This window comes from Haloflavibacter putidus (assembly GCF_006546625.1).
Classification (GTDB): domain Bacteria; phylum Bacteroidota; class Bacteroidia; order Flavobacteriales; family Flavobacteriaceae; genus Mesonia; species Mesonia putida.
The window spans coordinates 115,343-170,976 of record NZ_VIAR01000005.1 but is presented as its reverse complement, the minus strand read 5'-3'; the positions used below and the strand labels follow the sequence as shown (position 1 = coordinate 170,976).

Below are 55,634 nucleotides of genomic sequence, written 5' to 3'. Positions count from 1 at the left end.
GCTTTTGGTTTAGATGATGAAAAAGGCTTTATTATTGCGCGCATTTTAGGCGATGAAATGCAGCCAAAAGCAATTTTAAAGCTAATGAAATCTGCCGGAGAAGGTAATTTAGACATCAATATAGAAAGTCTTGGTCAATTAGAAAAAGTTTTTGAAAAAGAAAAAGATTCCATTAAAACCAAAAACGATACTTTATAAGCTATCAATCAAAACTTGCTTTAAAACACATAAAACCGACTCTTAAATGGTCGGTTTTTTTATTTTTAAGATTTTATGTCTGCCAAAAAAATTAATCGCTACAAAAAGATAAGAAGATAAAAGACATTTGCTTTACGGAATATTTAATTCAGATTTTCATTCCGTAAAGTCTAAATTTTTACAGGAATAGGATTAATATTCATAAAAAATCCTATTTTTAAACAAAATTCATTTCATGTTAGTAAAAGTTTTTGGCAGCGCCGTTTTCGGGGTAGAGGCAACAACGGTAGTGGTAGAGGTAAATGTGGTAAACGGGATTGGTTATCATTTAGTAGGTTTGCCGGATAATGCGATCCGCGAAAGCAGTTTTCGTATTGCTGCGGCTTTACAGAACAATGCTTATAACCTTCCGGGGAAAAAAATAACCATAAATATGGCGCCGGCAGATTTACGCAAAGAAGGTTCTGCTTATGATTTAACGTTAGCTTTGGGAATTCTGGCTGCTTCTTCGCAAATAATAGCAGAAAATATAGAAGATTACCTCATTATGGGCGAGTTGTCTTTAGACGGCAGTTTGCAACCCATAAAAGGAGCTTTGCCTATTGCTATAAAAGCTAAAGAAGAAGGTTTTAAAGGTTTCATTTTACCGAAACAAAATGCCGCCGAAGCCGCTATTGTTGACGGATTAGATGTTTACGGAGTAGAAAATATTACAGAGGTTATCCAGTTTTTTGATAAAGGAGAAACTCTAGAGAAAACTGTGGTAGACACCAGAAAACAATTCTACGAAAATTTAGAACATCCAGAGTTTGATTTTGCCGATGTTAAAGGACAAGAATCTATTAAGCGTTGTATGGAAATTGCAGCAGCCGGCGGTCATAACATTATATTAATAGGTCCGCCGGGTTCCGGAAAAACAATGTTGGCCAAGCGCTTACCAAGTATTTTACCACCAATGACTTTGCACGAAGCTTTAGAAACCACCAAAATCCATTCGGTGGTGGGAAAGACTAAAAATAGTGTTGGTTTAATGGCGCAAAGACCTTTTAGAAGTCCTCATCATACAATTTCAGACGTTGCCCTTGTTGGCGGCGGCAGTTATCCGCAACCGGGGGAAATTTCGCTTTCGCATAACGGGGTTTTATTTTTAGACGAGTTACCAGAGTTTAAACGTACAGTTTTGGAAGTTATGCGGCAACCTTTAGAAGATAGAGAGGTTACAATTTCTCGCGCTCGCTTTACGGTTACTTATCCTTCCAGTTTTATGTTGGTTGCCAGTATGAATCCTAGTCCGGGTGGTTATTTTAACGATCCTGACGCGCCGGTAACTTCTTCTCCTGCAGAAATGCAGCGTTATTTAAGTAAAATTAGCGGTCCGTTATTAGACAGAATTGATATTCATATAGAAGTAACGCCGGTTCCTTTTGAAAAACTGAGTGATGAGCGCAGAGGTGAAGAAAGCGTAACCATTAGGCAACGGGTTACTGCCGCTCGCGAAAGGCAAACACAGCGTTTTAAAAAGTATGAAAATATACATTATAATGCGCAAATGGGTGTAAAACAAATTAGGGAGTTTTGTAAATTAGAAGAAAGTTCAAAAGAATTATTGAAAACTGCGATGGAACGCTTAAATTTATCGGCTAGGGCGTACGATCGTATTTTAAAAGTAGCCCGAACCATTGCAGATTTAGCTGCAGAACCACAAATAAAAGGAGAACACATCAGCGAAGCGATTCAGTATAGAAGTTTAGATCGCGACGGTTGGTTAGGATAAAAATTATGAAAAAGAGTATATTAATCTTAGCTGTTTTAAGCTTTTTTGCTTGTAAAGAAAAACAGAAAACAGAAACAGAAAATCAGCAATCTAAAGCTGTAGAAGAGCAAGACAGTAGTATTGTAGAAGAAATTAGCAACACTTTTGATATGTCCAATCAAGTGGTTTTAGATAAAAGCCAAGCTTCAAATTTGGCGAAATTGCCCTTGGCTTGTATAGAAAAAGAATATCCAAACAAGCTAAACCAAGTTTTGGCAAATAAAGATGAACTTCAAAACCCTAAGAGTTTACATCCGGTTTTTTACGGTTGTTTTGACTGGCATTCTTCCGTGCACGGCTATTGGACAATGGTAAAATTGCTAAAGCAATATCCGCAATTAAAGCAGGCTAAAAAAATTAAAGCTTTACTTCAAGAAAACATCACTAAAGATAACATTAACAAGGAGTTAAAATATTTTAAAAAGGAGCACAACAAAACTTATGAGCGTACGTATGGTTGGGCTTGGCTTTTAAAGTTAAGCGAAGAATTACAGACTTGGGACGACACTTTAGCGGTAGATTTAAACAAAAATTTACAACCGTTAACCAATAAAATTGTTGATAATTTTCAGAAATTTTTACCTAATTTAAGTTATCCCATTCGAGTAGGCGAACATCAAAATACTGCTTTTGCTCTTAGCCTAGCATACGACTATGCTAAAACTACCAAAAATGAAGAACTTAAAAAATTAATAGAAGCAAAAGCAAGAGAGTTTTATCTGACCGATAAAAATTGTCCAATTGCCTACGAGCCTAATGGCTATGACTTTTTTTCTCCTTGTCTAATGGAAATCAACTTAATGCAAAAAATCTTGGAAGAAAGTACTTTTAAAATGTGGTTAAAAGAATTTATGCCTAGTATTATAAAAAAAGATTTTCAATTAGAGCCAGTAGAAGTAACCGATAGAAGTGATGGAAAACTGGTTCATCTAGACGGGCTAAATTTTAGCAGAGCTGCGGTTTTATTCGCTTTAAGCGGAAAATATAAAGACTTCAAATATTTAGAATCCATAGCCGAAAAACATTTGGCAGCCTCTTACGAAAATGTTTTAAACGATTCTTACGAAGGCGGCCACTGGTTAGGAACTTTTGCTTTATATGCTTTAAATCAACGTGTAAATAAAAACTAATTATGCTTAGCGTAAACCTTAATTGCGATTTGGCAGAAGGAGGTAAAAACGATGAGAGGCTTATGCCTCTCATTTCGTCTTGTAACATTGCGTGTGGCGGCCATTATGGCAATGCCAGCTCAGTAAAAGAGGCTGTAAAGTTAGCCTTGCAAAACAATGTTAAAATAGGCGCACATCCTTCTTATCCGGACAAAGTGAATTTTGGTAGGAAGCCTATCAAAATAGATAGCAATACATTAGAAGAAACGTTAAAAGAGCAAATTTCATTGGTAAAGCAAACTGTTGAAAATTTAGGCGGAAAATTGCATCATATCAAACCGCACGGCGCTTTGTATAATCAATTAAAGCACGATAAAGAAATAGCAGAAGCAGTGGTAAAACTTATTTTAGAAATGGGTAAGGAATTGGTTTTATTTGTACCTCCAAAGTCTATTATAAAAGAAACCGCTATTAAAAATAACCTAAAAACCTTTACGGAAGGTTTTGCAGACCGGGCGTATAAAACCGATTTAAGTTTGGTTTCTAGAGCTAAAACCGGCGCCGTTTTGCACGATAAAAATGCCATTTTCAAACAAGTTTTAGCAATGGTAAAAAACCAGAAAATTCTACTGGAAAACGGAAGTAAAATATACGCAAATTTCGATACGATTTGCGTGCATAGCGATACGCCAAATTCGGTGGAAATTTTGCGTTATTTACACCAGCAGTTAAAAATAGAAAACATCAAAATAGAGTAGGGAAAATGAAACTAGATAACTTAAAATTTGAAGCACTCGGGCAACAAGCTATTTTGATTTCGTGGCCGGAAGAAATCAGTAAAAACACTCTTGCCGAAATACTTTCTGTTAAAAACTTAATTTACAAAAACCAACCTAAAGTAAAGGTTGAGGTAATTAATACATTTAATTCATTATTAGTAAATTATCTTTATTCAATAGAAAATATCTATGGAGAATTAAAAGTGTTAAAAAACCTTCTTTCGGAGACTAAAATAGAGAATAAAATCAATTCTAAAAAATTTATTATTCCGGTGTGTTATGACAAGAAATTTGCGTTGGATTTAGAAGAAATTAATCGACAAAAAAATATAGCTACAGATAAAATTATAGAGCTGCATACAGCGCCAATTTATACGCTTTATTTTATAGGTTTTTTACCCGGGTTTTTATACTTGGGTGGCTTGGATAAATCGCTTGAAATTCCGCGTAAAAAAACACCGCGTTTGGAGGTAGAAAAAGGAGCAGTTGGCATTGGCGGAAAACAAACCGGAATGTATCCGCAAAAATCTGCCGGCGGTTGGCAAATTATCGGTAACTCCCCAATCCGACTTTTTGACGCCAACAAAGAAAATCCGGCGCCATTTTCTGCGGGAGACGAGATAAAATTCAAAGCAATTTCTGTAGAAGAGCACGAGACAATTCAGCAAAAAATAAAAGAAAACAAGTTTAAATTAGAAAGGGTAAACCAATGGGCGTAAAAATTAGTAACGAAGGAATTTTTACCAGTATTCAGGACCGTGGCAGATTTGGTTATGCAGGAATTGGCGTTCCGCAAAGTGGTGCAATGGATCGTTATTCGGCTAAAATTGCCAATATGTTGGTTGGTAATGAAGATTTTGAGGCCGTGATGGAATGTACGCTAATAGGTCCAAACTTACTTTTTCAAAACAAGGCCTTGGTAGCTTTGGCGGGATTGGCAGCGGAGGTTAGCCTAAACAATCAAAAAATAGAACTTTTACGACCGTTTAAAGTTAATATAGGAGATGAACTCCATATAAAACAAATAACCCAAGGAACCCGGCTTTATTTGGCAATAAACGAAGGTTTCCAAACCGAAGAGGTTTTGAATAGCAGAAGTTATTATACTTCCGTAACCAAAAAAGAAAAGCTGGAGAAGAACGATGTTATACCGTTTAACAGCTTTACGGAAAAAAAGAAGAGAAATTACGCAAAGATAAATTATAACCAAGTTTTGCTAACCACTAATAAAATAAAGGTCTATAAAGGTCCTGAGTGGCATTTATTGCCTAAAAAATTGCAAGAGCAAATTTTGAAAGATAAAGTAAGCATTTCCAAAAATACCAGCAGGATGGCTTATCAAATAGAAGAAAAATTCCCAAATAAACTTAGCGGAATGCTGTCGCAACCCGTTTTACCGGGAACAGTACAACTCACGCCAGATGGCAATTTAATTATTCTTATGCGCGATGCCCAAACCACCGGCGGCTATCCGCGCGTTTTACAACTTGCACCGGAGAGCATCAACACATTGGCACAAAAGAAACAAGGAGATATGGTATGTTTTAAAATGTTGAAGAAAAGAAAGCTAATAATCAAATAAGCTTTTTTAATTTTTCTAACCACTTTAATTTATTACCAAACGGTGCATACCTAAACGGTACGTCTATCCAAGTTTTACGGTTTACGATACTTTGTTGGTGCGTAAAACAATAAAAACTATGTTTGCCATGGTAGGCGCCAATTCCGCTATTGCCTACGCCACCAAAAGGCAGTTTGTCGTTTACAAAATGTACTACAACGTCATTAATTACGCCACCACCAAAAGGAAATTTCTTAAATAGGTTTTTGGCAAAGTTTTTATTTTCGGTAAAAATAAAAGCTGCCAATGGTGCGGGATAAGAATTTATAATAGAAAGTATCTCCGCTTCTTTTTCGTAGGAAATTATGGGTAACAACGGGCCAAAAATTTCTCCTTGCATTATTTCGCTTTCCAAATTGGGTTCGTCAATTATGGTAGGCGCGATAAAATTGGTAGCAGCATCTGTTTGTCCGCCAAAAACTACTTTTTTTTCATTTATCATGGCGGTTAAACGCTCAAAATTTTTGCCATTTATAATTCGTGCATAATCTGTAGAAGCTTCGGTGTTTTTGCCGTATGCGGCGATTATTTCCTGTTTTAAAGCTTTTACAAATTGTGGCTTAATACTTTTTTCTACCAAAACATAATCTGGAGCAATGCAGGTTTGTCCGGCGTTTAAAAATTTTCCCCAAACTATACGCTTGGCACTCAATGCAATTTTTGCCGATTTATCTACAACACAAGGATTTTTACCACCCAATTCTAAAGTTACCGGCGTTAAGTGTTTTGCCGCAGCTTGGTGTACAATTTTTCCTACGGGAACGCTGCCGGTAAAAAAGATAATATTCCATTTTAAATCCAAAAGTTCTTGAGCTGTGTCTTTGTCGCCTTCGACAACCGCAATTTGTTCTTCTTTAAAAACGTTTTGTATTATTTTTACCAAAATTTGCGAAGTATTCGGGGTTAATTCCGAAGGTTTTAAAACAACGGTATTGCCGGTGGCAAAAGCAGCTATAACCGGATTTATAGCTAATTGAAACGGATAATTCCACGGGGCGATTACCAAGACATTACCATACGCCCGATGATAAATATAACTGGAAGAAGGAAAGTTTAGAAAGCCGGATTTTACCTTTTCCGGTTTCCACCATTTTTCTAGGTTCTTAATAAATAAATTCAATTCTTTGTAAACCACGATAACTTCGGAAAGAATGGTTTCAAAAGCGGGTTTTTGAAAATCTGCTTGTAAAGCTTCGGTAATTGCAGTTTCTTGCTTTTGAATTTCTTGTTTTAATTTTTTCAGTAATGAAATTCTATGCTTTACGGAACTTGTAGCTTGAGCTCTGCGGTTTTCTTGTTGTAATTGGTAAAGCTGTTGTATCGTGGCTGGCATAGGGTTTATTTAAGGAGTTGCTACTAAGAAAGTGAAAACCAGCGAAATATAAACAAAAACGCAGCTTTTTAACGTAGATTTTAAATATTCTTCGCCGCCGCTTGCCATAAATTATCGTCAGGGACGGGCGTTGTAAAAGTCATTTTTTCTTTTTTAACCGGATGCACAAGACTTAAACTTCTTGCGTGTAAATGTATGCGGCCATCGGGATTACTTCGGTTAAAACCATATTTTAAATCGCCTTTTATTGGGCTGCCAATCGCCGATAACTGACTCCTGATTTGATGATGTCTTCCGGTTTCTAGATCTATTTCTAAAAGCGTGTAACGGTCTAATTTTTTTAATGTTTTATAATGCAAAACCCCTTTTTTGCTGTTGGGAACTTCGTTTTTATGCGAATAGGATTTGTTCTGCTTTTGATTGCGTTTTAGATAATGCACCAAAGTTCCGTTTTCTGGGTTTGGCGTATTTTGTACCATTGCCCAATAGGTTTTTTTGTTTTTCTTATCTGCAAATAATTTGTTTAAACGCGGTAAAGCTTTAGAAGTTTTTGCAAATAAAACAACACCGCTTGTGGGTCTATCTAAACGGTGAACCACACCTAAATACACATTGCCGGGTTTGTTGTGTTTTTCTTTTAAATAAGCTTTTACAATTTCGCTTAAAGGCGCATCACCGGTTTTGTCGCCTTGTACCAAATCTCCTGCACGTTTGTTTATCACAATTAAATGATTGTCTTCGTAAATAACTTGCAGGTTTTGCGAATTAGAATGCATTGTTTTCAAATTGTTTGCTTTTACTTCAAAAATACTAAAACTATCAAAGTAGAACTCTATGCCAAATCTATTATCAAATTACTCTTTAACGCTACGAAGAATTGAAGAATTGAAGAATTCTAAAAATTAATGTATTGCTTTAAATGCAAACAAGCAAAAAAGAAAATACAGGAATTTTCGTAAAAATAATTACTTTATAGGTTTAATATTGTTCTTGGTCATTAGGAAAATCACCGGACTTTACATCATCGTTATAATTTTTAAAAGCTTTGGTCATTTCTGCGTGCATATCTAAATAACGGCGCAAAAACCGCGGATTAAATTCGTGTGTCATTCCCAGCATATCGTGTACCACCAAAACTTGTCCGTCTACGCCATTGCCGGCGCCAATGCCAATAACCGGTATAGAAATGCTTTCTGCTACTTCTTGGGCTAACTTTGCCGGTACTTTTTCTAAAACAATTGCAAAACAACCAATTTTTTCCAGCATTTTAGCGTCTTCTTTTAATTTTGCTGCTTCTTCTTCTTCTTTTGCCCTTACGGTATAAGTGCCAAATTTATAAATAGATTGCGGAGTTAAGCCCAAATGGCCCATTACGGGAATGCCGGCTTTTAAAATACGTTTTATAGACTCTTTTACTTCTTTACCGCCTTCTAATTTTACTGCGTGTCCGCCGCTTTCTTTCATTATTCTAATAGAAGAGCGCAAAGCTTCTTTTGGGTCGCTTTGGTAACTGCCAAAAGGTAAATCTACCACCACCAAAGACCTGTCTATCGCACGTACCACAGAAGAAGCGTGGTAAATCATTTGGTCTAAAGTTATGGGCAAAGTGGTTTCGTGCCCGGCCATAACATTAGAGGCAGAGTCTCCCACTAAAATGACATCTATGCCGGCGCCGTCTACAATTTGGGCCATTGTATAATCATAGGAAGTTAGCATAGATATTCTTTCGCCGCGTTTTTTCATATCTACTAAAGATTTTACAGTAACGCGTTTATATTGTTTTTTTGCGGTTGACATAGCTAATTTTTATTGTTTTGTTTCTGTAAAAGTAGTAATTTACCGCGTCAATAACAATTTGGTTTTAAGAATGAAGTACTCGTTTTTTATTCTATTATTTTGTGTGGGTAGTTTTGTAAATGCCCAAAAAACACCAAAAGCGTGTGTAGAACAATTTTTTATAGCATTTCATGAGCAAGATACTGTGAAATTAAAAAAGCTGCTTATTCCTGAAGTTAAATTTCAATCTATTTCTAAAGATGAGAAAGGCAATAGTGTTTTGCATATAGAAAATCGGTTAGATTTTTTAAACAGTCTAAGCAGTATTCCTAAGCAAATGTATTTTAAAGAAGAATTAGGTAAACCTGTGGTTCAAAAAGATGATAAAATGGCTGCGGTTTGGGTACCTTATGAATTTTATTTAGATACCGAATTTAGGCATTGCGGCATAAATTTATTTACATTAATGCAAGTAGAAAAGAAATGGAAAATTATTCATTTTACCGATACCCGTCAAATTAAAAACTGCAATAGATAATTTTTTTTACCTTCGTTTTTTAAAACCAATTCAGATGAATTATATCTTATTCGACGGTTCTGTTAGAAACCAACTGCTGCCTTTTACTTTTACCAAACCCGTAGCAGATTTACGTTTTGGAATTTTAACCATTCGAGAGAAATGGGAAAAGTTCTTGCAAAGTACCACAACAACCGTAACCGAAGATTATTTGACAGAAAAATGGCCAATGGTAGAAATGGAAGAAAACACCATGCTTAACGCCGCTTTTTGTCCGTCTGAAGCTTTACTAGAGCAAATAAATAATTTGCAAAATCAAGAGGTTTTAGTACATCAAGAATATTATGTAGCTTTTAAAACCAATAAAAACGAAGAAATAGATTTAGAAGATTTTAAAACTGTAGAGTTAGATACCAAACCATTATTTATAGAGCACAGCTGGGATCTTTTTGCTAAAAATGCTGCCGCTATACAAGCAGATTTTGACTTGTTGACCAAAGATCGGGTTTCTGCAAAAATACCGGAAAGCGTTTTCTGTATCCGTAAAGAACAAATTTTTATAGAAGATGGCGCAAAGTTGACCAATGGTAGTTTAAATGCCAGCAACGGTCCGATTTATATTGGAAAAGATACAGAGATAATGGAATATTGTTCCGTGCGCGGTCCTTTTGCTTTATGCGATAATGCAACTTTAAAAATGGGAGCAAAAATCTATGGCCCAACCACTGTTGGACCGCATTCTAAGGTTGGGGGAGAAGTAAATAATTCTGTTATAAGCGGTTACTCCAACAAAGGTCACGATGGGTTTTTAGGCAATTCTGTCTTGGGAGAATGGTGTAATATTGGAGCAGATTCTAACAACTCGAATTTAAAAAATAATTACGCAGAAGTACGTCTTTGGGATTACGAAACAGAAGGTTTTGCCAGAACTGGTTTGCAGTTTTGTGGTCTAATGATGGGAGATCATTCTAAATGTGGTATTAACACCATGTTTAACACCGGAACGGTAGTTGGCATAAGTGCCAATATTTTTGGAGCAGGATTTCCCAGAAATTTTATACCGAGTTTTAGCTGGGGCGGGAGTAGTGGAACCACAACCTATAAAACCAACAAGGCCTTTGAAGTTGCCGAAAAAGTAATGCAACGCCGTAATATTGACTTTACGGAAGAAGATAAGTCTATTTTAGAAGCAGTTTTTGAACAAACGCAGAAATACAGAAGAAAATAAGGTATTTTTAATTTCAGTTTTATCCAATCTTTTATTTTTCCCTAAAGTTTACAAGCAATAATTGGTAAACAAATTTTCTAGCAATATTAATTTTATAAAATCATTTTTTTATAAAACCAGACACAGCCGGCTATTTTTTCATTTTATCACTTGCAACTTGTTGTTAGCTAGTGATTTTACCTAAAATCTTCCCCCATAAGTATAATTTGAACTTTTTTACTTTCACTTTTAATTTTGTGTATTTATAAATGATTTTAGAAATATCCTATCTCATTTTTTAAAAAATAATAGATATGTCTATAAAAGTTACTAGAAAAGACAATACGTCTAAATTTCTTAGCTTGCTGTTAGGCAAAACTGTATTTTTGATCTATTGCCCTAAATATAAACAGCTTAACCTTGATTTTTGAAGCCGAAGCGAAGCACAACCTAACTATTTTCATCGCTATTCAATAAAGTAAATGCGTCAGGATAGTTTTAGCGGCTCACCGGGCGGCATTGCCTTTGGTTTAAAACAAATTTATGGCGATGCGGTACATTGCTTTTTTGTAGAGCCAACACATTCTCCCGTCGTCTTAACCGGATTGGCTACCAAAAAATGAGCAACATTAGCGTTCACGATTTAGGAATAGACAATAAAACAGAAGCAGATGGTTTGGCCGTTGGGCGTCCGTCTAAATTTGCTACTGCAATTAGCGAGCATTTAATTAGCGGTATTTATACTTTAGAAGACGAGAAAGTATACGGTTTACTAACAAAATTATTAGACACCGAAAATATCTTTTTAGAGCCTTTCGCCACAGCTGGATTAATTGGTCTGCAAAGAATTGCAGTCACCAATTATGCACAGGAAAACAAGCTAAATATGGAAAACGCAACACATATAGCTTGGGCAACCGGAGGCGACTTAGTACCCGAAGACCAACGAAATGCTTTTTATAAAAGAGGTTTACATTTAATAGAATAAAGTTAATTCAGCTTTACTTTATAAGCAATATTTGTGTTTCTTAATACGATAAAAAAGATGAAATGATGTTGATTATCATTTTGATTTTTCAACACCATTCCATCTTTTCTATTTTAATGACCGTTTAAAAAACAGCTTCTAAATACCCGTATAATTTTGTGGGGTAATGGCTTTTAATTCGGTTTTAACTTCTTCAGAAACATTTAAGGTTTCAATAAAATCTGCGATGCTTTTGGCATTGATTTTTTCGTTGGTGCGGGTTAAACCTTTTAATGCTTCGTAAGGGTTTTTATAATTTTCCCTACGTAAAATGGTCTGGATAGCTTCGGCCACGACCGCCCAATTATTTTCTAAATCTTCTTGTAGTTTGCTTTCGTTTAATAAAAGTTTGTTTAAACCTTTTAAAGTAGATTTAAAGGCAATAATTGTGTGCCCCAATGGCATTCCTATGGTTCGTAAAACCGTGCTATCGGTTAGATCGCGTTGCAATCTGCTTATGGGAAGTTTTGCTGCTAAATGCTCAAAAAGCGCATTGGCAACGCCCAAATTTCCTTCGCTGTTTTCAAAATCTATCGGGTTTACTTTATGCGGCATAGCTGAAGAACCTACTTCACCTTTTTTTATTTTCTGCTTAAAGTAATCCATAGAAATATACGTCCATATATCTCTATCTAAATCTATTAAAATGGTATTTATTCTTTTTAAGGCATCAAAAGTGGCTGCCATATAATCGTAATGCTCAATTTGCGTGGTAGGAAAAGAATGTTTCATTCCTAAACTTTCTACAAATTGTGTCCCAAAATCTTTCCAATCTATTTGCGGGTAAGCCACATGATGGGCATTAAAATTTCCGGTGGCGCCACCAAATTTTGCTGCAGTTGGGGTGCTTTTTAAATTTTCTAATTGCTCTTCTATTCTGGTAACAAAAACGGCAATTTCTTTACCTAATCGGGTAGGGGAAGCCGGTTGTCCGTGCGTTCTGGCAAGTAACGGAATGTCTTTCCAATTGTTGGCCAGACTGTTTAGTTTTTCTAAAAGATTATCTATTTCGGGTAAATATACTTGGTCTAAGGCATCTTTTAAACTTAACGGAACTGCTGTATTATTAATGTCTTGCGAGGTTAAACCAAAATGAATAAACTCTTTGGTAGTGTCTAAGCCTAAAGCTTCAAATTTTTCTTTTAAAAAATATTCTACCGCTTTTACATCGTGGTTGGTAGTTTTTTCTATTTCTTTTACTGCTTGCGCGTCTATGCCGGAAAAATTTTGATAGATAGCACGCAACTTAGGAAAAATGGAAGACGAAACTTCTTGCAGTTGCGGCAACGGAATTTCGCATAAAGCGATAAAATATTCTACTTCTATTTTTACGCGGTATTTAATAAGCGCTTCTTCGCTAAAAAAAGCAATTAAATCTTTTGTTTTAGAAGCGTATCTTCCGTCTATTGGGCTAATGGCTTGCAATGCATTCATAAATGTTGTTGTGTGTGAATGTTAAAAAAAACAAAGATAACGTCTTTTTTAGCTTGCTAAAATTTTGCGGGTTTAAATTAAATAATCTCATATTTAAGCAAAAAAAAAGACTGCCTTTAAAAGACAGCCTTTTCGACAAACAAAACGAACCAAAACTTAGTTAGAACCAATATTACCTTGTGCTAGTAAAATATTTAATTCGTCTTCGCTTTTATGCACATTTATATAACCATTGTAGTTTAAGGCATCGTCATAACCAAATGGGCTGCCGTCATCTTGCATTGCAATATTGGTCATAGACATTCCGCTTTCTCCGTTTACAGGATCTAAGCTAACTACAATTGCACCAGGATTATTTACATCTCCCATATGAATGTGTGATGGGTGGCTATCTCCTGCCATTGTTCCCATAACATCAAGTACTAACAAGGCTTCGCCATTTACTCTTTGATAAAAAACAGCTTCGCCGCTTACGCCAGAATTATCTACAGTGGCTAAAGTGTATGCCATAGACTCTCCTGTTAACTCATTTTGGCCAATATCGCCTTGTGCAACCAAAGTCGCTAAATCGTCTGCACTTTTATGAATATTGATGTAACCATCAAACTCTAAAAGCTCGTCGTAGGTAATTGGTGTACCATCGTCTAACATTGCAACTTGTGTTGCGCTCATTCCGGTTGCACCGTTTACTGGCGTAAAAGTCACTTTAATATCGCCACCTTCTGCAGCGGTATTCATATGTATATGTCCTGGGTGCTCGCCGTTTGCCGGAGTTCCCTCTAACATAATTTCTATTAAAGTTGTTCCGTTTACACGTTCGGTAAACACGGCATCTCCCATAATATTTGGGTCAGCTTTGCTATCTAACATATAGGTTTTAGAATTGTTAGTCAATTCGTTTTGACCAATGTCGCCTTGGGCAATTAAAGTTCCTAAATCATCTGCACTTTTATGAATGTTGATGTAACCATCAAACTCTAAAAGCTCATCGTAGGTAATTGGCGTACCATCGTCTAACATTCCCACTTGGGTTGCGCTCATTCCGGTTGCACCGTTTACCGGTGTGAAAGTTACTTTAATTTCGCCACCTTCTGCAGCGGTATTCATATGTATATGTCCTGGGTGCTCGCCGTTTGCCGGAGTTCCCTCTAACATAATTTCTATTAAAGTTGTTCCGTTTACACGTTCGGTAAACACGGCATCTCCCATAATATTTGGGTTAGCTTTACTACCTAACATATAGGTTTTAGAATTGTTGGTCAATTCGTTTTGACCAATATCGCCTTGTGCAATTAAAGTCCCTAAATCGTCTGCACTTTTATGTACATTTACGTAGCCGTCAAAATTTAAAAGCTCGTCATAAGAAATTGGCGTACCATCGTCCTTGGTACTAAAAGTGGTAGAGCTCATTCCTGTAGAACCATCTACGGGTTCTAAGCTAATGGCAATATCGCCACTTTCTGCAGCCGTATTCATATGAATATGTGCCGGGTGCATTCCGGAAGTAGTTCCGTTGAGGTCAATTTCTACCGTAGTAGTGTTGTTGTCGTTTTCAATAAAAGTAACCATTCCAGATATTGCCGGGTTAGAAACAGACATTAACGAGTACGATTTACTGTCTCCCATTGTGGGAGGCGTAACCGCATCGTCGTCGTTGCTACAACTCGTAAATATTAAAAAGGTTAATAATAAAGAAGCTAAAATTCTTGTTTTCATGATTTCTTTTTTTTGGTTAAACAATTTTGCTTTCTACTTTACTTACGAGATTAAAAGGAGTGCGGTTTTTTAAAAACCCGATTTTTTTAAATTTTTTTTTGAAAAATTATATTTTTTACTGATTTTCAATGTTTTAGCTAAATAGTTTTTTTATATTTTTTCTGCTTTTTCGAGTTAGAAATTGTCTGGAAGTAATTTCTTTTTGTATTTCTTTACGGAATTGACTCGGCTTTTACTAAATTAGAAATTTACAGTTTGTCTTTTACTTTACGGAATGTATTAGCCTGTGCAAAAACAATTCTAATTTTTAAAACTAAACAAGTCTTATGAAAAATATAGTGGTTTTAACCGGCGCCGGAGTAAGTGCAGAAAGCGGAATAAAAACCTTTAGAGATGCTGACGGCTTATGGGAAGGCTACGATGTTATGCAAGTTGCCTCGCCACAAGGCTGGGAAGCTAATAGAGAATTGGTATTAGATTTCTATAATAAACGCCGCCAACAGTTAAAAAGCGTACATCCTAACAATGCGCATAAAGCTTTAGCAGAATTAGAAAGTGCTTTCAACGTAGAAATAATCACGCAAAATGTAGACGATTTGCACGAACGCGCCGGTAGCACAAATGTGACCCATTTACACGGCGAACTCTTTAAAGTACGAAGTACATTTGACGAAAACTTGATAATGGACTGGAAAGAAGATTTGAATGTGGGCGATTTCTGCGAGCATAACCATCAATTGCGGCCGCATATTGTTTGGTTTGGTGAAGCTGTCCCAATGCTAGAGATTGCCGCAGATAAAGTTAGTAAAGCAGATATTCTTATAATTATTGGCACATCTATGCAGGTTTATCCCGCGGCCGGCTTAATAGATTTTGCTCCAAATGGCGTTCCTATTTATTTTATAGATCCAAAACCGGCAGTAAAGTCTGGAAAAAATTTAGAAGTACGGGCGCAAAAAGCAGCTGTTGGCGTACCACAACTGGTTACCGAATTACTGGAAAAATAATAACAAATTCTTCCGTAAAGAAACATGGTATCTACTTAGCGTTAATTAGTTTTTACACTTTACCTAATGTATATAATTTATCCATTGTTGGAGTTTTGCTTCCGCCGGCAGGCTCTAAGGTAATTCCAAAAGCTTCTGCAGATGGTGCTTCTGCTACACGAAATAACTTAGAGTCATTGGTTTCAAACGCTTCTAAAAGTCCAACGCTGGTTGGCGTTAATGGGTCTAATCTTAAAGACCAAACTTGGTAAACCATTCCCTCAGGTGGTTCTGGTAAACCTTGGGCGTCAATTATTACTTCTTTAGATTCTTTGTTATAATAGGCTTGCGCGTATGCTTCGCTATAATTTTTTTGTCCTTCTAAGGGTACAACTTTAGTATTCTTATCTCGAATAATACGTAGGTTAGCAGCATAAGCTTCTTGTTGGTTTTCCAATTGATTATTATCTTCTTGCAAGGCTACTTTTTCTGTAGTAACTACTTGCAGAGTTTCTTTACTGCTTTGGTACTGCTGGTAAAAAACAGCCGAAGCAATTAGTAAGAGCAGGGTAGCAGCCCAACCAGCATAAGCAGCCCAAGAAGTTTTCCGTAAAGTTTTAACCTTGGTTTTTTTATTAAAAATATTCTTTTTTATACGTTGGTAATTTACAGCCGGCAAATAGGGCGATACGCTGCCAGACAATCTTATTACTGCTTCTTCTATAGCTTCTACTTCCTTTTTTACTTCCGGATGTTTAGCTATCATTTCTTGTACTTCGCTCGTTTCCTCTTCAGATAAAGAGCCGTAAACATACAGTTCTAAAATACCGGAATCTATGTATTCTTGTGTACTCATTTTACGTTCAATAAAGTTCTTAAATCATTTATGCAAGCTCGGTTTCTAGTTTTTAAAGTACCTAACGGAATGCTTAAATCTTCGGCAGCTTCTTTTTGCGTAAAGCCTTTATAAAACAATAGATCTATTATTTTAATGCACTTGGGTTTTAATTTTTTTACAAAAGCTTCAATTCCTATGGCATTGGTTAATCTTCCTAAATTATACGAGCCTTCTAATATACTTACGAAATTATCTGTACTTAGGTTTTGTCTTTGTTTTTTATAGGCTTTAGATCTATACTTATCTACCGCTGCATTGCGGGCTATATTTACAATCCAGGTATAAAAACGACCTTTATCTTTTTTGTAGGAATCTAAATTTTCCCAAATTTTTACCATTACTTCTTGCAAAACATCTTCTGCTTGGGCTTTATTTTTTACAACGGCGTGTATCACACCAAAAAGACTCTGCGCATACATATCGTAGAGGTAGTCAAAAGATTTTTCGTCTTTTTTTTCAATAAGTTCTAAAAGTTGGTCTTGATGCATAAAAGTAAGTATTGGTCTTGCCAATACAAAAATTGCATTAAATTTGATATTTCCTACTTTATTTTTAAAAAATTAATGACAGATTTAAATTTACTAACCCATTTAGAAACTTTTCTTACCGAAAATAGAAAACAACGTTTTCAAGAAGTTTTGGTCAATCGTACCAATCATTTTACCGTTGCCACGGAAGATGTCTACCAGTTGCACAATACCAGTGCCGTAATAAGAAGTTGTGACGTTTTCGGCATTCAAAACATTCATATTATAGAAGAGCGAAACCGCAAACGTATAGACCGGGAAATTGCTATGGGAGCCCAAAAATGGGTTAACGTAAACCGTTATAACCATGTAAATGAAAGTATAGAAAATTTGCGCACAAAAGGCTATCAAATTATTGCCACCACGCCGCATAACAACGCTTGTATGCTTAACGATTTTGACATAAGCAAACCAGCAGCTTTATTTTTTGGTACAGAAAAAGAAGGTCTTTCTCAAGAAGTTTTAGAAAACGCCGATGGTTTTTTAAAGATACCAATGGTTGGTTTTACAGAAAGTTTAAATATTTCTGTATCTGCTGCAATTATTTTGCAAGCGCTTACGCATAAACTAAAACAAAGTAATATTGCTTGGCAGCTCTCTAAAAAAGACGAATTAGCCACCAGATATTTCTGGGCAAAAAACAGCATTCAGAGTAGTGAAAAAATTATAAAAAGATTTAAGGAGAAAGTAGACTAACTATTTTTTTTCTTTTAAAACACGATATTCTTCATAACACCCGCTAATGGCGTCTAAAATTTGCAAATCGTTGGCGTTTTTTATAAAACTTTTAGAGTAATTACAACGTTGCAAAATTTGATCTATATCTACGCGGGTAACTTGCAATAATGCCATTAAGGTTTCTCTATTAAATTTTTGTTGCAGCAAATTCCTAATCTCATCGTCCTCTTTCATTTTGCGCAATTTGCGCATTTGTTTAGGCTTATCGCCGAAAATGTTATAGAGAAAATCTGCCGGATTAAAAATAGATTCCAGCGTTTTAGAAAATGCGCCGGGTTGTTGGTCGCCAGCTTCATAACCAGAGCTTAAACCAGAAATGCTATAACGGTAGTTTTCGTAAATAGGAATGTTTTTGGCATCAATTTCTAAATATCCCGTAAGTTTTAAGGGTTTTAAAGTTACTTCTTCCAAAGCAATACCAATCTCGGTCATTTTAACTTTAACATCGCCATATTTTGTCCAGTCGTTGGTTACACGAACTTCTATAGATTTAAAACCTAAATACGAAAAATAAAGGGTGTCGTTTACAGATGCTTTTATTTCAAACTCTCCTTTTACGTCAGAAGTAGTGCCTTTTACCGTATTAAGGTTTATAATGTTTACATCTTCTAAGGCTAAATCATTGGCCGCATTAAGAACACGCCCTTTTATGATTTCAGTTTTAAGGCTATCGCTTTCTTGGGCAATAGCCGTAAAACTAAAAAAAGTTATTAAAAAAAAGCTTAAAAAAAATCTCATAATCAATAAAGTGGAATAGGCGTGAAATTAAAATTTTTTATCTTAAATCTCGCATATTTTTCTTCAAAAACTAAACCAATTTAGATATTAGCGTTTTTTCTTTCTACGATTTATAGAGCTTTTAATATTGGCTTGTCTATCTGTCTTTTTAGGTTGTGACCTTCGTGGAGAACGTTTAGAATTTTGCTTAGAAAAATTATCAGGTTTTCTATTTCTAGACTTAGGCTTTCTTCTACTTTTGCCGGCACTTTTATTATTGGTCATTTCTACGTTAATAGAACGGCCTTGGTGCTCAAAGTTTTCAAATACCTTAAAAACTTTATCTTTTTGATCTGCATCGGTATTAAAAAACGAAAACGCATCTTTTACGTCTACGCGCGAAACGCCATCTCTTCCTAAATCTAATTGTTCTTTTAGAAAGTCTTTTAAAGACATCCAATCAAAACCATCTTTGCTACCAACGTTTATAAAGTAACGTATGCTTTCTCCGCTATCTTCTCCTTCGCGGTAATCTCTGTCTGCTTTTTTGTTGAGGTCTGTGGCACCTTTATAGTAATTATAAAAACGTGTAAACTCTACAGAAAAGAATTTTTTAATTAATTCTTCCTTACTGAAATCTTCTAGAATTTCTTCCAGTTGCGGTAAAAACTGATTAATTTCCTGGTTTATTTCTGTTTTTTTAATCGAATTGGCCAAGTGAAATAACTGTACTTGGCAAATTTCTTCGCCACTTGGTATTTGGTTTTCTTCAAATTTTTGGTTGATTATTTTCTCAATGCTTTTGATTTTTCGTCTTTCGCTTTTGGTAATAATCACCATAGAAACACCACTTTTACCTGCGCGTCCTGTACGTCCGCTACGGTGGGTGTAAGTTTCAATTTCATCGGGAAGTTGGTAATGTATAACGTGGGTAATATCGTCTACATCAATTCCGCGGGCAGCGACATCTGTGGCCACCAACATTTGTATTTGCTTGTTACGAAAACTCTTCATAACCAAATCACGTTGATTTTGACTTAAATCTCCGTGAAGTGCGCCGGCATTGTAACCGTCTTCAATAAGTTTTTCTGCAACTCTTTGGGTGTCTCTTTTTGTTCTACAAAAAATCACCGAAAATATATCCGGATTTGCATCTGCCAAGCGTTTTAAAGCCGAATAACGGTCTCTACCCGAGACAGTATAATATTCGTGCGATACATTTTTGGTAGATTCATTTTTGGTGCCAACGGTAACTTCCTGTGGCGACTTCATAAACTTTTTGGCTATTTTTGCTACTTCTTTTGGCATAGTAGCACTAAATAACCAAGTTTTTTTGGTATTTGGCGTATGCGATAAAATATCGGTAATATCTTCATAAAAACCCATATTTAGCATTTCGTCTGCTTCATCTAGCACGCAATAGCCAATATTAGAAATGTCTATCATTTTGCGGCCAACCATATCTTTCATCCTTCCGGGAGTGGCAACGATAATTTGTGCTCCGCGTTTTACCTGACGCTCTTGGTCAGAAATACTGGCTCCGCCATAAACGGCAACAGTAGATAGTTGCGGAATATACTTAGCGTAATTTTTTAACTCGTTGGTAATTTGCAAACACAATTCTCGTGTTGGCGATAAAATTAACCCTTGGGTTTGTTTGCTGTTCGGATTTAATTTCTGAATTAAAGGAAATCCAAAAGCAGCGGTTTTTCCGGTACCGGTTTGTGCTAGCGCAACTAAATCGGTTTCGTTTTGCAATAAAATTGGAATTGCTTTTTCCTGAACTTCGCTCGGACTCTCAAAGCCCATATCCCTAACGGCACTAATAATTTCGGCATTAAGCCCTAAATCTTCAAATTTTTTCATATAAAATAAATAAGTTGCAAAAGTACATAAACTTTAAACGCAAACAGACTTAATTCTTACAAAGTTTTTAAATATAAGTATTTAATCCTCAGTATTTTATTTGTAAAATGCTAAATTAGGGTGGTTTTTACTGCTTTAAATAGTCTACTAATTGTTTTACAGCCTTGCCGCGATGGCTTATTGTAGCTTTTTCTGTCAAAGACATTTCGGCAAAAGTTTTGGTGTAACCTTTGGGTTTAAAAACGGGGTCGTACCCAAAACCGCTGGAGCCGCTTTTTTGTTTGGTAATTTGTCCTGCGCAAATGCCGGTAAAAAGATTATTTTGCTCGTTAATAGTTAATGCTATTACGGTTTTAAATCTCGCGTTACGGTTACTTTTATCTTTTAATTCTTCTAGTAATTTTTGCAGGTTTTTTTCATCGTTTTTTTCCGCTCCGGCATAACGGGCAGAATATACGCCTGGAGCGTTGTTAAGACTTTCTACCTCAAGACCGGTATCGTCTGCAAAACAATTGTAACCATAAGTGTCTTTTACATACTGGGCTTTTAAAGCCGCATTTTGCTCGATGGTTTCTCCGGTTTCTTCAATTTCTTCGGTACAACCAATATCGTTTAAAGACAGTAATTCTATATGCTCTGGCAGCATTACTTTTATTTCTTTTAATTTGTTTTGATTGTGTGTAGCAAAAACTAATTTCATACTTTTTAAATAAAGATTAATCGTGGTGATAGGGTTGGTTATGCAAGATACTAAAAGCACGGTAAAGTTGTTCGGTAAAAAATAAACGTACCATTTGGTGCGAAAACGTCATTTGCGATAAGGCAACTTTGTAATTGGCGCGTTGGTAAACCTCTTCCGAAAAGCCATACGGGCCGCCAATTATAAAAACAAGTTGTTTTTTACCGGTGTTTAATTGCTTCTGAATAAATTTTGCAAATCCTTTAGAAGTAAAATGTTTACCGTTTTCGTCTAATAAAATTACTATATCAGAGCTTTTCAAGCGTTTAAGTATTAGCTCTCCTTCTTTTATTTTCTGAATGTTTTGCTCAAGTTTTTTGCTGTTTTTTATGTCGGGTATAACCGTTGTTGTAAACTTGCAAAAATGGCCTAAACGCTTGGTATACTCATCTGTTAAGCTTTTTAAATGCTTGCTGTCTGTTTTTCCTACGCTAAGTAATTTTATGGTCATCTTTATTGTTAAGAATTACTTTGTTACTTTAGCAAAAATAAGTGGATAAAATGATTAGTCAAGAACAATTTGAAAAAGAAATAAATCTCATCATTGCCAACGCCATTAGAGAAGACGTTGGAGACGGAGATCACAGTGCTTTGGCATGTATTCCTAAAAGTGCAGAAGGCAAAGCGCAATTATTGGTAAAAGACAACGGTATTTTAGCAGGTGTGGCTTTCGCCGAAAAAGTATTTGCTTATGTAGATGCTAATTTAAAAATAGAAACTCTATTAAACGATGCCGATACAATTAAAAAAGGCGATATTGCTTTTTATGTTTCCGGTAGCAGCCAATCTATTTTAAAAGCAGAGCGTTTTGTACTTAATGCAATGCAGCGTATGAGTGCAATTGCAACCAAAACACATAAGTTTGCCAGTTTGTTGTCTGGTACTTCTACCAAGATTTTAGATACTAGAAAAACCACACCAGGTATTAGAGCATTAGAAAAATGGGCTGTAAAAATTGGTGGCGGAGAAAACCATAGGTTTGCTTTATACGATATGATTATGCTAAAAGATAATCATATAGATTTTGCCGGCGGAATTAGCAAGGCTATCAATAAAACCAAAACTTATTTAAAAGAGAATAATTTAAATTTAAAAATTATAGTCGAAGCTAGAAACTTAGAAGAAATTAAAGAAATTTTACAGCACCAAGGTATTCATCGTATTTTGATTGATAATTTTAATTATGAAGATACTAAAAAAGCTGTATCTTTAATTGGTAAGCAATGTCAAACAGAGTCTAGCGGCGGTATAACTTTAGAAACTGCCAGAAAATATGCAGAGTGTGGCGTAGATTTTATTTCCAGTGGCGCGTTAACACACTCGGTTTATAATTTAGACCTTAGTTTGAAAGCGGTATAATTTTATATGCTTAAAAAAGTAGAAAAACAAGTAGAAGGTATTCCCGTAATTGGTTTTTTAGCCAAAAAAGCCCAAAAGGTTATTTTGCCAGGTTTAGAAGGCTTGAGTTTGTACGATTTACTAGAGATTTATATTTTTGGTATCATACAAGGTACATTTTCTACGAGAGCCAGTTCTATTGCATTTAGCTTTTTTATGGCTATTTTTCCTTTTTTACTTTTTATATTAAATTTGATTCCCTTCGTTTGGTTTATAGACGACTTTCAACTAAAACTCTTAGCTTTTATAGACACTTTATTGCCGCCACAAACTGCTTTTTTTAGCGACGTGTTTGCAGATATTGCCAGTACCCCACGCGGAGGTTTGCTGTCTTTCGCTTTTTTACTTTCTATATTTTTAACCTCCAATGGTATTAATGCAATTTTTACCGGTTTTGAATTTTCTTATCACACCACTATAAACCGCACAATTATTCGGCAGTATTTTGTGGCTATGGGCGTGGCTATAATCGTTGCAGTGCTTATGCTAATCTCTGTAATTGTTTTTGTTTATCTTACCTATATTATAGAAGATTTAGAAGCCATTGGCGTTTTTACAGATAATATTATCTGGGCGCAAATAGGTAGATATTTGGTTTTTATTTTAATGGTTTATAGCATAACTGCAACCCTTTATTTTTTTGGAACAAAAGAAGGCAGAAACTCAAAATTTTTCTCGATTGGTGCTTTATTTACAACTCTTTTAATTTTGCTAACAACCTTTCTCTTTGCAATTTATATAGAAAAATTTAGTGCTTATAACGAGCTTTACGGATCTATTGGCGCACTGTTAATTTTGATGTTGTATATTTGGTTAAATAGTAACATTTTGCTCTTGGGGTTCGAATTAAATGCGACTATTAACCGTTTAAAGAAAAAAAAGTAATAAATTAACCCCAAATAAACTTTACGGAAATGAAAAAACTCTTTACAATTATTATAGGATTGGTAATGGTTGGTTTTACGCAAGCCCAAACCAAAGTTGGTAATGTAACCTTGCCAGATGTTGAAAATTTTGGCGATTATGAACTGGTGCTTAACGGCGCAGGCGTTAGAGAAAAACTCTGGATAGATCTTTACGCAGCCGGTTTATATTTACAAGAAAAATCTTCTAATGCAGAGGCTATAATAAAAGCAGACAAACCAATGTCTGTAAAACTACATATAGTATCTTCGTTAATAAACAGTAAAAAAATGATTTCCGCCATAGAGGATGGTTTTGAAAACTCTACCAACGGAAATGTAGGTCCATATCGAGCAAAAATAAACCAATTTATTGCTTTCTTTAAGGAAGAAATTAAAAAAGGAGATATTTACGATATTACCTACCAACCGGGAAAAGGCGTAGTTTCTTATAAAAACGGTGAGGAAAAAGGTACGGTAAAAGGTAAAGACTTTAAAGAGGCTTTATTTGGTATCTGGCTTTCCAATCGTCCCGCAGACGACGATTTAAAAGAAGGAATGTTAGGAAAATAAGCTCTTGCAGTAACATTTTATTTCATTTTATCTTTCCAATAAAATTAGTATAAAGCCTAGCAATGTTAGGCTTTAAATTTATAGGTATATATGATACAGTTTGTAAATGTAATTTTACCACTTCCGTTAGAAAAACATTTTACTTATCGTCTTACAGAAGAACAAGCTGCCAAAATTGAAATTGGTATGCGGGTGGCTGTTCCTTTTGGTAAATCTAAGGTGTATACCGGTATTGTTAGTAAAATACACCAACAAGAACCGCAGCTTTACGAAGCTAAATTGGTAGAAGATATTTTAGATAATGAAGCTTTGGTTACCAGCCAACAATTAGATTTTTGGCAATGGCTTGCCAGTTATTATTTATGTGCAGAAGGCGAGGTTTTAAAAGCCGCTTTACCAAGTGCATTTTTATTACAAAGTGAAACCGTAATAGAGTTAAATAAAAACACCAACATAGACCAAGACCAATTAGATGATGAAGAGATACTAATTTATGAAGCATTACAAAACCAGTCTTTACTGAAAATTCAGGAAGTAATGCAAATTTTGGAAAAAAAGACAGTTTTACCGGTCTTAAACAAATTGGTTGCCAAAAATGTAATTGTGGTAAACCAGGAAATGTACAAACAGTACAAGCCCAAGTTAATTAATTACATAAAATTACACGAGAATTACACTTCCGAAAAGAATTTAAATAAACTTTTAGACGAATTAAACAATGCGCCCAAGCAACGGGAAATTGTCTTAACACTGTTTTCGTTACAAGCTAAGTTTAAAAAACCAGTAAGTGTAAAACAACTAAAAAAAGAAAGTAAAGCCTCAGATTCTAGTGTAAAAAGTTTAATAGATAAAGGTGTTTTAAAAAAATATGTTTTAAAAAAAGATAGGGTTGCTTCTGTAGAAAAAACCAAAGGTTTAAACCTAGAATTAAATAAGGAGCAGGAAAATGCGTTTGAAGAAATAAAATCTACTTTCCAAGAACAAAAGGTTGCGCTATTGCACGGAGTTACTTCTTCCGGTAAAACCGAAATTTATATTAAACTTATTGAAGAGGCAATTGCACAAAACCAACAAGTTTTATATTTATTACCCGAGATTGCTTTAACCACACAATTAATTCAGCGTTTGCAGAAGCATTTTGGCAAACAAGTATTGGTGTATCACAGTAAATATTCGGTAAACGAAAGAGTAGAGGTTTACCGCCATGTTTTACACCAAAGTGAAGGTAAAATTGTAATTGGTGCACGATCATCTATTTTCTTGCCTTTTCAAAATTTAGGTTTAATTATTGTAGACGAATCGCACGAAACTACTTTTAAGCAATTTGATCCTGCACCAAGATACCAAGCGCGTGATGCCGCCGTTGTCTTGGCCAAAAATTTTGGCGCCAAAATTGTGTTGGGTTCTGCTACCCCAAGTATTGAGAGCTATTATAACGCCAAACAGCATAAATATGGAAAAACCACTATAAAAAAACGTTTTGGTAATGTACTGCCACCAAAAATGGAATTGGTAGATATTAAGGAAAAGTATAGAAAAAAACGAATGACCGGTCATTTTTCGGATACGTTAATAAAAGCTATGCAAGAAACCTTGGAAGACGGTAAACAGGTAATTTTATTTCAAAATCGTCGTGGATTTTCGCCAATTTTAGAATGTCACACCTGCGGTCACGCACCGCAGTGTCCTAATTGTGACGTTAGTTTGAACTATCATAAGCACAATAATTCTTTACGCTGTCATTATTGTGGTTACCATATTGCCATGCAATTAAAATGCATGGCTTGCGGCAGTAAAGAAGTTTCTACAAAAGGTTTTGGTACAGAACAGATAGAAACAGAGGTAAATGCTATTTTTCCGGAGAAAAAAACCGGAAGAATGGATTTAGATTCTACACGCGGTAAATATGGTTTTGAAAAAATAATTACGGCGTTTGAGCAGCAAAGCATAGATATTTTGGTGGGCACTCAAATGCTAACCAAAGGTCTCGATTTTAGAAATGTAGATTTAGTAGGAGTAATGAATGCAGATAGCTTGCTCAACTTTCCAGATTTTAGAGCACACGAAAGAAGTTTTCAATTACTATTGCAGGTTGCGGGTAGGGCAGGAAGAACAAAAAAACAAGGCAAAGTTTTAATTCAAACCTACAATCCGTATCACCAAATTTTGCAGCAAGTTTCTATGCAAAAATACGAGGAGATGTTTGAAGAGCAGTTGCAGGAGCGTCTTAACTTTAAATATCCACCTTTTTACAGATTGATTAAATTTACTTTTAAAGGAAGAGATTATAATACGTTAAATGAGGCTTCAGCTTGGTTTTCTAAAGCTTTACGGAATGTTTTTAAGGAAATGGTTTTGGGACCAGAATTTCCGCCGGTGGCAAGAATAAGAAATGAATATTATAAAAATGTAATTCTAAAAATACCGCAGAAGCAATCTTTAGCTAAAACGAAACAATTTGTACAAAAGATTTTGTCTTCGTACGATGCGGTTGCACAATTCCGTAAAATTCGGGTAATTATTAATGTAGATCCTTACTAAACCTTAAACCGAGCTGGTTTGCATAACTGCCGCATCTAAATCTTTTTTCCTATTTCTGCTAATAGGTATTTTTTGATCGCCTAAAGTAATTAGTTTACTAGTATAATGTTCTACTTTCTGTAAATTTACGATATAGGATTTATGTACACGTAAAAACTGTTCTGAAGGTAAACGCTGGTCAAAACCTTTCATAGTAGATAAGACCGTATACATTTTATTTTCGGTATGTACTTTAACATAATCGCCAAAAGCTTCAACATAATTAACCGAATTTAAAAACAATTTATGTTTTTTAAGGTTACTTTTTATAAAGATAAAATTGTCATCTTCGCTATACATTTGCTCGTTTTTAAGCGTATGCAGCTCGATGGCTTTATCTACAGCAAGCGAAAAACGTTTCTTGTCTACAGGTTTTTGTAAATAATCTACAGCTTGATAGTCAAAAGCTTGAAAAGCGTATTGTGTTTTTCCGGTTATAAAAATAATTTGTGGCTTATGCTCTAAACTATCCAAAAGATCAAAACCAGATAAAATAGGCATTTCAATATCTAAAAACAGTAAGTCTGTTTTTGTTTTCTGAAGAGCATTTTTGGTTTTTAAAGCATTATTAAACTCTCCAATAAGTTCTAAGTTGGGATGGTCTTTAACTAATTTTATTATAGATAATCTTTGTAAACTAGAATCGTCCACCACCATGCACGTTAATTTCACTTCCTTCACGATAAATAGTATTTGGTTACTTCAATAGTACTGCTTTTTTCGCTAAAATCAAAAAAAAATTAACATAAAATAGACATTCTTATTACGCTTTGCCGATTATTTATAACAAATAACAGCTTTTTGTAGTTGCTATTCGCTAATTTTTCAACATAAAAAGAAGTCTTAAATAATTGTTGTACAGTTATTTATGACGATTATAATTAACTTGTTGATAAAGAATAAAAGTTGCTTTTTAAAGGAATTAAAATGGGTAATTTTCCAATTCTAAGATTTAAGGTTCTAATAAATTTTATTATTTAATTTGGTTCAGATTTTAGTAATTGCTTTAGGGAAAAGAATTAACCGAAATCAAAAAAATCATTCTTTTAAAACATTAACTTATAAAATAGCTGTTACTAATTTTTAACAGCAAATTGAACTATCTTTAAACAATAGAAGAAAAATGCCTAATAAAATAGGGCATACGTTGTAATAAACCAAAAAAAAGTATACTTTTGCAACCGATTTTTAAACAAATAAATTAGTAATTATGAATCATTATGAAACTGTTTTCATCTTGAATCCCGTTTTATCTGAAGACCAGGTAAAGGAAACAGTGAAGAAATATGAGGATTACCTCTCTTCTAAAGGAGCCAAGATGATCAACAAAGAAAACTGGGGGCTAAAAAAATTAGCATACCCTGTTCAAAGTAAAAAAAGTGGTTTTTACCATTTAATGGAGTTCCAAGTAGACGGTGAGGTTATCGATCCTTTAGAGTTAATGTTTAGACGTGACGAGCGTATAATGCGCTATTTGACGGTTAAACTGGACAAGCACGCTGTAGCTTGGGCAGAAAAAAGAGTGCAACGTAACAAAGAAAAAGCCTAAGACATGTCAACAACATCTATTGAACAACAAGCAAAAGGAAAAAAAGACGGAGAAATTAGATATTTAACTCCGTTAAATATAGAAACTAGCAAGAAGAAAAGATATTGCCGTTTTAAAAGATCGGGGATTAAGTATATAGATTATAAAGATCCAGATTTTTTAATGGCTTTTGTAAACGAGCAAGGAAAAATTTTACCGCGCCGTTTAACCGGTACTTCTTTAAAATACCAAAGAAAAGTAGCCGTTGCTGTAAAAAGAGCACGCCATTTAGCATTAATGCCTTACGTTGGTGATTTACTAAAATAAAACGAAACGATATTATGGAATTGATTTTAAAACAAGACGTAGATAATTTAGGCTTTGCAGATGATATCGTAACGGTAAAAAATGGTTATGGTAGAAATTATTTAATCCCACAAGGGTTTGCAGAGTTAGCAACGCCTTCCGCAAAGAAAATGTTGGAAGAGACGTTAAAACAACGCGCCTATAAAGAGAAAAAACATATAGACGAGGCAAGAACCCAAGCAGATAAATTAAAAGGCTTGAGTTTAACCATGTCTGCCAAAGCTGGTGCTGGCGATAAACTTTTTGGAAGTATTACCGCGGCAAATTTAAGTGAGGTTTTGAGTAAAGAAGGTGTAGATATAGATAAAAAGTACATCTCAATTTTTGGTGGAAACATTAAGCGTTTAGGTCAATATGATGCTAAATTGCGTTTTCATAGAGAGGTTATCGAAACCCTTACTTTTGATGTAGTAAAAGAAGAAGCTTAAACAAGCTTAGAATAAAATAAAAGCCTGCCCAATTGGGTGGGCTTTTTTATGTAGTTTTTTAAAATATATTGTTATGAAATATGCCCGGTTAACCAAAGAACAATTAGAAGAATTGCACCAAGAATTCATCAATTTTTTAGCTAGTCAATCTATAACGGCAGAAGAATGGCAGCAAATAAAAAAAGAAAAGCCAGAAGTGGCCGAAGAAGAATTAGATGTTTTTAGTGATTTAATTTGGGAAGGCGTTTTAAACCAAGCCAAGTTTTTAGAGCACCTTTCTAAAAAACAGCTTTTTCTTTTTAAAGTTGAAGAAGAAAAAATGCACCTTATTGGTTTAAAAGTTGAAAACGATGCTATAGATCTTAGAACCAAAGAGGGTTACCGGTGGTTGCAAGATAATTTGTTAAGCGACCAAGTTACTATTTACACTTCTACAAAAGCCATTTCAGAAGAGAGGAATAAAGATATTTTTATTCTTATACAACAAGGAGCCAATATTACAAAAGGCGAGCTGTTTGCTTATTTTCAAAAGTTGATAGAAGTTTAATTTATTTTGTGCTCTATTCGTACCGCAAAGATTCTATAGGGTCTTGTTTAGCAGCTTTTGTAGCCGGATAGCTACCAGAAATTACAGCAATAATAAAACTGATTACTGTTGCCCAAATTATGGCTAACCAAGGTATAGCAAACTCAAAATCTGCAATAGAAGCAACAATATAGCCAAAAAGCATCCCTATTAAAATTCCTAATATTCCGCCAAACTGGCCAATTATAAGTGTTTCTATAAAAAACTGAAAGGCTATTGTATTCTTTTTGGCGCCCATTGCTTTTCTTATACCAATTTCGCGCGTTCTTTCGGTTACGGAAACCAACATAATATTCATAAGGGCAATAGAAGATCCTAAAATGGTAATAATAGAAATTATCCAAGCAGCAGCATCTAAATAACCCATTAAATCTGCAATTTGGTTTAGAAGACTGTCGCTACGTGCAATACCAAAGTTATTTTCTTCTTTTGGTTGTAACTTTCTTATATTTCTAAAAGTGATTATAGCTTCGTCTTGAGCGCCTTCCATCATTTCTTTTTCGTCTACGCGCACACTTATAGAGTAATTAATTTTAGGTAGCGTAAACATAGAGCGCGCTACTTGTATGGGTAATAAAACACGCAAATCTTTGTTATTACCAAATGTAGAACCTTGACCTTCTAAAACACCAATTACTTTAAATTTGGCACCACGTACACTTATGGTTTTATTTATAGGGTCTAGACCTTTAAATAAACCTTTCTTAAAATCTGCTCCAACAATGCACACATTTGCATTATTTTTTATATCAAATACAGAAAAATTTCTGCCGGCTGTAAGCTCTAATCCTGAGTTTTCTAAATAGTTCTCGTTTACTCCCAAAACATTTACCTCGGGATCTGTTTTTTCTTTTTGGTATTTTACTTCGGCACCATTAGTTCCGGTAAAAGCAATAGAAGTATGCGTGTTGGGGAAGACAAAATTTTCTTTAAACCTTTTTGCTTCGCGATAGCTAATTATAGGATTAATTACCTCTTTTTCTCCACGGCCACGTGTTTGCACCGTAAAATCATACCGCTGCAAATTAAAAGTATTGGCACCCATAGAGGCAAAGTTAGAAGAGATAGTATTTTCTAAAGCATTTACAGCGCTTAAAATCCCTACCAAGGCAGAAATACCAATGGCAATAATTAAAACCGTTAAGATTGTTCTAAGTAATTGACCTTTAATACTATCTAAGGCAATTTTGATATTTTCTCCAAATAATGAAAACATAAATAAACAGAGTTCTAAGCATTCAACGATTACGCGGGGCAAAAGTTACTCAAAAAATGTATTTTGTTTGCATATATTTGCACTTTAAAATAAACTATGGCACAAAAACCTTCAATACCTAAAGGCACGCGCGATTTTTCTCCAGAAGAAGTTAGCAAACGCGAGTATATTGTTCAAACCATAAAAAAGCAATTTCAGCATTTTGGCTTTCAACCTATAGAAACGCCAAGTTTTGAAAATTCTGATACCCTTATGGGGAAATATGGGGAAGAAGGCGACCGTTTAATTTTTAAAATTTTAAATAGTGGCGATTTTCTTCGGAAGGTAAAAAATGATTTATATACCGAAAAAGATAGCTTAAAACTTACTCCTAAAATTTCAGAAAAAGCTTTGCGTTACGATCTTACCGTGCCATTTGCGCGCTATGTAGTGCAACACCAAAACGAAATAGATTTCCCGTTTAAGCGTTATCAAATTCAGCCGGTTTGGCGTGCAGACAGGCCGCAAAAAGGTAGATTTAGAGAGTTTTTTCAGTGCGATGCAGATGTAGTGGGCAGCAATAGTTTATGGCAAGAAGTAGAATTTGTACAATTGTATGACGTCGTTTTTACGCAATTAAAATTAGCAGGCGTAAGCATAAAAATGAACAACCGTAAAATCTTATCTGGTTTTGCCGAAGTAATTGGCGAAAGCGATAAATTAATAGATTTTACCGTGGCTTTAGACAAGTTAGACAAAATAGGAGAGGAAGGCGTTACCAAAGAAATGCAAGAAAAAGGCATTTCTGCGGAAGCGATAAAAACCATACGTCCTATTTTTTCACTTGGTGGAAATTTTTCTGATAAAATAGCAAGTTTAAAAGAAATTTTAGCTTCTTCAGAAATTGGTAAAAAAGGAATAGAAGAATTAGAATTTGTGCAAAAAGCAATAGAAAAAATGCCGTTGCAGACCGCAAATTTAGATTTAGACGTAACCTTAGCACGTGGATTAAATTATTATACTGGCGCAATTTTTGAAGTTGCTGCGCCACCCGATGTCAAAATGGGTTCTATTGGCGGCGGCGGTCGCTACGACGATTTAACCGGAATTTTTGGCTTAAATAATATTAGCGGAATAGGAATTTCTTTTGGTTTAGACCGCATTTATTTGGTTTTAGAAGAATTGGATTTATTCCCAAATTCGGCAAAGAATAATACGAAAGTAATTTTTATAAATTTTGGTCAAAAAGAAGCTTTATATGCAATGCAAGCTGTACAGAAATTACGAGAAAACGGTATTAACGCAGAGTTATACCCAGACAGTGCTAAAATGAAAAAACAAATGAACTACGCCAATAAACGCGATATAGCATACGTAGTTTTAGCCGGAAGCAAAGAGATGGAAAACCAGGAATTTACTTTAAAAAATATGAAAACCGGTAAGCAGGATAATTTTGGTTTCGAAAAAATGCTCAAAGTCCTACAATAATACAACTATGTTATAAAAAACAGTAAAAAAAGGCAAAACGCTAATAGTTTTGTCTTTTTTTAATCACCAATTTCTATTCTTTAGGCCGTGTCAATTCCATATAAATGGTAACGGCAACTTTATCGCCAATTACCGCGTCAGATGCCCAATCGCCAACACCTACGTTAAAATCGCTTCTGCTTATATCTTTATGAAATTCTAACCCCATAAGTTTAGTGTTTTTTTGCATTGGATGGTTCATTATTCCTTTCAACTCAAATGGTACTTCTACTTTTTTGCTTATACCTTTGATGCGTAAATCGCCCTCGGCAACAAATTTGTTTTCGCCTTCTTTTCTAATTTTATTAGAGGTGAATTTTATTTCAGGATAGGTTTCTGCCTCAAAAAACTCATCAGACAAAAGGTGCTGATTCCGTTTTTCGTTTTGGGTTTCAATGCTTTTTACCGGAATGCTAAAGCTGATTTTGCTTTCTTTTAAATTGTTGGGATCAAAATTAAAATCGCCTTCAAAATCTGTAAATTTTCCGTTTACGGTAGAAAAGAAATGTCCAATATCAAAAATTACCGCCGTGTGGGGCTTGTCAATTTCCCACGAGGTAGCAGTTTGCGCGTTCAGGTTTATTCCTGTAAAAATTAAAAATACAATTAATAACTTTTTCATAATTTATGGTTTAATCGCAATTTTTTAAAAATCACTTAATTAGTTAGTAATCTACATAAATTTACATTCAAAAACTAAAAAACTTTCTTAAAGTCATTTTAAGGCTTTATTCCGTAAAGTATTCGATACATTTATAATAATAATTGTTGCGCCTTCGCGGAAAAAGAAGCTTTAGCCTGTATACCATACCTAATTAAAGATTAAAAAAGCTCTCTTAACAATTTAAACCCAAAATATTTTGCATTTTTGAAAGAGCGGCAGCTTATAAAGAAAATTTACCGCCTTTCTTTTTATTAAAAATACAGGATTTAATTTTGGAACACATTGTCATTATAGGAAACGGAATTGCTGGTATAACTTGTGCCAGACACATCAGAAAAAATTCTGATAAGCAAATTACCGTAATTTCTGCAGAAAGCGATTATTTTTTCTCTCGTACTGCTTTAATGTACGTTTATATGGGCCACATGCAATGGCGGCATTTGAAACCCTATGAAGATTGGTTTTGGGAAAAAAACAGAATTGCGCTAAAAAACGCGTACGTAAAACACATAGATTTTGACCAAAAAACTCTGCATTTTTCGTCTAAAGAAACTATGTTTTACGATAAACTGGTTCTTGCTACCGGCAGCGTTTACAATAAATTTGGCTGGCCAGGTGAAGATTTAGATGGCGTGCAAGGTTTGGTAAGCAAACAAGATTTAGAACTTTTAGAAAAAAACACAAAAAATTGTAAACAGGCGGTAATTGTGGGCGGCGGACTAATAGGCGTTGAACTTGCCGAAATGCTGCGTACAAGAAATATAGCGGTCAAATTTTTAATTCGGGAAGAAGCTTTTTGGCATAACATTTTGCCTTTGCAAGATGCAAAATTCGTTTCAGCTCACATAAAAACACACGGCATAGATTTACAAGAAAACACTGAATTAGATAAAATAAGAGCCAATAAAAATAATAGGGTAGAAGCTGTAGAAACCAAAGACGAAAGAGAAATACGCTGCGATTTGGTAGGTTTATGTGCTGGTGTAAAACCAAATATTGCGTTTTTAAAAAAGACTTCTTTAGAATTAGATCGCGGTATTTTGGTAGATGATTTTTTAACTACCAACATTCCGGATGTTTATGCTATTGGAGATTGCGCACAAATAAGAAATCCTTTACCACACAGAAAACCTATCGAGGCGGTTTGGTATGTAGGCAGAATGATGGGCGAAACTTTAGCGCAAACTTTAACCGGTAATAAAATGCCGTATAAACCTGGTAATTGGTTTAATTCTGCCAAGTTTTTTGATATAGAATACCAAACATACGGTAAGGTTTCGCCTACAAAAAATACTAACGAAAAACAGTTACATTGGGAGCATCACGATAAAACCAAAGCAGTCACCATAGCCTTTAATCCAAAAACCGAAGAGTTTTTAGGCATCAATATTTTTGATATACGTATGCGGCACGCGGTCATAGATAATTGGTTAACGAAAAAAGCCAGTTTGCAACAAGTTTTACAAAATTTGGAAAGTGCCAACTTTGATCCAGAGTTCTATAAAACCTATGAAAAAGAAATATTTAGAAGTTTTCAGCAGGATTTAACGGCTAAAACTTTTTAAACAAAAGCTATGAGTAAACCGCAAAATAATATGTCGCTGGCGGGAGAGCCGCCTGCAAAATTAACGAAAGCACAAAAATTAGCTTCGGCTATAGGGTTGATAGGATTGTTTATTTTGGTGCTGGCAATTGCAAATGTCAATTTTCCGCATAAAACACTTTGGCTAAGTCTTTCTTTGGGTTTAATTACATTAGGAACTATTTTATTTGCTTATAAAACCTACGCGCACAAAACCCCGGGAATAAAAAACGATGGCGTTTGGTTTAAATCGATGACAAATCGCGGATTTTGGGCTTGGGTTACCGGGATTGGACTTACTTTTTTTTATGTTATTTTGTATTGGTATCCGAAATATTTAGGATTACGTTCTAATACAGATAACACCGGAATTATAGCGCTTTATGATCCTTTAAGCTATCTAATTAGCGGTGGTCCGGCAAGCCAGTGGTTTGTTTACGGAACGCTTTATACCTTGGCCATTTTCATATTTGGTTATAAGTTTATTTTAAAATACAAGCATAATAAATACGAAGTTTTGCGCACCTTTTCGGTGATGTTTTTTCAATTGGCGTTTGCTTTTCTTTTACCCGAAATTTTGGTTCGTTTAAATCAGCCATATTTCAATCCTGCCAATATTTGGCCGCTTAACTACGACTTTTTTGCTGGGTATAAATTAAATTCTTTCTTTTCTGCCGGAACTATAGGTACTATAATGTTTGCAATTGGCGTGCTTTCTGTTTTTGTAATTTCACCAATATTAACTTACAAATACGGTAAACGTTGGTATTGTAGTTGGGTTTGTGGTTGTGGTGGTATGGCAGAAACGGCGGGAGATCCATATAGGCATTTATCAGACAAATCTCTTTTTGCCTGGAAGGTAGAGCGATGGGTTATTCATTCGGTTTTAGTTTTTGCAACTGTAATGACTATTGCGGTAGTTTATTCTTTTTTAGGAGAAAATGCTGAAAAATTCTGGTTGACAAAAGATGTGTTTTTATGGATGTCAGCAGGATTTTTAACTCTTTTATTTGCTGGTTTAATGCTATTTAAACGCCAAGAATTGTCCAAAGATGCCAAGTATGGTGCAATAGGGTATTTGGTTGTAATTCTTTTTATTATAGCATTAAATTACTTTAGCGGAAACTCTAAAATTTTCTTTTTCCCCGGGTATAAATTGCGAGAGTGGTATGGCTTTTTAATTGGCGCAGCCTTTTCTGGGGTTATTGGCGTAGGCTTTTATCCTATTTTCGGGAACAGGGTTTGGTGCCGTTTTGGTTGCCCAATGGCTGCTATTTTAGGAATGCAACAACGTTTATTTTCAAAATTTAGAATTACCACCAATGGCGGGCAATGCATTTCTTGTGGCAATTGCTCTACCTATTGCGAAATGGGAATAGACGTAAGAGCATACGCACAAAAAGGCGAAAATATTATACGATCTAGTTGTGTTGGTTGTGGGATATGCGCTGCCGTTTGTCCGCGCGGAGTTTTAAAATTAGAAAACGATTCGTTAGACGGCCGTATTAACTCACAAGAAGTTTTGTTGGGCAACGATGTAGATTTAATGGATTTGGTAAACCAGAAAAGCAAGTAAGCGTGGCTTCTTTATATAAAACAAAAAAAGCTTTCGAAAAATCGAAAGCTTTTTTTAGTAGCGAGACCGAGATTTGAACTCGGGACCTCCGGGTTATGAATCCGACGCTCTAACCAACTGAGCTACCTCGCCAATTTCCGGGTGCAAATATAAAATTATTTTGAGCTTAAGCAAATAACTTTTCAAAATAAAACCAGTAAAATAATTTTTAGCTGATTCTAGCTTAGCAATTTGTTTTTTTATTGATTTAAAATTATATGCTGTAATTTTTTCAAAGCTGAATACTTTCCGTAAAGTTATTGGAAAATTAAACGCAATTAAGCATTTTTAATACCGAAATGTTGGCTTTTTAGAAAAAAAGGTCTTTTTGCATTTTTAACTTTTGTGGAAAATAAAATTGAGCATTTTTCTTTTTATGTTAGCAAAGAATATATATATTGCCTTTCAACAAATAGCCTATTTTTATGACTACAAAAACAAAATATGAATTGGAGTTTCCCATACAAGCATCTCCATCTTTATTATACCAATATATTTCTACTCCGTCCGGTTTAAGCGAGTGGTTTGCAGATAATGTAAACTCTCGTGGAGAGGTTTTTACCTTTATTTGGGAAGGAAGCGAAGAACAAGCAAAATTAGTAAGCAAAAAAAGTGGAGAGCGTATTAAATTACGATGGATGGAAGCCGAAGAAGAAGGCGATTCCAGTTATTTTGAAATGCGCATTCAAGTAGATGAAATCACTAAAGACGTGTCGTTAATGATTACAGATTTTGCAGATGATGATGATGATGTAAACGAAGGGAAAATGTTGTGGGAAAACATGATTTCAGATTTAAAACAAGTCTTAGGTTCAGCATAAAAAACTTTTAAAAATAGTATATTCGCCCCGGTTTAAATTTTAAAATCGGGGTTTTTTATGTTCAATTTTGACGGCGAAATTTTAAGTAATTCAGAAAAAGCGCTGAGCTTAGATAACAGAGCTTTTAACTATGGCGACGGTTTGTTTGAAAGCTTGCGCGTAGTGCACAATAAAATCATGTTTTGGGAAGATCATTATTTTAGGTTAATGGCATCTATGCGCATTATGCGTATGGAAATACCTAAAGAATTCTCTCCTGAATTTTTAGAAAACCAAATCTTAGCATTAATCGCTGCCAATAATTTAGAAAAAAAACCGGCACGCGTAAAAATAAATGTTTTTAGGAAAGCTGGCGGACTGTATACACCGCAAACCAGAGAAATTGGGTATTGTATACGTACCGATAATTTGGAAAAAGCTTTTTACGAATTGTCTGAAAAAAAATGTAGGATAGAATTGTTTAAAGACCATTATTTAAACAACGGTTTGCTATCAACTCTTAAAAGTACCAATAAAGCAATTAATGTGTTGGCGGGAATTTATGCTTCCGAAAATAAATATGACAATCTCTTATTGTTAAACCACCAAAAAATGGTGGTAGAGGCCATAAATGGAAATCTTTTTTTAGTGAAAGAAAATAAAATCAAAACGCCCCCTTTAACCGATGGTTGTTTAGATGGTATCTTTCGTAAAAAACTTATTGAAGTACTTAAGAAAAGTGAAGATTACGAAATTATTGAAGAAAGCATTTCTCCGTTCGAACTGCAAAAGGCAGATGAGCTTTTAATTACCAATTCTATTCAAGGAATTATACCGGTAAGTAATTATAGGAAAAAAGCATACACAACAACTTTGGCAACAGATTTACTAAAAAAGATAAATATGCTGGCTAGGCTAGGTTAGTTGTAACTAGGGTTTTCTGGGGCATTAGACCATATTAAAAACTCGCCGCCTTGTTCTTCCAGTTTTTCTTTCCAAAACGTGGTAAATTCTCTACTCAAAATATTTTTTTGGTCGCTGTTATCTGTAATTATCCAGGTGTCTGCTTTTACTTCTTCTTCTAATTGCTTTGGCTCCCAGCCAGAATAGCCCAAGAAAAATTTAATTTCTTCGGAAGTTATTAGGTCTTGCTCGATTAACTTTTTTACAGCTTCAAAATTACCTCCCCAAAATATACCGTTAGAAATTTCTATGCTTTGCGGAATAAGATCTGGCACTTGATGTATAAAGTAAAGATTATCTTGTTCTACTGGTCCACCATTAAAAATTTTAAAATCTTTATTTAACTCGGGCAAAAAATCAGATAAACTAAAATCTAAGACTTTATTCATTATAAATCCTACAGAACCGTTTTTATTACAATCTGCTAAAAGTATAACAGCTCTATTAAAAGACATATCGCCAATAATAGAGGGTTTTGCTACCAATAAGCTTCCTTTCGTGGGTCGTTGTAGAGTCAAATTTTTTCTGTTTTATATATAAAATTAACAATTTTTAAATAAATAACTTAAAAAAAAACATAAAAAACAAAAAAGACCTTTCATAAATAGTAGAAAGGTCCTCTCAGATAATTATAAAATGTGCTAAAATTAGTTTACAGCCTTCTGTAAATCAGAACCTGCTTTAAACTTCACTACATTTTTAGCAGCAATTTTAATAGTTTTTCCTGTTTGAGGATTTCTACCTTCGCGAGCAGCTCTTTTAGATACAGACCAAGATCCGAATCCTACTAAAGAAACTCTGTCTCCTTTTTTAAGCGAACCTTCTACGTTTTCTAAAAAAGATTCTAAAGCTTTTTTTGCTGCAGCTTTTGAAATTCCGGCGTCTTCTGCCATTGCGTCAATTAAATTCGTTTTGTTCATAATTTTTAATTTAAACTATTTGTTGGTTAAACATTTATTGATTTGCTCTACAAATTTATACGGAATTCTTTTCTATGCAAGGCTTAGCAAAGGAAAAGCCGTAAATTGTTAATAACTTTTACCAATTGTTAATAAAGAATACTTGTTTTTATCAAAATAGTTGCTTTTTCAGTGTCTATAAGGGTTTACAACATTTTTGCATTTGGTTTTATTTCAAAACCATTTAAAAGGTCTTTTACTGGCAATTTTCTTTTTCCTGGTAATTGTATTTCTATCAATTGTAATAAACCCTCTTTTACGGCCACTTTAAGCGTTTTATCTTCTTGTATAATCGTAGCGTATTTAAAAGAATGTTCTTCTTCTAAAAATATACTTTTATAAATTTTACATTTTAATTCTTTGTCGCCGTTTTGTAATATTGTCCAAGCAACGGGGTAGGGCGAGAGGCCACGAATAAGATTTTGAATTTCTTCTCCGGGTTTGTTCCAGTCAATTCTCGTGTTGTTTTTATCTAGCTTATAAGCACTTTTAAGGTTTTCTGAATTGCTTTGCGGTACGGTTTTTACCTCTTTTTCTTCTGCAAGCAACTCTAAGGTTTCTATAATTAAATTTGCACCCGCTTGCATAAGTTTGTCGTGCAGACTACCGGCATTGTCCTCTTTACTTATATTTACTTCTTTTTGCAACAATATAAGTCCAGTATCTATTTTCTCATCTATAAAAAAAGTAGTAACTCCGGTTTTTTCTTCGCCATGAATTATTACCCAGTTTATTGGTGCCGCCCCACGGTATTGCGGTAAGAGCGATGCGTGCAAATTGAATGTACCATATTTAGGAAACTGCCAAACCTTTTTAGGCAACATTCTAAAAGCTACCACAACTTGTAAGTTTGGATTTAAGTTTTTTAATTCTTGCTCAAATTCTTCGGCTTTTAAATTAGTGGGTTGTAGCACGGGTAAATTCCGCGAAAGCGCAAACTCTTTTACAGCAGATTGTTGTAGTTTTCTGCCACGGCCTGCTGGTTTGTCTGGCGCAGTAACCACGCCCACCACGTTAAAACCTTTATCTATAATCTTTTCTAAAGCGTGTACCGCAAATGCGGGCGTACCCATAAAAAGTATGCGCAAATTTTTCATAAAGTAAGTGTGAAATAATTATTAGGACTCACCTCTACGAGGCCTTTGTCTAGCATTAAGCGTAAAATACGAATTATATCCTCTTCCGGAAAGTCTAATTTCTTAACCAGCTCTTTAGAGTTTAAAGATTCTTTTTCTAATACCATAACTATATTACGGTAGATAGTTTTATCGTCTACCGGTTTTTTGCTTTTTTTCTGAAAACATACCGAGCAGTTATTGCAATCTTTTGTTTTTGTCTCGCCAAAGTAAGCGAGTATTTGTTTGGTTTTACAGACCTCGTTATTTTGTACAAAACTTAAAACCGCATTTATTTTGTTTTTTTTGTTTTGATATTGTTGTTTTATGTACGGAATTAAAGGATTTATAGTGCGCTCATCTTCCCGTGGCACCATAAACATAATGCTGGTATCTTGGTCTGTAATGTTTAATTCTAATATTTGTTGCTGCTCTAATTGTTTTAGCAAATGCTCTATTTGCTCTTTTTTTAAAGCTGTTTTAGCTGCAAGTTTTTGTACATCTAATTTTATAGGATAATCTAACAACCCGCCTTTTGTTCTTAAAATGTTGTCTAACAGATTTTGAAAAATCGTGTTTTTTTGGGAAAAATAGTTTAATTGGTTGGCATTTACCACAAACTTAATACTGTAGCCGGTGTGGTATTCTTGTTTTAAGGTAATTACCCCGGTGCGGTCTAAGAGTTGTAAAATATTATAAGTTGCCGTAGTTGGTAAGTCGTATTTGGTGCAAAAGTTTAAAAAGTTAAAGTTAAATTCTGTTTGCGCACCTTCGCCATAAGCTATACGTAAAAAAGTGTTTAATTTTTTGTAAACGTATTTTACACTTTTTGGTTGTGGTAAAACGTTTAAAAATTGATTTTCTACCCGAATAATATCTGCGTTGTTATACAGCAACAAAACTTTAGACGCTTTGCCGTCTCTACCTGCTCTTCCGGCTTCTTGAAAATAACTTTCTAGACTTTCGGGTAAGTGGTAATGTATCACGTTGCGTACGTTGGCTTTGTCTATACCCATTCCAAAAGCTGTAGTAGCAACAATTACCCTAAATTTTTCGCTAATCCAATCTTGTAAAAGTTTATTCTTTACGGAAGTGTTTAAACCGCCGTGAAATGCTTCGGCACTAATATTTTCGTAAGCCAAAACTTGTTTTATCTCTTCTGTAGCTTTTCTGCTACGCACATAAATAATGCTTACGCCAGAATTTTTAGTTAAAAAATTGCTTAGGGCAAAATTTTTATCTTCATAAAATTCGGTAAGCAAAGAAATATTTGTTCTTTTAAAACTATAGCGTACAATCTTGGCGTTGCTAAGTTCTAAAGTTGCCCGAATATCGTTTACAACTTCTTTGGTTGCGGTAGCGGTTAAGGCAACTATATTGGCCGCAGGTTGCAAATCTTTCAAAATTTGAATATTGCGGTAAGCCGGTCTAAAATCGTGGCCCCATTCTGATATACAATGCGCTTCGTCTATAGCAATGAGATTTACATTCATTTGCAAAATGCGTTGTTGTACAATTTCTTGTTGTAAACGTTCTGGAGAGAGGTAGAGAAATTTATAATTTCCGTAAATGCAATTATCTAATAATTTATCTAATTCGTCATAACGCAACTTCCCGCTTATTCTTACTGCTTTTATTCCTTTTTTTTGCAAATTGTCTACTTGGTCTTGCATTAAGGCAATTAAAGGAGAGATAACAATGCAGATACCTTCTTGCGCAAGCGCTGGCACTTGAAAAGTAATAGATTTGCCGCCCCCGGTTGGTAATAAGCCAATAACATCTTGCTTTTGCAATAAGGTTTGGATAATTTCTTCTTGGGCCGGTTTAAACTCGGTATAACCCCAGAATTTTTGCAGTATGTCTAATGGGCTTTCCAATTAGGAGTTTTTAAGTTTATCTAAAATAAAATTTACACGTTTTTCTACACTTGCTTTTGGCACTTTTATCAATTTGTAGTCCAAGTTCTCGTAAGTTTTGATTAAGTGATTCTGAATAATTTTGGCTTCTTCCAAAGATTCATAACGTTCATTATCAGATGCGTATATTTCTTCCCATATGGGGAATAAAAAAACCTTACTATATCTATATTCCTTATTAGCTTCGGTAAAAAAACTGGGATAATCATCTTGGTGATAATCCATATAAGCCGTTACGTCCGGAATACCACGATCTATAAAAATAAATTTTTGGTTAGATTCATCAGCTTCTTTAAATTGTTTTATTCGGCCTTCCAATAGTTTTTCGCTAAACAATAATGGTTTGTCTAAAAACAATTGTTTTACGCCTTTTCGTTGCGCTTCTTTGGTAACTTCCCGAGAAATTTCAGGAAAACAAAGGTAGCCTTTTGCTTTTAAGTAACTTAAAGCGGTAGATTTTCCGGTGCCGGGACCACCAATTATGAGTATTTTTTCTGTTTGCACGATTTTCACGTTCTTAATTTTAGAGCAATTTAAAAAAATGATTGAATAACAGTATCTTTGTAACCAAAAGAAATACGATTTTATGAGCAATTCTGATAAACGGGAGGAATTTTACAACAAATTAAAAGAAAAATTGGCAGATACCAGCAGTTGGCCGAGTGAATATTTATATAAATTTATAGTACCAACTATTGATGAACGAATAAAAGTGTTGGAAGATATTTTTAATAATATGGGCGCAGTTATTAAAACAAAGCAATCTAGCAAAGGCAATTATACCAGCGTCTCTGTTAATGTAAAAATGAAAAACCCAGAACATGTTGTAGATAAATATAAAGAAGTAGGGCAAAAAGTAGAAGGAGTAATCTCTTTATAGTATATTTTTTGTAATTTTTAGAAGTAATTTGTTTTGCCTTAAAAAATATTTATTAATTTGCCGCCTATACAGTAGCTTGACTGCTACACAAATAATTACCTTATTAAATTTCAATTTTGATATACGATTTAGAATACAATTCAGAACGGAGTAAACTCATTATTCCAGAATATGGCAGACATATTCAAAAAATGGTAGAGCACGCCGTTAGCATTGAAGACGATAAAGAGCGCAACGAAGTAGCAAAGTCTATTATTGCGGTAATGGGAAATTTGAATCCGCATTTACGCGATGTACCAGACTTTCAGCATAAGCTTTGGGACCAACTTTTTATTATAAGCGATTTTAAATTAGAGGTAGATTCACCTTACCCTAAACCTTCCAAAGAGAAATTACAAGAATCTCCGTCTCCTTTAGAATACCCACAAAACCATCCTAAATACCGTTTTTACGGAAATAATATTAAAAGGATGATAGATGAAGCAAAGAAATGGGATGAGGGAGATTTAAAAGAAGCGCTTATCTTTACCATTGCTAACCATATGAAAAAGTGTTACCTTAATTGGAACAAAGATACGGTAGAAGATAAAATGATTTTTGATCATTTGTATGAGTTGAGTGATGGCGCAATTAACTTGCGTAAAAAAGAAGAAGATCTAACCCAAGCATCAGACTTGGTACGAAATACCAAGAAAAGAAAACCTACAAAAAAGACTAACAACCACCGCAATCGTGGTCGTAAACGCTATTAATCTACCCAAAATAAATGGCAATTTTTCAAATAGAAGGTGGCCGTTCCTTAAAAGGGGAAATATCGCCACAAGGTGCAAAAAATGAGGCACTGCAAGTTTTATGTGCAGTTTTGCTAACTCCGCAAGAAGTGAGAATAGATAACATTCCAGATATTAGGGATGTAAATAAATTGATGGGAATCCTAAAAAATCTTGGGGTAAAAATCAATAAAATAGAAAAAGGTAGCTATACTTTTAAAAGTGACGAGTTAGACATAGATTACCTCACTTCAGATTTGTTTAAGCAAGAAGGCAGCGGCTTACGCGGTTCTATTATGATTGTTGGACCTCTGTTGGCCAGATTTGGAAAAGGTTATATACCCAGACCCGGTGGCGACAAAATTGGCAGAAGAAGATTAGATACCCATTTTGAAGGATTTATAAAATTAGGCGCAACTTTTAACTACAATAAAGAAGAACGCTTTTATGGCGTAGAAGCACCAAACGGACTTATCGGAAAATACATGCTTTTAGAAGAAGCATCTGTCACCGGTACCGCCAATATTATTATGGCGGCCGTGTTAGCAAAAGGTACTACTACAATTTATAATGCAGCTTGCGAACCTTATATTCAGCAACTATGTAAAATGCTTAATGCAATGGGGGCAAAAATAAGCGGCATTGGCTCTAATTTATTATATATAGATGGAGTAAAAGAGCTTTACGGATGTGCACACCGGGTTTTGCCAGATATGATAGAAATTGGCTCGTGGATTGGTTTGGCGGCAATGACGCAAAGCGAAATTACCATTAAAAACGTAAGTTGGGATAATTTGGGATTAATACCAACAACTTTTAGAAAATTAGGTATTACTTTAGAAAGAAAAGGAGACGATATTTATATTCCTGCACACACCAACGGCTATGAAGTACAAAGTTTTATAGACGGTTCTATTATGAATATTAGCGACTCTCCGTGGCCGGGCTTTACGCCAGATTTACTAAGTATAGTTTTGGTAGTAGCTACTCAAGCCCGTGGTAGTGTACTTATTCATCAAAAAATGTTTGAAAGTAGGTTGTTTTTTGTAGATAAACTTATAGATATGGGCGCAAAAATAATTTTATGCGATCCGCATCGTGCTACTATTATCGGGCACGATTTTAAATCTACCTTAAAAGCAACTACGATGAGTAGTCCGGATATTAGGGCAGGGGTTTCTTTATTAATTGCGGCACTTTCGGCAAAAGGAACTTCTGTAATTCATAATATAGAACAAATAGACCGTGGTTACGAAAATATTGAAGAACGTTTACAAGCTATTGGCGCAAAAATAAAACGCGTAGAATAATAGTAGCTTTACGGAAAAATTAAAAAACCGTCTTTAGCTAAAAAAGACGGTTTTTTTATATTATAACTTCTTGTTTATAGCTTGATAAAAGCTTTTTTACCGGGTAAAATAGATTAATTCTTTACTTCTACGGTATCTTCTTCCGGGGTTTCTAACTCACACGAATCTTCGTCATAGCCAAAAAGGTTTTGCTCTTTAATCATAGCAGCAGTATGCGCTGGTAAAGCATCTTCCCAACCTTCTTCTTTTAAATGAATTTTATCTAAAATCTCTCTGGAGTAAATATCCAGAATATCCGGGTCGTAATCTTTAATATCTACAACTTTTCCGTTGTATTTAAAAAATTTGTACAACTCCTTCATTCGCGGATGTACGCGTAGATTTTCGCTGGTAGTAATTTCGCCGGATCTTCTGTCTTTTAGCGGATATAAATAAACCTTTAAATCTTTAAAAAACAATTTACCAAAGGCTTCTAAAATCCCGCCGCTTAAATGACGGTAATATTTTTCGTCAAAAATATCTATCAAGTTGCTTACACCCATAGCCAAGCCCATACGCTGTTTGGTATAATTAGAGAAATATTCTACAACTTTATAATATTGCTGAAAGTTAGAAATCATTACCGTTTGGCCCAACGAGCAAAGCAGTTTGGCACGGTCCATAAAATCTTTTTCGTTTATTTCTCCTTCAGAACGTAGGTTAGATAAAGTAATTTCAAAAACGCTAATAGTATTGTCTTTTTCTACCCGGTTTTCCTCCAAAAACAACTCTAAAGAGTTTTTGTAAATATCCATATTTACTTTGGTAACCGGTCTAAAACTTCCGCGTAAAGCTAAAACATTTTTTTTATAAAGCACTTTTGCCGGTAAAACATTATTACCGTCCGGTGCAAACATCACGGCTTCTGTCATCCCGTTTTTTACCAATTGTAAACTCATAAGGCGGTTGTCTACATTTTCAAATCGCGGACCGCTAAAGTTTATGGTATCTATTTCTATTTGGTCTTTATCTATATGGTCGTAAAGATATTGTAGTAATTTTTTAGGCGTATCGTATTTATAATACGCGCCGTAAATTAAATTTACGCCCAAAATACCTAAAGTATTTTGTTGTAAACGTGCATCGTTTTCGTGAAAACGCACATGCAAAATAATATCGTTATATTCTTCTTCCGGTCTTACCTGGTAGCGTATGCCAACCCAACCGTGGCCTTTATATTTCTTAGAAAAATCTATGGTTGCTACGGTATTGGCGTAGCTAAAAAATAATTTATTAGGGTGTTTTTTTCTTTCTATGCGCTCTTCTATAAGTTGCATTTCGTGCGAGAGCATTTTTTTTAAACGCGCTTCTGTAACATAGCGTTTATCTTCTTCTTCGCCGTAAATAGCATCGCTAAAATCTTTATCGTAAGCGCTCATAGTTTTAGCAATGGTGCCGGACGCGCCACCGGCCCTAAAAAAATTTCTCACGGTTTCTTGTCCCGCGCCAATTTCAGAAAAAGTTCCGTATATATTTTTATTCAAATTTATACGAAGCGTTTTACTTTTTATGGAGGGAACGTTTTCAAACTCCCGATCGCCCATTATGGTTATTGGCATAATTTATTGAAATTTAGTAAACTTGTTTTATTCCCTTCAAAGGTACGGATTTGCATACCTAAACAAAAAAATATAATTACTTTTGTAGCAAAAAAATTAGTGAAAGTAACATTTTTAGGTACGGGCACTTCGCAAGGAATTCCTATTATAGGAAGCAAACATCCGGTTTGTTTAAGCAACAATCCAAAAGATAAACGTTTACGGGTTTCTGTAATGATAGAGTGGGAAAATTATACCTATGTGGTAGACTGCGGACCAGATTTTAGACAGCAAATGTTGGCTAATAATGTAGAAAAAATAGACGGTATTTTATTTACGCACGAGCATAACGACCACATAATTGGTTTAGACGATGTGCGTCCTTTTTATTTTAAACAAGGAGATATAGAAGTTTATGCGCACCAACGTGTTATTGAAGCTCTAAAACAACGTTTTTCTTACGTTTTTGAAACCAAAAATAAATATCCGGGCGCGCCAACTTTAGCTATTAATGAGATAGATGAAAATGGTTTTTACCTTAGCGGAAAAAAGGTTATACCTATAAATGTATGGCATAATAAATTACAAGTTTACGGTTTTAGAATAGACGATTTTGCTTATATAACAGACGCTAAAACAGTACCGGAAAAAGAAATGGAAAAATTGCGCGGGGTAAAAGTGCTTACCGTAAATGCTTTGCGCATAAAACCACACCATTCGCATTTTAATTTGGAAGAAGCCTTGGCTTTTATTGAAAAAATAAATCCAGAAAAAGCCTATCTTACTCACATTAGTCATTTGTTGGGCTTTCATGACGAAGTAGAAAAAAACCTGCCGGCAAACGTGTCTTTGGCATACGATAACCTTAAAATAGAACTTTAATGAAAAATAAAGCATTTCTTTACCTATTCCTTTTTGCAGTTTTATATATCATTTTTCAATATACCAATGCGCAAAAAACGTTTGCGTTGCAAATGGAGAAAATAGAAGAGTTAGAAACAGAAAATACCAAATTAGAAAATAAATTAAACACTTTAAATTCCGAAAAGGAAGAATTAACCAGTTTTGATTTGTTGCACAACGCAAAAGCCAGTTCTTATTTTGAAGACAGAAACTTACCGGCAAAAGAGATAGCGCAAAAAGTAGAAGCGGCAATTATAAGCAAAAACAAACCGGACGCTGATAATGCGTTGGTGCCTTACCAAGGTTTGGAAGGAAATTTTAATATAAATTCCGTTCGTATTTTAAACCACAAATGGGCCATAGCAGAATTTACCGATGGCACCTATTGGGGAGAAGTACTCATAAAATATTTTGTAGAAGAAAACGAACAAATAAGTTTTGAAACCGGCGATGCGTTTTTATATGCAAATCCGGAGTATTGATTGGGGTTTTTTGATTTTTAATCTAGGAAATATTAGAGTAATTAGTAAAATTAGTTCAGGAATAAATATTTAACAGTATTGAAATGGGAAAAAAGTTAACTGTATTCATGATTGATGGAACGGCTTATGGTCCGAGATTAAGTGAAATTGGAAATTGGGTAGGAAAAGCTATCTATAGTCCGAGGGCTTCTGTTAATAAAATAATGAATAGGAGTGAATTTAATAATCCGGGAATATACTGTTTAAAAGGAGATCCTACGGATGATGCTTATGATGAAAAAATATATATAGGGGAAGCCGAAAATATAAGGGTGAGGTTGAAACAACATTTAAGCGACCCTAATAAAGATTTTAAAGAACTTATATTTTTTGTAAGCAAAGATGAACTGCTTACAAAAACTCAAATAAGATATTTAGAATCCAGATTGGTTCAATTGTCAATAGAGGCTAAAACAGCTCAAATCGACAATGGTAACTCTCCAAGTTTGCCAACTCTTCACGAAGCAGATATTTCTGATATGGAATATTTTTTAGAACAAATAAAATTGATCTTACCTCTTATGGGTTTTAAGTTTTTAATTCCGTCAACTGTAAGAGAGGAAAAAATCGAAAAAAATGAAAAAGATGATTTTGTTCACGAAACTTACTTTATAAGAACCAACTCTTTTGAAGCCAAAATGAAGGAAACAGACCAAGGTTATATAATTTTAAAGGGAAGCGAAGCAAAAAAAAGACTATCAAATTCTTGTACTGAAACTTATCGAAACCTTAGAAGAAAGCTGTTAGATACTAAAATATTAATTGAACATAATGATAAACTTATCTTTGCTGAAGATACCGTTTTTAATAGTCCAAGCGCAGCGTCTAATATGGTATTAGGAAGAAACTCAAATGGATTTACAGAGTGGATTAATAAAAACGGAAAATCATTTAGAGAGGTTCAAGAGATAATAAACTTTTAAATTATTTCACATTCCGAAAAGTTAAAACGCTCATCGATTTAAATATCAAAAAAACTCTCCTCCCTAAGACTCCAACCAAGCTTTAAATTCTTTAAAATTTTCCGGTGTAACGCCGTGACCTGCTGGAAACTCGCTGTAGGTGTTTTCTATTTTTAAATTATCTAAAAAACCTTGAATATTTCTAGCCCAAGCAACAGGAATAACCGGATCTTGCGAGCCGTGAGAAGCGTAAATTTTTAAATTAGAAAAATCTTTAGTTTTATAATCACTTTTAATAATTTCTTCGTGAATATAACCGCTTAAAGCTACTACACGCTGTACTTTTTCTGGATAGGAAAGCGCTACGGCATAACTTAAAATAGAACCTTGACTAAAACCTAATAAACAAATGTTATTAGGGTCTGCGTTGTAACTTTCTATAACTTCATCAATAAAATTTACAATTAATTCGCGAGATTTTACGGCTTGCGCATCGTTGGTAAATTTGTTTTGGTTAGCGTCAAAATTAATTTCGTACCAAGCATTTCCGTAAGGCATCATTTGCATTGGCGCTTTGGCAGAAACAATTAAATACTTATCGTCTAACTCCGGTGCAAAAGAAAACAAATCGTTTTCGTCGCTGCCGTAACCGTGCAACAAAATAATTGTCGGCGCTTTTTTATCGGTTAAGTTAGAAGGTTTTATAAGGTGTTTTAAACTAAGATTTTTTGTTGTCATTATGCTAATTGTTTAAACCATTTCTGAAAATATTTTCCTAATAGCGGTACTAAATTGGGTTTGCCTTGCAATGCTCCCGAGAAACCATAAATCCATAAGGTTAAAAAGAAAACCCAAAACGGAATGGAAATTAATAAGCTATCAAAACCGGTTATTAGTGGTGCTATTATAAAAGAGGTTAAATGTATACCTAAAGCTTGACGCGTATGAAAAGACGCAAATTTACTTTTGTTTTCGCCATTCATAAATATTGCAATTACAGAGCCTACTATGGTAATATAGGCTGTTATTGCCGCGCTTTTACCTTGATTAATATCGTTGTTTTGCATTTTCCTAAAATAAAGAAAGTTTTTGGTTTGCAAATATACCTACAGTTTTTCCTTTTAAAACCGTATCTGTAAAAATACTGTTTTTAGAAGTAGATAAAAGTGTATTTGTTTGGTAGTTGTATTCTGCATTTGGCAAGAAAAAGCTTAATTCTGCCGGTTGGTTTTCCGCAATAGCGTAATTGGGTATTTTAAAACGGGTTTTGCCTGCCGTTAAAAACTGAATGCAGGTTTCTGTATCAAAAATTTTCCGTAAAGCAGCAAAAGCAGTTTCTAAACCAATACTGCCAAAAGCTGCATTTTCAAACTCTACTTTTTTCTCTTCTATGGTGCGTGGCATATGGTCGCAGGTTAACATATCTATCACACCAGATTTTAATCCTTCTCGTAAAGCCAGCATATCTTCTTTTCCCCGTAAGGGTGGTAAAACTTTAAATTTACTGTCAAAATCATGCAATTCTTTATCTGTAAAAAGTAAATTTGCAATGGCAACGCTGCAACTTACATCTAAGCCTTTTTCTTTGGCTTCTTTGATTAATTGCACAGATTTTTTGCTGGAAATTGTAGGTATGTGCAACTTGCCGCCGGTATATTCTAAAATAAATAAATCTCTGGCAATTTGTAATTCTTCGGCCAAAGCGGGAATTCCTTTTAAACCAAGATGCGTACTCATCGTATCTTCGTGCACCAAACCGTTTGTGGCAATGGCATTTTCTTGCGGGTAAGAGGCAACCAAAGCATCAAAACCTTGCGCATATTGTAAAGCAATTTTAAGTAAATTAGGATTGCCAATAGGTTTTTTATAATCGCTAAAAGCTACGGCTCCGGCTTTGCTCATATCAAACAATTCTGCCAAATCTTTTCCTTTGGCACCAGGGCTTAAAGCGCCTTTTGGATAAATACCAACGCCGTGTAAACCGGTTTTATTCCTAAAAAACGAAATAGCGCTACTATTGTCTGGCACCGGTTTGGTATTGGCATTTAATGCAATGGCTGTAAAACCACTTTTGGCGGCTACTTTTAAACCATTGTCTAAGGTTTCGCGCTCTTCAAAACCGGGTTCGCCAAAACTTATGCTGCTGTCAAACCAACCTTTAGAAACGTGTAAATTTTCTATAGAAATAGTTTTATCTGCTTCAAAATTAAGCTTATCGCCAATTTTTACAATTTCGCCTTTTTCTATAAAAATATCTTTGGTTTGTTTATGCAGTTTGCCGCCCGGGTCTATAATGTGTACCGCTTTGAGGAGTAGTTTCATAATGGCTGGATTATTTTAAGAATTTTAAAAGTAAAACTTCTAGTAACAAAAAGCCTATGGCAAAAATAACAAACCATTTCCAAAGCGCGTTAATTTGTGTTTGCTTTATACTTTCGGTAAAATAATTTGCTATGGAATTTTGAATATTTGCGTTCTTAAATTTACCTAAATCGCCGGGTTTTAAATCACTTTCTTCCCGACTGTAATTAAAGCTTAGGTTTTCTATAATTTGCTCCTTGTTTTTTACCATATAATGTCCGTCTGTTTCCGGAAAGTCTTCTAATTCTAAATTTACTTGTTCGTTAAATTTTTGCTGCCGCGGAATAAAATCTTCTTTTTCCTTGCCAATTTTTAAAACTTTATCTTGCCCCAGATTAACCGGAATGCTTATCTTATTAAGCCTGTTTACGGTATAATATAATTTTGGCAGAGCCAGGCTTTGTTTGGCCATATTATAAAAAGTAGGCACAATTAATGGCGATTGTTTAAAGTTAGAATTAGACGCGCTAATGGCTGCAGTAAAGACATATATGTTTTCCCGATTGCTCAAAAACGCTTGTTGGTTATTGTAACTTAATATGGTATTTCCGTAGCCGGAATAATCAAAATGTTTTTCTACTTTCGGATATTCAAAATTGCGTACTTCTTTGTTAAAAACGCCTTCGTACAGCGGATGTGAAAATTTTATGTCGGTTATTTTTAAAGCTTCGTTACCAGCTTCTGTAAATTTTCCTGCTCCCAATTTTTGTAACAACGTGTTATAAGCGCTTAAATCTGCCTTTACGGAAGGTATAAGGGCTAAAGAACCATTTTCTTTGCTATGATTTTCTAACAAACTACGCAAAGAATTCGGGATATTTTCCAATTCGTTTAAAATAATAAAATCTGCTTTTTCTAAAATACTATAATTGGCTTTAGACAAGCTAAATACGTCTAACTGAAATGCTTCTTTTTTCCCGAATATTTTTTGCAAATAAGTATCGTTATCATTAGATATTACCGCTACTTTTATAGGCTGATTTTTTGGTAAGCTTATGTGAAAATTGTTGTCGTAAGCAAGGCCTTTATCTTCTATTGTAATCTTTGCATTAATAAATTCTGTTTTTGGTAAGCTAAAGCGTACAGAAGCTGTATCGGTTTCTTTAAAACCGGCGCTGGTTTTTGCAAAAAGTCCGTTTTTTGTGTAAACACCTACCGGTATTGTGTTTTCAGATTTTTTGTTGGCTTGTAAATTTACTTTTAAGGTATAGGTTGAAGGATTTTCGGTAGTGATTTTTGCACTTTTTATAAAGTAATTTAACGGCTCTTTACTAGAAAGTTGTAAAAGGTTTACTTCGTGCTGAGGACTAAAACGCACCTCTTCTTGCAAGTTGCTTTTCTGAAAATCAGAAATGGCTATAAAGTTCTTTTTGCTTGCCGGGTTTTCAGAAAATAATTGTGCTGCTTTTAAATAAGCTGTTTTTAAGTTTAAGCCTTTCGGCGAATAATTTATTTGTAATAGCTCATTTTTTATTTCATTAAGCCTAACATTTTTAAATACCGCATTGTTGGTAAGCAAACTAAACTCTTCTTCTTTGGGAATATTTTTTAGCAATTCTTGTATAGCTTGTTTCAGTAAAACACCTTTTGCATTTTTTTGTTGCATGCTAAACGAATTATCTAAATAAATAACGCGTTCTTGTTCTTTTAAAGCTTCTTGACTTGACGGAATATAAGGTTGTGCAAATGCAACGATTACTGCAGCAAATAAGAGCATTCTACTTAGAAGTACCAGCCACTTTTTTATTTTAGAACTCTTGCGGGTTTGTAACTTTACCTTTTTTAAAAATGCTACGTTGGTAAAAGCTTGGATTTTAAATTTACGAAGCTGAAAAAAGTGAATAATAATCGGAATTATCAGTAAAAATAAAGCGTATAAAAATTCCGGATGTTTAAACAGCATTAGTTTGGGTAAAGTTTTTTCAAATATAGAAAATACCCAATTGAAAGCGGTATTTGACAGCTAGTATTTTTTGTACTGATTTTTCACTAAAAATCATCAAAAACTCCTAAACCAAATAAAGCAAAATCGTATTTCACAGGATCTTTTGCGTCTAATTTTCTAAGGTTTTTATCTAATTGGTTTACCGCTTTGGCATCGTTTTGTTTACGTTTTAACAATCCTAATTTTCTAGCAATAGTTCCGCTATGTACATCTAACGGACAAGATAAGGCCGCAGGAGAAATATTTTTCCATAAACCAAAATCTACGCCTTTTTTATCTTGTCTTACCATCCAACGTAAATACATATTAATACGTTTGGCGGCAGATTTCTTTAACGGATCGCTCACATGTTTTTCTGTTCGCGCTAAATGCGGAAGCTCAAAAAAATGTTTTTTAAAATGATGAATTGCTAGCTGTGTAGAATCTTTTGTGCTGTAATTGGTAAAAATAGCTTCTAAACCTTGATGCTTTTTATAAATGTGTTGCAAGGCTTCTATAAAATAAGCAAAATCTGTCGCGTTGAACGTGCGGTGTACAAATCCGCGTAAAGCGTCTACATCTTTTTTTTGATGCTGCATAACAAAATCATACGGACTATCGTCTAGCAAATGCATCATTTGTCTTGCGTTTTTTAAGATGCTTTTTCTGTTTCCCCAAGCGATAGTTGCAGATAAAAAACCGGCAATTTCTATATCTTCTTTTTTAGAAAACAAATGCGGAATTTGTATCGGGTCTGAAGCGATAAACTCCCGTTGATTATATTTCTCTACCTGAAAATCTAAAAACTCTTTTAATTCTTTTTGGGTCATACAGAAAGAAAAACTTTAGTTAGATGCTTGCTCATAGCAGGTTTCACGATGCTAAATTAAGATGTTTGCAATAAATTTAGCCCCGAAAGTTCTTCCCCAATTTGATGGATTCCATTTAATATCTTTTCGGTTTGTTTGGCAGAGGGTTTTTTATGGCCTTGAACATACTGTGATAATAAAGTGGCGTTCATTCCAATTTTTTCGGCAAGAAAATTGGCGTTAATTACTTTATAATATTTGAAAAATTGCTGAAAATCAATTTCAAATCTAATATTTTTATGGTCTAAGGTACTTGCTTCTTCCTCAAAATAAAATTCCGTTGCTTCGTAAGTATTGTTTATAAGTTCCGGAATAGACTTACCCGTAGTGAAGATTGGATAATCTTGTGAGAAAGCAGAAAATCCGGTGTCGGTTTTTTCAACAGTCATTACTATTTCTTTCTTTTTACCCATTTTACTTATTTTTTAGTCCGGCGTCTTTTAATATTTTATTTTCTAAGCCTTTACCCATTTCTTGGCTGCCGTGATTTGGAAATATAATCGTTCCTTTTTTGGTTTCGTGGCGCATTTTGACGTGCGAACCTTTTTGTGAAACTGCAAACCAACCGTCTTTTATTAGAATTTTGTATAACTTTGAACATTTCATTGACGCTCGCAATTTAAACTTCTAACCAAAGGTAAACTTTAATTTACTTTTTTACAAGGAAATATTATTTTGGAATTTGTGCTATTCTAGAAAAAAATTTGCTTATACAAAAGTACCGTCTACCATACTCAATTTGCGGTCTGCCATATTGGCCAATTCTTCGTTGTGGGTAACAATAATAAAGGTTTGACCAAATTCTTCGCGAAGCCTGAAAAATAAAGCGTGCAAATTTTCGGCAGATTCAGAGTCTAAATTACCAGATGGTTCGTCTGCCAAAATAACTTCCGGATTATTAATTAAAGCTCTTGCTACCGCAACGCGTTGTTGCTCGCCGCCGCTTAATTCTGCAGGTTTATGGTCTTTACGGTGTTTTAGGTTAAGAAAATCTAACAATTCTAAAGCGCGTTTTTCTGCTTTTTCTTTAGGTGTTTTATTGATAAACGCCGGAATGCAAATATTTTCTAAAGCTGTAAACTCCGGTAAAAGTTGGTGAAACTGAAAAATAAAACCAATATGCCTATTCCTAAATTGCGCGAGCTCTTTTTTAGAAAGTTTAAAAATACTAGAACCGTTAATTTGTAACTCTCCCGGTTGCGATTTTTCGGGATAATCTAAAGTGCCAAGAATTTGTAGTAAGGTAGTTTTTCCGGCACCGGAAGCACCAACAATAGAAACTACTTCACCTTTTTTTATAGATAGATTTACATTGTTTAAAACGTGTAAATCGTCATAATATTTATGAATGTTCTTAGCAATTATCATAGAATTATTTTTCTGTTTACTTTGGCAAAACTTAAAAATAGACTAGTATTTTTAGCGATTAAATCTTCTTGGTAGCAAATATAATTTAATAAATTTAGCAGTGGTAGCTTTTATAAAAGTTTACAAATTGTAAAATTCTGCCTAATAAGCGTTAATTTTTGGGAAACTGCTTTTTATTTTTTTAGTTTTAAATAAAAAATGGAAAAGAGAATGGAAACCGCTACATTGGCAGCGGGTTGTTTTTGGTGTATAGAAGCAGTTTTTCAGCGTTTGGAAGGTGTAGAAGATATAATATCCGGTTTTACCGGCGGCGTAATTAAAAATCCGCCTTATCGGGAAGTAGTGCAGGGCAGAACCGGGCACGCAGAGGCAATTCAGTTTAAATTTGATCCGGTTATTACCAGTTACGAAGAAATTTTAAAAGTGTTTTTCGCTACACACGATCCTACTACTTTAAACAGACAGCAAAACGATGTTGGCCCGCAATACAGGAGTGCAATTTTTTACCATAATGATGAACAAAAGCAGACTGCAGAACGCGTAAAAGAAGA

At 34.6% G+C, this 55,634-nt stretch carries 60 protein-coding genes and 1 tRNA gene (2 of these 61 running past the window's edge); 32 read left to right on the top strand and 29 right to left on the bottom strand.

The window, feature by feature from the left end; translation table 11 throughout:
• The 6 genes from FKR84_RS06975 to FKR84_RS06950 form a co-directional block, all read left to right on the top strand.
• On the top strand, positions 1-198 hold the 3' end of the coding sequence (locus FKR84_RS06975) for a DUF4252 domain-containing protein (RefSeq protein WP_141421578.1). It extends 384 nt beyond the left edge of the window; the window shows 198 of its 582 coding nt (coding positions 385-582); its start codon lies off the left edge, out of view; it ends in the stop codon at positions 196-198.
• Positions 199-433: 235 nt separating this feature from the next.
• Complete coding sequence (locus FKR84_RS06970; RefSeq protein ID WP_141421577.1) at positions 434-1,972, top strand: YifB family Mg chelatase-like AAA ATPase; 1,539 nt, start codon at positions 434-436, stop codon at positions 1,970-1,972.
• 5 nt (positions 1,973-1,977) lie between these two features.
• The gene (locus FKR84_RS06965) at positions 1,978-3,141 is read left to right on the top strand and encodes a DUF2891 domain-containing protein (protein WP_141421576.1); all 1,164 of its coding nucleotides are present in this window, start codon (positions 1,978-1,980) and stop codon (positions 3,139-3,141) included.
• Between the two features lie 2 nt (positions 3,142-3,143).
• Complete coding sequence (gene pxpA / locus FKR84_RS06960) at positions 3,144-3,878, top strand: 5-oxoprolinase subunit PxpA (RefSeq protein ID WP_141421575.1); 735 nt, start codon at positions 3,144-3,146, stop codon at positions 3,876-3,878.
• A gap of 5 nt (positions 3,879-3,883) precedes the next feature.
• Positions 3,884-4,618, top strand: coding sequence for a 5-oxoprolinase subunit PxpB (pxpB, locus tag FKR84_RS06955; protein ID WP_141421574.1), 735 nt, complete (start codon positions 3,884-3,886; stop codon positions 4,616-4,618).
• Positions 4,609-5,481, top strand: a complete 873-nt coding sequence (locus tag FKR84_RS06950; protein ID WP_141421573.1) for a 5-oxoprolinase subunit C family protein — start codon at positions 4,609-4,611, stop codon at positions 5,479-5,481. Before pxpB ends, FKR84_RS06950 begins: the two co-directional genes overlap by 10 nt.
• Here FKR84_RS06950 and FKR84_RS06945 read toward each other — a convergent pair.
• The 3 genes from FKR84_RS06945 to panB form a co-directional block, all read right to left on the bottom strand.
• Positions 5,474-6,853: an aldehyde dehydrogenase gene (locus tag FKR84_RS06945; RefSeq protein ID WP_141421572.1), complete on the bottom strand. Its 1,380-nt coding sequence runs from the start codon at positions 6,851-6,853 to the stop codon at positions 5,474-5,476. The two genes, FKR84_RS06950 and FKR84_RS06945, sit on opposite strands and share 8 nt — an antisense overlap.
• 80 nt (positions 6,854-6,933) lie before the next feature.
• The gene (locus tag FKR84_RS06940; RefSeq protein WP_141421617.1) at positions 6,934-7,629 is read right to left on the bottom strand and encodes an RluA family pseudouridine synthase; all 696 of its coding nucleotides are present in this window, start codon (positions 7,627-7,629) and stop codon (positions 6,934-6,936) included.
• Between the two features lie 202 nt (positions 7,630-7,831).
• Positions 7,832-8,650, bottom strand: a complete 819-nt coding sequence (gene panB, locus FKR84_RS06935; RefSeq protein ID WP_141421571.1) for a 3-methyl-2-oxobutanoate hydroxymethyltransferase — start codon at positions 8,648-8,650, stop codon at positions 7,832-7,834.
• A gap of 70 nt (positions 8,651-8,720) precedes the next feature.
• Between panB and FKR84_RS06930 the strand changes: the two genes are divergently transcribed.
• The 4 genes from FKR84_RS06930 (at position 8,721) to FKR84_RS06920 (ending at position 11,341) form a co-directional block, all read left to right on the top strand.
• Positions 8,721-9,167: a nuclear transport factor 2 family protein gene (locus tag FKR84_RS06930; RefSeq protein WP_141421570.1), complete on the top strand. Its 447-nt coding sequence runs from the start codon at positions 8,721-8,723 to the stop codon at positions 9,165-9,167.
• Between the two features lie 34 nt (positions 9,168-9,201).
• Positions 9,202-10,374, top strand: coding sequence for a GlmU family protein (locus FKR84_RS06925; protein WP_141421569.1), 1,173 nt, complete (start codon positions 9,202-9,204; stop codon positions 10,372-10,374).
• A 461-nt stretch (positions 10,375-10,835) separates the two neighbouring features.
• On the top strand, positions 10,836-10,976 hold the full coding sequence (locus FKR84_RS13350; RefSeq protein ID WP_233357694.1) for a hypothetical protein: 141 nt from the start codon (positions 10,836-10,838) through the stop codon (positions 10,974-10,976).
• The gene (locus tag FKR84_RS06920; protein ID WP_233357693.1) at positions 10,973-11,341 is read left to right on the top strand and encodes a PALP domain-containing protein; all 369 of its coding nucleotides are present in this window, start codon (positions 10,973-10,975) and stop codon (positions 11,339-11,341) included. Before FKR84_RS13350 ends, FKR84_RS06920 begins: the two co-directional genes overlap by 4 nt.
• A 138-nt stretch (positions 11,342-11,479) precedes the next feature.
• Here the strand turns inward: FKR84_RS06920 and purB are convergent, their stop codons facing one another.
• Both purB and FKR84_RS06910 read right to left on the bottom strand, forming a co-directional pair.
• Positions 11,480-12,814, bottom strand: coding sequence for an adenylosuccinate lyase (gene purB, locus FKR84_RS06915; RefSeq protein ID WP_141421568.1), 1,335 nt, complete (start codon positions 12,812-12,814; stop codon positions 11,480-11,482).
• A 156-nt stretch (positions 12,815-12,970) separates the two neighbouring features.
• Positions 12,971-14,530 (bottom strand): CHRD domain-containing protein, encoded by a 1,560-nt coding sequence (locus FKR84_RS06910; protein WP_141421567.1) that lies wholly within the window; start codon positions 14,528-14,530, stop codon positions 12,971-12,973.
• A gap of 326 nt (positions 14,531-14,856) precedes the next feature.
• Here FKR84_RS06910 and FKR84_RS06905 point away from each other — a divergent pair, with 326 nt between their 5' ends.
• Positions 14,857-15,537, top strand: a complete 681-nt coding sequence (locus tag FKR84_RS06905) for an SIR2 family NAD-dependent protein deacylase (RefSeq protein ID WP_141421566.1) — start codon at positions 14,857-14,859, stop codon at positions 15,535-15,537.
• A 52-nt stretch (positions 15,538-15,589) separates the two neighbouring features.
• On the opposite strand, the gene FKR84_RS06900 is transcribed toward FKR84_RS06905, so the two are convergent.
• A complete protein-coding gene (locus tag FKR84_RS06900) occupies positions 15,590-16,372 on the bottom strand; it encodes an anti-sigma factor (protein WP_141421565.1) in 783 nt (260 codons plus the stop codon).
• A complete protein-coding gene (locus tag FKR84_RS06895; RefSeq protein WP_141421564.1) occupies positions 16,369-16,902 on the bottom strand; it encodes an RNA polymerase sigma factor in 534 nt (177 codons plus the stop codon). The genes FKR84_RS06900 and FKR84_RS06895 overlap by 4 nt, the downstream gene beginning before the upstream one ends.
• A 75-nt stretch (positions 16,903-16,977) precedes the next feature.
• Here FKR84_RS06895 and FKR84_RS06890 point away from each other — a divergent pair, with 75 nt between their 5' ends.
• The gene (locus FKR84_RS06890; RefSeq protein WP_141421563.1) at positions 16,978-17,637 is read left to right on the top strand and encodes a TrmH family RNA methyltransferase; all 660 of its coding nucleotides are present in this window, start codon (positions 16,978-16,980) and stop codon (positions 17,635-17,637) included.
• Here FKR84_RS06890 and FKR84_RS06885 read toward each other — a convergent pair whose 3' ends face one another.
• The 4 genes from FKR84_RS06885 to rlmH all read right to left on the bottom strand — a co-directional run bounded on the left by FKR84_RS06885 (position 17,638) and on the right by rlmH (position 21,452).
• On the bottom strand, positions 17,638-18,417 hold the full coding sequence (locus tag FKR84_RS06885) for a carboxypeptidase-like regulatory domain-containing protein (RefSeq protein ID WP_141421562.1): 780 nt from the start codon (positions 18,415-18,417) through the stop codon (positions 17,638-17,640).
• Positions 18,418-18,504: 87 nt separating this feature from the next.
• A complete protein-coding gene (locus FKR84_RS06880) occupies positions 18,505-20,262 on the bottom strand; it encodes a DEAD/DEAH box helicase (RefSeq protein ID WP_141421561.1) in 1,758 nt (585 codons plus the stop codon).
• Positions 20,263-20,389: 127 nt separating this feature from the next.
• Entirely contained in the window at positions 20,390-20,962 is a 573-nt protein-coding gene (locus tag FKR84_RS06875) for a non-canonical purine NTP diphosphatase (RefSeq protein WP_141421560.1), read from the bottom strand.
• A gap of 16 nt (positions 20,963-20,978) precedes the next feature.
• On the bottom strand, positions 20,979-21,452 hold the full coding sequence (gene rlmH / locus FKR84_RS06870; RefSeq protein ID WP_141421559.1) for a 23S rRNA (pseudouridine(1915)-N(3))-methyltransferase RlmH: 474 nt from the start codon (positions 21,450-21,452) through the stop codon (positions 20,979-20,981).
• 50 nt (positions 21,453-21,502) lie between these two features.
• On the opposite strand from rlmH, the gene nadC reads away from it, so the two are divergent.
• From nadC to priA, 4 genes are all read left to right on the top strand, one after another.
• Positions 21,503-22,360 carry a carboxylating nicotinate-nucleotide diphosphorylase gene (gene nadC / locus FKR84_RS06865; RefSeq protein WP_141421558.1) on the top strand — a complete coding sequence of 286 codons (858 nt, stop codon included), beginning with the start codon at positions 21,503-21,505 and terminating at the stop codon, positions 22,358-22,360.
• A gap of 6 nt (positions 22,361-22,366) precedes the next feature.
• A complete protein-coding gene (locus tag FKR84_RS06860; RefSeq protein WP_141421557.1) occupies positions 22,367-23,284 on the top strand; it encodes a YihY/virulence factor BrkB family protein in 918 nt (305 codons plus the stop codon).
• Between the two features lie 29 nt (positions 23,285-23,313).
• A complete protein-coding gene (locus tag FKR84_RS06855) occupies positions 23,314-23,874 on the top strand; it encodes a chalcone isomerase family protein (protein ID WP_141421556.1) in 561 nt (186 codons plus the stop codon).
• 90 nt (positions 23,875-23,964) lie between these two features.
• Positions 23,965-26,415 carry a replication restart helicase PriA gene (gene priA, locus FKR84_RS06850; RefSeq protein ID WP_141421555.1) on the top strand — a complete coding sequence of 817 codons (2,451 nt, stop codon included), beginning with the start codon at positions 23,965-23,967 and terminating at the stop codon, positions 26,413-26,415.
• Positions 26,416-26,418: 3 nt separating this feature from the next.
• On the opposite strand, the gene FKR84_RS06845 is transcribed toward priA, so the two are convergent.
• The gene (locus tag FKR84_RS06845) at positions 26,419-27,135 is read right to left on the bottom strand and encodes a LytR/AlgR family response regulator transcription factor (protein ID WP_233357692.1); all 717 of its coding nucleotides are present in this window, start codon (positions 27,133-27,135) and stop codon (positions 26,419-26,421) included.
• Positions 27,136-27,664: 529 nt separating this feature from the next.
• Here FKR84_RS06845 and rpsF point away from each other — a divergent pair.
• From rpsF to FKR84_RS06825, 4 genes are all read left to right on the top strand, one after another.
• Entirely contained in the window at positions 27,665-28,003 is a 339-nt protein-coding gene (gene rpsF, locus FKR84_RS06840; protein WP_141421554.1) for a 30S ribosomal protein S6, read from the top strand.
• 3 nt (positions 28,004-28,006) lie between these two features.
• On the top strand, positions 28,007-28,309 hold the full coding sequence (gene rpsR / locus FKR84_RS06835) for a 30S ribosomal protein S18 (RefSeq protein WP_141421553.1): 303 nt from the start codon (positions 28,007-28,009) through the stop codon (positions 28,307-28,309).
• Positions 28,310-28,323: 14 nt separating this feature from the next.
• Complete coding sequence (rplI, locus tag FKR84_RS06830) at positions 28,324-28,776, top strand: 50S ribosomal protein L9 (protein ID WP_141421552.1); 453 nt, start codon at positions 28,324-28,326, stop codon at positions 28,774-28,776.
• Between the two features lie 73 nt (positions 28,777-28,849).
• Positions 28,850-29,323, top strand: coding sequence for a DUF6495 family protein (locus FKR84_RS06825; protein ID WP_141421551.1), 474 nt, complete (start codon positions 28,850-28,852; stop codon positions 29,321-29,323).
• Positions 29,324-29,336: 13 nt separating this feature from the next.
• Here the strand turns inward: FKR84_RS06825 and FKR84_RS06820 are convergent, their stop codons facing one another.
• The gene (locus tag FKR84_RS06820) at positions 29,337-30,578 is read right to left on the bottom strand and encodes an ABC transporter permease (RefSeq protein ID WP_141421550.1); all 1,242 of its coding nucleotides are present in this window, start codon (positions 30,576-30,578) and stop codon (positions 29,337-29,339) included.
• Between the two features lie 96 nt (positions 30,579-30,674).
• On the opposite strand from FKR84_RS06820, the gene hisS reads away from it, so the two are divergent.
• On the top strand, positions 30,675-32,045 hold the full coding sequence (gene hisS / locus FKR84_RS06815; RefSeq protein WP_141421549.1) for a histidine--tRNA ligase: 1,371 nt from the start codon (positions 30,675-30,677) through the stop codon (positions 32,043-32,045).
• A 73-nt stretch (positions 32,046-32,118) separates the two neighbouring features.
• On the opposite strand, the gene FKR84_RS06810 is transcribed toward hisS, so the two are convergent.
• Complete coding sequence (locus FKR84_RS06810; protein WP_141421548.1) at positions 32,119-32,706, bottom strand: YceI family protein; 588 nt, start codon at positions 32,704-32,706, stop codon at positions 32,119-32,121.
• Positions 32,707-33,020: 314 nt separating this feature from the next.
• Between FKR84_RS06810 and FKR84_RS06805 the strand changes: the two genes are divergently transcribed.
• Positions 33,021-34,313 (top strand): NAD(P)/FAD-dependent oxidoreductase, encoded by a 1,293-nt coding sequence (locus tag FKR84_RS06805; RefSeq protein ID WP_141421547.1) that lies wholly within the window; start codon positions 33,021-33,023, stop codon positions 34,311-34,313.
• A 9-nt stretch (positions 34,314-34,322) separates the two neighbouring features.
• On the top strand, positions 34,323-35,906 hold the full coding sequence (locus FKR84_RS06800; RefSeq protein WP_141421546.1) for a 4Fe-4S binding protein: 1,584 nt from the start codon (positions 34,323-34,325) through the stop codon (positions 35,904-35,906).
• 58 nt (positions 35,907-35,964) lie between these two features.
• Here FKR84_RS06800 and FKR84_RS06795 read toward each other — a convergent pair.
• A tRNA-Met gene (locus FKR84_RS06795) sits at positions 35,965-36,038 on the bottom strand.
• Between the two features lie 332 nt (positions 36,039-36,370).
• Between FKR84_RS06795 and FKR84_RS06790 the strand changes: the two genes are divergently transcribed.
• Positions 36,371-36,766, top strand: a complete 396-nt coding sequence (locus FKR84_RS06790) for an START-like domain-containing protein (protein ID WP_141421545.1) — start codon at positions 36,371-36,373, stop codon at positions 36,764-36,766.
• Positions 36,767-36,823: 57 nt separating this feature from the next.
• Positions 36,824-37,669, top strand: coding sequence for an aminotransferase class IV (locus tag FKR84_RS06785; protein WP_141421544.1), 846 nt, complete (start codon positions 36,824-36,826; stop codon positions 37,667-37,669).
• On the opposite strand, the gene FKR84_RS06780 is transcribed toward FKR84_RS06785, so the two are convergent.
• The 5 genes from FKR84_RS06780 to FKR84_RS06760 all read right to left on the bottom strand — a co-directional run bounded on the left by FKR84_RS06780 (position 37,666) and on the right by FKR84_RS06760 (position 42,202).
• Positions 37,666-38,226: a YqgE/AlgH family protein gene (locus tag FKR84_RS06780; protein WP_141421543.1), complete on the bottom strand. Its 561-nt coding sequence runs from the start codon at positions 38,224-38,226 to the stop codon at positions 37,666-37,668. The genes FKR84_RS06785 and FKR84_RS06780 overlap by 4 nt on opposite strands.
• A gap of 129 nt (positions 38,227-38,355) precedes the next feature.
• On the bottom strand, positions 38,356-38,628 hold the full coding sequence (locus FKR84_RS06775; RefSeq protein WP_141421542.1) for an HU family DNA-binding protein: 273 nt from the start codon (positions 38,626-38,628) through the stop codon (positions 38,356-38,358).
• A 185-nt stretch (positions 38,629-38,813) separates the two neighbouring features.
• Positions 38,814-39,764, bottom strand: a complete 951-nt coding sequence (fmt, locus tag FKR84_RS06770) for a methionyl-tRNA formyltransferase (RefSeq protein ID WP_141421541.1) — start codon at positions 39,762-39,764, stop codon at positions 38,814-38,816.
• Positions 39,761-41,659: a RecQ family ATP-dependent DNA helicase gene (locus tag FKR84_RS06765; protein ID WP_141421540.1), complete on the bottom strand. Its 1,899-nt coding sequence runs from the start codon at positions 41,657-41,659 to the stop codon at positions 39,761-39,763. Before FKR84_RS06765 ends, fmt begins: the two co-directional genes overlap by 4 nt.
• Positions 41,660-42,202, bottom strand: a complete 543-nt coding sequence (locus tag FKR84_RS06760) for an AAA family ATPase (RefSeq protein ID WP_141421615.1) — start codon at positions 42,200-42,202, stop codon at positions 41,660-41,662.
• An 82-nt stretch (positions 42,203-42,284) separates the two neighbouring features.
• Between FKR84_RS06760 and FKR84_RS06755 the strand changes: the two genes are divergently transcribed.
• From FKR84_RS06755 to murA, 3 genes are all read left to right on the top strand, one after another.
• Entirely contained in the window at positions 42,285-42,578 is a 294-nt protein-coding gene (locus tag FKR84_RS06755; RefSeq protein ID WP_141421539.1) for a DUF493 family protein, read from the top strand.
• 116 nt (positions 42,579-42,694) lie between these two features.
• Positions 42,695-43,330: a DUF4290 domain-containing protein gene (locus FKR84_RS06750; RefSeq protein ID WP_141421538.1), complete on the top strand. Its 636-nt coding sequence runs from the start codon at positions 42,695-42,697 to the stop codon at positions 43,328-43,330.
• Positions 43,331-43,344: 14 nt separating this feature from the next.
• Positions 43,345-44,658 carry a UDP-N-acetylglucosamine 1-carboxyvinyltransferase gene (murA, locus tag FKR84_RS06745; RefSeq protein ID WP_141421537.1) on the top strand — a complete coding sequence of 438 codons (1,314 nt, stop codon included), beginning with the start codon at positions 43,345-43,347 and terminating at the stop codon, positions 44,656-44,658.
• Between the two features lie 113 nt (positions 44,659-44,771).
• Here the strand turns inward: murA and FKR84_RS06740 are convergent, their stop codons facing one another.
• Positions 44,772-46,256, bottom strand: coding sequence for a TonB-dependent receptor (locus FKR84_RS06740; RefSeq protein ID WP_141421536.1), 1,485 nt, complete (start codon positions 46,254-46,256; stop codon positions 44,772-44,774).
• A gap of 99 nt (positions 46,257-46,355) precedes the next feature.
• Between FKR84_RS06740 and FKR84_RS06735 the strand changes: the two genes are divergently transcribed.
• From FKR84_RS06735 to FKR84_RS06725, 3 genes are all read left to right on the top strand, one after another.
• Positions 46,356-47,117: an MBL fold metallo-hydrolase gene (locus FKR84_RS06735; protein WP_141421535.1), complete on the top strand. Its 762-nt coding sequence runs from the start codon at positions 46,356-46,358 to the stop codon at positions 47,115-47,117.
• Positions 47,117-47,620 carry a hypothetical protein gene (locus tag FKR84_RS06730; protein WP_233357691.1) on the top strand — a complete coding sequence of 168 codons (504 nt, stop codon included), beginning with the start codon at positions 47,117-47,119 and terminating at the stop codon, positions 47,618-47,620. Before FKR84_RS06735 ends, FKR84_RS06730 begins: the two co-directional genes overlap by 1 nt.
• 83 nt (positions 47,621-47,703) lie before the next feature.
• Positions 47,704-48,582, top strand: a complete 879-nt coding sequence (locus FKR84_RS06725; RefSeq protein ID WP_141421533.1) for a GIY-YIG nuclease family protein — start codon at positions 47,704-47,706, stop codon at positions 48,580-48,582.
• Positions 48,583-48,645: 63 nt separating this feature from the next.
• Here the strand turns inward: FKR84_RS06725 and FKR84_RS06720 are convergent, their stop codons facing one another.
• From FKR84_RS06720 to FKR84_RS06685, 8 genes are all read right to left on the bottom strand, one after another.
• Entirely contained in the window at positions 48,646-49,299 is a 654-nt protein-coding gene (locus tag FKR84_RS06720) for an alpha/beta hydrolase (protein WP_141421532.1), read from the bottom strand.
• The gene (locus tag FKR84_RS06715) at positions 49,299-49,628 is read right to left on the bottom strand and encodes a hypothetical protein (RefSeq protein WP_141421531.1); all 330 of its coding nucleotides are present in this window, start codon (positions 49,626-49,628) and stop codon (positions 49,299-49,301) included. The genes FKR84_RS06720 and FKR84_RS06715 overlap by 1 nt, the downstream gene beginning before the upstream one ends.
• Before the next feature lie 4 nt (positions 49,629-49,632).
• Positions 49,633-50,883, bottom strand: coding sequence for a dihydroorotase (locus FKR84_RS06710; protein ID WP_141421530.1), 1,251 nt, complete (start codon positions 50,881-50,883; stop codon positions 49,633-49,635).
• A gap of 10 nt (positions 50,884-50,893) precedes the next feature.
• Positions 50,894-52,825: a BatA domain-containing protein gene (locus tag FKR84_RS06705; RefSeq protein ID WP_141421529.1), complete on the bottom strand. Its 1,932-nt coding sequence runs from the start codon at positions 52,823-52,825 to the stop codon at positions 50,894-50,896.
• Positions 52,826-52,911: 86 nt separating this feature from the next.
• A complete protein-coding gene (locus FKR84_RS06700) occupies positions 52,912-53,676 on the bottom strand; it encodes a TIGR02757 family protein (RefSeq protein WP_141421528.1) in 765 nt (254 codons plus the stop codon).
• A 56-nt stretch (positions 53,677-53,732) separates the two neighbouring features.
• Positions 53,733-54,128: a helix-turn-helix domain-containing protein gene (locus FKR84_RS06695; protein WP_141421527.1), complete on the bottom strand. Its 396-nt coding sequence runs from the start codon at positions 54,126-54,128 to the stop codon at positions 53,733-53,735.
• 1 nt (position 54,129) lies between these two features.
• A complete protein-coding gene (locus tag FKR84_RS06690) occupies positions 54,130-54,321 on the bottom strand; it encodes a type II toxin-antitoxin system HicA family toxin (RefSeq protein WP_141421526.1) in 192 nt (63 codons plus the stop codon).
• A 102-nt stretch (positions 54,322-54,423) separates the two neighbouring features.
• Entirely contained in the window at positions 54,424-55,083 is a 660-nt protein-coding gene (locus FKR84_RS06685) for an ABC transporter ATP-binding protein (protein ID WP_141421525.1), read from the bottom strand.
• A gap of 198 nt (positions 55,084-55,281) precedes the next feature.
• Between FKR84_RS06685 and msrA the strand changes: the two genes are divergently transcribed.
• Positions 55,282-55,634: the 5' portion of a peptide-methionine (S)-S-oxide reductase MsrA gene (gene msrA / locus FKR84_RS06680; RefSeq protein ID WP_141421524.1), read on the top strand. It continues 193 nt past the right edge of the window; only the first 353 of its 546 coding nucleotides appear in the window; it begins with the start codon at positions 55,282-55,284; its stop codon lies beyond the right edge, outside the window.

What these genes read in the sequence shown, in the direction of transcription:
- FKR84_RS06970 (WP_141421577.1), top strand. Translation starts at nt 434, where the DNA reads ATGTTAGTAAAAGTTTTTGGCAGCGCCGTTTTCGGGGTAGAGGCAACA.
- FKR84_RS06965 (WP_141421576.1), top strand. Translation starts at nt 1,978, where the DNA reads ATGAAAAAGAGTATATTAATCTTAGCTGTTTTAAGCTTTTTTGCTTGT.
- pxpA (WP_141421575.1), top strand. Translation starts at nt 3,144, where the DNA reads ATGCTTAGCGTAAACCTTAATTGCGATTTGGCAGAAGGAGGTAAAAAC.
- pxpB (WP_141421574.1), top strand. Translation starts at nt 3,884, where the DNA reads ATGAAACTAGATAACTTAAAATTTGAAGCACTCGGGCAACAAGCTATT.
- FKR84_RS06950 (WP_141421573.1), top strand. Translation starts at nt 4,609, where the DNA reads ATGGGCGTAAAAATTAGTAACGAAGGAATTTTTACCAGTATTCAGGAC.
- FKR84_RS06945 (WP_141421572.1), bottom strand. Translation starts at nt 6,853, where the DNA reads ATGCCAGCCACGATACAACAGCTTTACCAATTACAACAAGAAAACCGC.
- FKR84_RS06940 (WP_141421617.1), bottom strand. Translation starts at nt 7,629, where the DNA reads ATGCATTCTAATTCGCAAAACCTGCAAGTTATTTACGAAGACAATCAT.
- panB (WP_141421571.1), bottom strand. Translation starts at nt 8,650, where the DNA reads ATGTCAACCGCAAAAAAACAATATAAACGCGTTACTGTAAAATCTTTA.
- FKR84_RS06930 (WP_141421570.1), top strand. Translation starts at nt 8,721, where the DNA reads ATGAAGTACTCGTTTTTTATTCTATTATTTTGTGTGGGTAGTTTTGTA.
- FKR84_RS06925 (WP_141421569.1), top strand. Translation starts at nt 9,202, where the DNA reads ATGAATTATATCTTATTCGACGGTTCTGTTAGAAACCAACTGCTGCCT.
- FKR84_RS13350 (WP_233357694.1), top strand. Translation starts at nt 10,836, where the DNA reads ATGCGTCAGGATAGTTTTAGCGGCTCACCGGGCGGCATTGCCTTTGGT.
- FKR84_RS06920 (WP_233357693.1), top strand. Translation starts at nt 10,973, where the DNA reads ATGAGCAACATTAGCGTTCACGATTTAGGAATAGACAATAAAACAGAA.
- purB (WP_141421568.1), bottom strand. Translation starts at nt 12,814, where the DNA reads ATGAATGCATTGCAAGCCATTAGCCCAATAGACGGAAGATACGCTTCT.
- FKR84_RS06910 (WP_141421567.1), bottom strand. Translation starts at nt 14,530, where the DNA reads ATGAAAACAAGAATTTTAGCTTCTTTATTATTAACCTTTTTAATATTT.
- FKR84_RS06905 (WP_141421566.1), top strand. Translation starts at nt 14,857, where the DNA reads ATGAAAAATATAGTGGTTTTAACCGGCGCCGGAGTAAGTGCAGAAAGC.
- FKR84_RS06900 (WP_141421565.1), bottom strand. Translation starts at nt 16,372, where the DNA reads ATGAGTACACAAGAATACATAGATTCCGGTATTTTAGAACTGTATGTT.
- FKR84_RS06895 (WP_141421564.1), bottom strand. Translation starts at nt 16,902, where the DNA reads ATGCATCAAGACCAACTTTTAGAACTTATTGAAAAAAAAGACGAAAAA.
- FKR84_RS06890 (WP_141421563.1), top strand. Translation starts at nt 16,978, where the DNA reads ATGACAGATTTAAATTTACTAACCCATTTAGAAACTTTTCTTACCGAA.
- FKR84_RS06885 (WP_141421562.1), bottom strand. Translation starts at nt 18,417, where the DNA reads ATGAGATTTTTTTTAAGCTTTTTTTTAATAACTTTTTTTAGTTTTACG.
- FKR84_RS06880 (WP_141421561.1), bottom strand. Translation starts at nt 20,262, where the DNA reads ATGAAAAAATTTGAAGATTTAGGGCTTAATGCCGAAATTATTAGTGCC.
- FKR84_RS06875 (WP_141421560.1), bottom strand. Translation starts at nt 20,962, where the DNA reads ATGAAATTAGTTTTTGCTACACACAATCAAAACAAATTAAAAGAAATA.
- rlmH (WP_141421559.1), bottom strand. Translation starts at nt 21,452, where the DNA reads ATGACCATAAAATTACTTAGCGTAGGAAAAACAGACAGCAAGCATTTA.
- nadC (WP_141421558.1), top strand. Translation starts at nt 21,503, where the DNA reads ATGATTAGTCAAGAACAATTTGAAAAAGAAATAAATCTCATCATTGCC.
- FKR84_RS06860 (WP_141421557.1), top strand. Translation starts at nt 22,367, where the DNA reads ATGCTTAAAAAAGTAGAAAAACAAGTAGAAGGTATTCCCGTAATTGGT.
- FKR84_RS06855 (WP_141421556.1), top strand. Translation starts at nt 23,314, where the DNA reads ATGAAAAAACTCTTTACAATTATTATAGGATTGGTAATGGTTGGTTTT.
- priA (WP_141421555.1), top strand. Translation starts at nt 23,965, where the DNA reads ATGATACAGTTTGTAAATGTAATTTTACCACTTCCGTTAGAAAAACAT.
- rpsF (WP_141421554.1), top strand. Translation starts at nt 27,665, where the DNA reads ATGAATCATTATGAAACTGTTTTCATCTTGAATCCCGTTTTATCTGAA.
- rpsR (WP_141421553.1), top strand. Translation starts at nt 28,007, where the DNA reads ATGTCAACAACATCTATTGAACAACAAGCAAAAGGAAAAAAAGACGGA.
- rplI (WP_141421552.1), top strand. Translation starts at nt 28,324, where the DNA reads ATGGAATTGATTTTAAAACAAGACGTAGATAATTTAGGCTTTGCAGAT.
- FKR84_RS06825 (WP_141421551.1), top strand. Translation starts at nt 28,850, where the DNA reads ATGAAATATGCCCGGTTAACCAAAGAACAATTAGAAGAATTGCACCAA.
- FKR84_RS06820 (WP_141421550.1), bottom strand. Translation starts at nt 30,578, where the DNA reads ATGTTTTCATTATTTGGAGAAAATATCAAAATTGCCTTAGATAGTATT.
- hisS (WP_141421549.1), top strand. Translation starts at nt 30,675, where the DNA reads ATGGCACAAAAACCTTCAATACCTAAAGGCACGCGCGATTTTTCTCCA.
- FKR84_RS06810 (WP_141421548.1), bottom strand. Translation starts at nt 32,706, where the DNA reads ATGAAAAAGTTATTAATTGTATTTTTAATTTTTACAGGAATAAACCTG.
- FKR84_RS06800 (WP_141421546.1), top strand. Translation starts at nt 34,323, where the DNA reads ATGAGTAAACCGCAAAATAATATGTCGCTGGCGGGAGAGCCGCCTGCA.
- FKR84_RS06790 (WP_141421545.1), top strand. Translation starts at nt 36,371, where the DNA reads ATGACTACAAAAACAAAATATGAATTGGAGTTTCCCATACAAGCATCT.
- FKR84_RS06785 (WP_141421544.1), top strand. Translation starts at nt 36,824, where the DNA reads ATGTTCAATTTTGACGGCGAAATTTTAAGTAATTCAGAAAAAGCGCTG.
- FKR84_RS06775 (WP_141421542.1), bottom strand. Translation starts at nt 38,628, where the DNA reads ATGAACAAAACGAATTTAATTGACGCAATGGCAGAAGACGCCGGAATT.
- fmt (WP_141421541.1), bottom strand. Translation starts at nt 39,764, where the DNA reads ATGAAAAATTTGCGCATACTTTTTATGGGTACGCCCGCATTTGCGGTA.
- FKR84_RS06755 (WP_141421539.1), top strand. Translation starts at nt 42,285, where the DNA reads ATGAGCAATTCTGATAAACGGGAGGAATTTTACAACAAATTAAAAGAA.
- murA (WP_141421537.1), top strand. Translation starts at nt 43,345, where the DNA reads ATGGCAATTTTTCAAATAGAAGGTGGCCGTTCCTTAAAAGGGGAAATA.
- FKR84_RS06740 (WP_141421536.1), bottom strand. Translation starts at nt 46,256, where the DNA reads ATGCCAATAACCATAATGGGCGATCGGGAGTTTGAAAACGTTCCCTCC.
- FKR84_RS06730 (WP_233357691.1), top strand. Translation starts at nt 47,117, where the DNA reads ATGAAAAATAAAGCATTTCTTTACCTATTCCTTTTTGCAGTTTTATAT.
- FKR84_RS06725 (WP_141421533.1), top strand. Translation starts at nt 47,704, where the DNA reads ATGGGAAAAAAGTTAACTGTATTCATGATTGATGGAACGGCTTATGGT.
- FKR84_RS06720 (WP_141421532.1), bottom strand. Translation starts at nt 49,299, where the DNA reads ATGACAACAAAAAATCTTAGTTTAAAACACCTTATAAAACCTTCTAAC.
- FKR84_RS06715 (WP_141421531.1), bottom strand. Translation starts at nt 49,628, where the DNA reads ATGCAAAACAACGATATTAATCAAGGTAAAAGCGCGGCAATAACAGCC.
- FKR84_RS06710 (WP_141421530.1), bottom strand. Translation starts at nt 50,883, where the DNA reads ATGAAACTACTCCTCAAAGCGGTACACATTATAGACCCGGGCGGCAAA.
- FKR84_RS06705 (WP_141421529.1), bottom strand. Translation starts at nt 52,825, where the DNA reads ATGCTGTTTAAACATCCGGAATTTTTATACGCTTTATTTTTACTGATA.
- FKR84_RS06700 (WP_141421528.1), bottom strand. Translation starts at nt 53,676, where the DNA reads ATGACCCAAAAAGAATTAAAAGAGTTTTTAGATTTTCAGGTAGAGAAA.
- FKR84_RS06695 (WP_141421527.1), bottom strand. Translation starts at nt 54,128, where the DNA reads ATGGGTAAAAAGAAAGAAATAGTAATGACTGTTGAAAAAACCGACACC.
- FKR84_RS06690 (WP_141421526.1), bottom strand. Translation starts at nt 54,321, where the DNA reads ATGAAATGTTCAAAGTTATACAAAATTCTAATAAAAGACGGTTGGTTT.
- FKR84_RS06685 (WP_141421525.1), bottom strand. Translation starts at nt 55,083, where the DNA reads ATGATAATTGCTAAGAACATTCATAAATATTATGACGATTTACACGTT.